The organism is Enterobacter cloacae complex sp. I2, assembly GCF_014896205.1.
In the GTDB taxonomy this organism is placed as follows: Bacteria; Pseudomonadota; Gammaproteobacteria; order Enterobacterales; family Enterobacteriaceae; genus Enterobacter; species Enterobacter quasihormaechei.
On record NZ_JADBRA010000027.1, the window covers coordinates 1 to 57,134 of the forward strand.

The window sequence follows — 57,134 nt, forward strand, 5'->3', positions numbered from 1 at the left end:
ATTTAAAACATTTTTGTGGTTTATCAACTTTACCAGGAATATTAATACTATTTCAGAATAAAGAGTGGGATATATCACACATTCACCAGAAGAATGTTTTTAGATTCAATATTTGATTATCAATTAGAAAAACATTTATTTTCAGCAAATCAACAAATGCAACATCTAATCAACACTGAAATTTTCTTATTTTATAGCGTTAAATTTCGTGATTACGATCATCTACGGAGGATGAGAGGAGCGCGTGGCGGAGTAAACAGTGAAATGTGCTTAGCGTCGCAAAATTGAGAATTGATGTCGGCTGGCGCAGCGCTTACCCGGACTGTTTTCTTCAGAAAGCAAAAACCCCGCCGAAGCGGGGTTTCGTAAGAAGTTGAAGCTGACCGATAAGCCGGGTTCGTTCAACGATACGTCAGGTATCTGCGGCGCTGGGGTTGTCGTGTGTCGCAGACTCGATCGCAGTTTGTGTTACAGAGCAAACCCACCGAGTGAAGCACTTTTCACACTCAGCCATGCCTAACTGCTAACATTTGTAACACGCCAATGATAAAAAACAACAGACTGACAACCGCCAAGTATATCTCCACGTAGAACGGGCCAATAAGCCGTTTTGGTAGCCCACGTATAAAGTCCTTGTCATCGTTTTTGGTCAGGATTGAGCTTTTATTCCACAACAGCGGCATGTATATAAAACTCACTTTTGTGCTATATGCTATTTTGACATAAAGCGTGTTGACGTTCTCGAACAGCAATACAGCATTGGGCAGACTACCGTATTTTTCTTTGTACAGGATGCAGATCTCCTTAAATCTATCCCTGTTCAGAACTGAGGCTATGATACTGGCTATACCGAAGCCGAAAGCAAGTGCTCCGATGATTACTGTTAACTTGGCGTTAAGTAGGGCATTAATGGTCATTACTTGTAACCTCATATAGCGATTCACCAACGAAGCCACCGAACGCAGATGTAGCTTTATCGCTACCATATGCAATAGCGCCATTTACTCCGAGCGTACAAAGTAATGCTCCAGCACCTGCGGCTTCTATAGTTGCAGCGCCAAGCACTATCGCACAGACAGTATTTGCTGCGGCTGTACCCGCAATTTTTCCAGCTATCGCACCGCCGATCAGGCTCCCGGAAAATTCACCAATGGAGGTAAACGACGTTTTCGCACAATCTCTGCCCACAGTGCAGGCTTCCGTGATCTTTGCGGCGGTATCGAGTGCAGACATGCCAATCCCGATCTTCCCAGCGGTTTCCATCCACTTGACGTACTTCGCCAGCTTCTCGATGTGGGTGGCGTAACCCTCAATATCGCTAACGCCTGTTTCATTCCAGCGATGGGTGATTGAACTACTGGACAGGCCAAGGGCGTTTTTCAGTTCTGCGTATTCATTGAACATGAAACGATGCTTCATGAACATCTTCAGCACACTATCGAGTTGACCGAATAACCGGCGGCGCTCGACAAAAAATTGTTCACCGATCAGTGTGCCACTGGTGATGTACTGGTTCTTGTAGGTTTTCTCTATCTCGACAAGGATTTTTTCTACCTGTTCAAAATAACCTTTCGCGGCTTCGGTTGCTTTTCCTGAGTATCCATAAGTATCGCTCGCCGTACTGGCAGCAGCAGCGAACATCTCAATGGTGTCTTTGTACTTGTAGAGAAAGTTAGCTTGCTGAATGGAGAGAGGAGCTAACGCTGCATCAACTCGCGCTTTCGCGGCCTGCATATGTGCAATTTGTTCGCTGTCCTGCTTATCAGGGTCAACCACCAGCATAATAGAACCAGCTTTATATCTTTCATGCGGGCCGTTCAACGCGGCAAAGAGTTCTTTTACACCTGCTGGTGGGTTCTCTGTGAATAACAGACGTTGCCAGGCTTCTGTTGTCCCACCATACGGAATAATGGTAAAACCAGCATCTATACCTTTAGGTTTATCAGATTTGGAATCTTTCTTTGTAGATTGTGCCTGATGAATGGGTTCAGGCACTTCAGACAGGTTGGCAATTCGCTGTGAGCCAATGCTGGCTGGCGTCACTTCAATATCAAGCTCGTAATTATCATCAAAGTTTGAGGGAACAAGGCGCGATCTACATGGGCAAGAACTGCGGCTATGCAAAGTACCTGCAATTCTCTTACCATGGATAGTGTCGCGAATCCCTCCCGTAATACGATAAAGCCCTTTATGCTTGCCACAGGTTACTCTGTGACCTTCGCAGACCATGTCTTTCCCAAAGTGCTGATGGTCAGGACATCCATCTATGATTACACCGCCACAGGTGGTTTTATCACCTCTGAAAAGATAATTACCTTTGACTCCCATTATAAATCCCTTTACTTGATGTCGTTCTATTTAACCCAAATCCTCATTATACAAATAAACTACATCATTCGGAATGTATTGTTGTTAAAATAAAATGGCATTTCTAATTATTCATTATACGGATATTACTGTGTTCTTATTCTGTTGATGAATTAACGAAGCTCTTATTATTGAGCCTCAACAGTAAACATTTTTATGATCAGAATAGTAGAATTTGTATATGGTGTTGCAGGAGGTAATAATAAAGGTTATTGCGACCGTTGATGTATCTCATTTCACTACCTGAGACACATCAACGATCGTTTTAGAAGAAGTTGAAGCTGACCGATAAGCCGGGTTCTGTCGTGGACAGTCATTCATCTAGGCCAGCAATCGCTCACTGGCTCAAGCAGCCTACCCGGGTTCAGTACGGGCCGTACCATGTGAACCCCTATTTGGCCTTGCTCCGGGTGGAGTTTACCGTGCCACGGACTGTTACCAGCCGCGCGGTGCGCTCTTACCGCACCCTTTCACCCTTACCTGATCCCGCTTGCGCGGGCCATCGGCGGTTTGCTCTCTGTTGCACTGGTCGTGGGTTTCCCCCCCAGGCGTTACCTGGCACCCTGCCCTGTGGAGCCCGGACTTTCCTCCCCTCCGCCCGTCTCCCCCGAAAGGGACGACGACGAAGCGGCGACTGTCTGGTCAGCTTCGGCGCGCAGTATAGAGGGTTTGCGCGCCGCTGTCACCCCTGGCTACGCATGCCTACCTGCAATGTGGCCGCGATATTGCGCGAGGCGCGGTAAATGTTGTCATACGCGCCCCGGAACGCCTCTTCCAGTGAGCCGATGCTGGTCAGTACGCTGAACACCGCGTCGATGCCGTACTGGTGTACCACGCCCACGTCCTGCGTCAGACTTCCGGCAATCCCTATCACCGGCTTATGGTATTTTTTGGCGACGCTCGCCACGCCGACGGGCACTTTACCGTTAATGCTCTGGCTGTCGATGCGCCCTTCGCCCGTCAGTACCCAGGTGCAGTCGTGAATATGTTCTTCAAGATTGAGCGCCTGAGTGACAATCTCAATGCCGCTTTTCAGCTCAGCCCCCAGAAAGGCCATCAGCGCCGCGCCCATGCCGCCCGCCGCTCCTGCCCCCGGAACCGGGTTCACGTCGATGCGCAAAGATTTTTTGATCACCTCGGCATAGTGGCTAAGATTGGCGTCGAGTTCGAGGATCATCTCCTCGGTGGCGCCTTTTTGCGGGCCAAAGATACGCGACGCGCCGCTTTCACCGACCAGCGGATTCGTCACGTCACAGGCGACGCGGATTGCGCATCCCTGAAGACGCGGATCGAGCGCCGAAATATCAATACGGTTAAGCGCCATCAGGCTACCGCCACCGTAGCCGATCTCCGTCCCGTTGGCATCCGTAAACCTCGCGCCCAGCGCCTGCATCATGCCGGCGCCCCCGTCGTTGGTGGCGCTCCCGCCGATACCGATGATGATATTGCGCGCGCCTTTATCCAGTGCGCTGAGGATCAGCTCCCCCGTCCCGCGAGACGTTGTGACCAGCGGGTTACGCAGCGCGGGAGGAACAAGCACCAGGCCGCTGGCGGCGGCCATCTCGATAAACGCGGTCGTCCCGTCGCCAGAGATCCCCCAGCGGGCATTCACTTTTTCCCCTAACGGACCGGTGACGACAGCCTGCTGCCAGGTGCCCTGAGTCGCGGCGATCATCGCTTCAACCGTACCTTCTCCACCGTCAGCAACGGGAACCGACACGTAATGAGCGTCGGGGAAAATCTCCCGAAATCCTTTTTCTATCGCCTGCGCCACCTCGGTGGCAGACAGGCTTTCTTTATAAGAGTCTGGCGCGATTACGATTTTCATAGTTGTAAGCCTGGACCGTAGGCCCGGTATGCGTTGCGCCACCGGGCAGGACGTCATTAGCGAGTAATTTCGACCTTCGCCAGTTTTTCGTAGTAGCACGCGAGCGCGCTGTGATCGGCAGTGCCAAGACCGTCCGCACGCAGCGCCTGCATCATCTCCATGACGGCGGCAGTCAGCGGCAGCTGCGCCCCCACGCCGTGTGACGTATCCAGCGCATTCGCCAGATCTTTAATGTGCAGGTCGATACGAAAACCTGGCTTAAAGTTACGATCCATCACCATCGGTGCCTTGGCATCCAGCACGGTGCTACCCGCCAGACCACCGCGAATGGCCTGATAGACCAGATCCGGATTCACCCCCGCTTTGGTGGCCAGCGTCAGCGCCTCCGACATGGCCGCAATGTTCAGCGCCACAATCACCTGGTTTGCCAGCTTGGTGACGTTACCCGCGCCGATGTCACCGGTGTGCACCACGGAGCCAGCCATCGCTTTCATCAGGTCGTAGTATTTGTCGAAGACGGCTTTATCGCCGCCCACCATCACCGACAGGGTGCCGTCGATGGCTTTGGGCTCGCCGCCGCTGACCGGTGCGTCCAGCATCTCCACGCCTTTCGCCTTCAGCGCCTCGCTGATTTCGCGGCTCGCCAGCGGTGCGATTGAACTCATGTCGATCACCACCAGGCCCGGCTTCGCGCCGTCGATAATGCCGTTCTCACCCAGCGCCACCTCTTTCACGTGCGGAGAGTTTGGCAGCATGGTGATGATGACATCGCACTGCTCGGCGATCGCTTTTGCGGTTGTCGCCGTTTCTGCGCCGGCCGCAATCACCTCTGCCACCGCGTCTGAATTACGGTCGAGAACCACCAGCGAGTAACCTGCTTTGATGAGGTTTTTGCTCATTGGTTTGCCCATGATACCCAGGCCAATAAAACCCACTTTCAGCGTCATAATCTGTTTCCTCAATGATGGTTATTTTTTAAAAGCGTCTGCTAATCTCTGCGTGGCCGCGCGGAATACGCCGAGGTCGCTGCCGACGGCAACAAACGTTGCGCCCCACTCCAGGTAGCGGCGGGCGTCAGCTTCCACCGGCGCCAGAATGCCGCACGGCTTACCGTGGGCTTTGGCACGGGCAAAAATGTGCTGGATCGCGCGCTGTACGTCCGGGTGGCTGGCATTGCCCAGATGACCAAAGGCGGCAGCCAGATCGCTCGGGCCGACGAAAATACCGTCTACGCCTTCGGTCGCGGCAATGGCGTCGACGTTATCGACACCCTGCTGGCTCTCGATCTGAACCAGGATGGTGATGTTCCTGTTGGACTGGGCGAAATAGTCCGGCACGGTGCCAAACATGTTGGCGCGGTGCGAAACGGACACTCCGCGGATCCCTTCCGGCGGATAGCGGGTCGCCGCTACGGCCAGCACCGCTTCTTCTTCCGTTTCAACAAACGGGATCAGGAAGTTGTAGAAGCCGATATCCAGTAAACGCTTGATGATAACCGGCTCGTTGGTGGGCACACGCACCACCGGCGCGCTGTGGCTGCCTTTCAGCGCCATCAGCTGCGGAATAAACGTGCTGATATCGTTTGGCGCATGTTCGCCGTCCAGCACCAGCCAGTCGAATCCGGCCAGGCCCAGCACTTCCGTGCTGATGGGGTTTGCCAGCGCAGACCAGCAGCCAATCTGGATCTGGTGCGCCGCGAGGGCTGCTTTAAACTTATTCGGGAAGATATCATTACTCATCGCTTATACCTTTTTTAATTCCGCAGTTTTAGCCAGCATCATTTTTATTTATTCCGACGCAGCGTCAGGGTTATATTTATTTTCTGACTGAATTTTGGCGTTATAAAATCGTCATTCAGTATAATCGCCGCCCGACGGCAGTACATTGTTTCAATGCTCAGTTATCGAGTGGAATTTGAACGCTATCTTGAGCATATGCACAAAGCAGTGGGCGCTGATGCACAGAATCAACGATTAGTGTTTCGGGAGCGATCGCGATCACATTCTCACCTTTCCTCTCCTGACATTCTTTATTTCTTCAATAAGAAACAATTAACCATCTGGCTATATTTAGTATCAGATATTTTGCTGGAGAAGCGTAAACAATGGCCGATATTCAAATTCGACAGGCGTCGCCGACGGCGTTCTATATAAAAGTGCACGATACCGACAACGTGGCGATTATTGTCAACGACAATGGCTTGAAAGCGGGTACCCGATTCCCGGACGGGCTGGAGCTGATTGAGCACGTTCCGCAGGGGCACAAGGTCGCGCTGGTCGATATCCCCACGCACGGCGAAATCGTGCGTTACGGCGAAGTCATCGGCTATGCGGTACGCCCTGTCCCGCAGGGTAGCTGGGTTGAAGAGTCGCTGGTTGAGCTGCCAGCGGCCCCGCCGCTGGAAACGTTGCCGCTGGCGACCCGCGTCCCTGAGCCGTTGCCGCCGCTGGAGGGCTATACCTTCGAAGGTTACCGCAACGCGGACGGCAGCGTGGGAACCAAAAACCTGCTCGGCATCACCACCAGCGTGCATTGCGTGGCGGGCGTCGTGGATTACGTGGTGAAAATTATTGAGCGCGATCTGCTGCCGAAATACCCCAACGTTGACGGCGTGGTGGGGCTTAACCACCTGTACGGCTGCGGCGTGGCGATCAACGCGCCCGCGGCGGTCGTGCCAATCCGCACAATCCACAATATCGCCCTCAACCCAAACTTTGGCGGCGAGGTGATGGTGATTGGCCTCGGCTGCGAGAAATTGCAGCCTGAACGCCTGTTGCAGGGTACTGAGGATGTGAAAGCCATTCCGGTAGACGATGCCAGCATTGTTCGTCTCCAGGACGAACGTCACGTCGGATTCCGTTCCATGGTCGACGATATTCTTCAGGTGGCGGAGCGCCATCTGGACACGCTGAGCAAACGCCAGCGCGAAACCTGCCCGGCCTCTGAGCTGGTAGTGGGGACACAGTGCGGCGGCAGCGATGCGTTTTCCGGCGTCACCGCCAACCCGGCGGTGGGTTACGCGTCGGATTTGTTCGTGCGCTGCGGCGCCACGGTGATGTTCTCCGAGGTCACCGAAGTGCGTGACGCCATCCACCTGCTTACGCCGCGCGCCGTCAACGAGGAAGTGGGCAAACGTCTGCTGGAGGAGATGGCCTGGTACGATAACTATCTTGATATGGGCAAAACCGACCGCAGCGCAAACCCGTCCCCGGGTAACAAGAAAGGCGGCCTGGCGAACGTGGTGGAAAAAGCCCTCGGATCAATTGCCAAATCTGGCCAGAGTGCGATTGTGGAAGTGCTCTCTCCGGGCCAGCGGCCAACCAAACGCGGCCTTATTTACGCGGCAACGCCTGCCAGTGATTTTGTTTGCGGCACCCAGCAGGTGGCGTCCGGCATTACGGTACAGGTCTTTACCACCGGGCGCGGCACGCCGTACGGCCTGATGGCGGTACCGGTGATCAAAATGGCGACCCGCACCGAGCTGGCAAACCGCTGGTATGACTTAATGGATATCAACGCGGGCACCATCGCCACCGGGGAAGAGAGTATTGAGGATGTGGGCTGGAAGCTGTTCCACTTCATTCTGGACGTGGCGAGCGGGCGGAAGAAAACTTTCTCTGATCAATGGGGATTGCATAACCAGCTGGCGGTGTTTAATCCGGCGCCGGTGACGTGATGGCCTCTCATTCTGCCCTCTCCCCTGTGGGGAGAGGGTTAGGGTGAAGGGACAAAACCCTACACCAGCACCACATCAATCCCGCTTTTCCGCAGCCCGTCGAGGCTCTCTGCCGGAATACCTTCATCGACGATAATCATATCGATCCGCTGGGTATCAATGATTTTATGCAGGCTTGAACGGTTAAACTTGCTGGAGTCGGTCACAACGATAATGCGCTCTGCCACCTCGCACATTTTTCGATTCAGGCGGGCTTCATCCTCATTGTGCGTACTCACCCCCCGATCGAGATCGATGGCGTCGACGCCCAGGAACAGCAGGTCAAAATGGTAATTCTGTAACGACTGCTCCGCCTGGTCGCCGTAGAAAGATTGCGACTGACGGCGCAAGTGTCCACCGGTCATCAGCAGCTCCACTCCCTCTGCTTCCAGCAGCGCGTTCGCCACGTTCATCCCGTTGGTCATGGCAATAACGTCGGTGTGCTGGCGCAGCATACGGGCGATTTCACAGGTCGTGGTACCCGAGTCCAGAATAATGCGGTGGCCCGGCTTCACCAGCTCAGCCGCCGCCTGCGCGATGCTGCGCTTCACTGCCGTATTAAGGGAACTTTTGTCCTCAACGGACGGCTCCACGCCGGGCATATTGCCTTCGCAAATCAGCGCGCCGCCGTAAGCGCGAACGGCAATCCCCTGCTTTTCCAGAAAGGCCAGATCGTTACGGATCGTCACCGTCGACACGCCGTATAAAAGAGAAAGATCGTTAACCTGCACGCTTCCCTGCGCCCGCAACCGCTGAATGATCTGCTCTCGCCTTTCGCTGGTGCCGGTGATGCGCTTCTCTGCGGATGGATCGGTGCTGCTCATACGAGCTCCTTAGTAAATAAACTTTCGTTTCATTTCGTTTTGCTTATTAACGCCTTTCTTTTAAGGGAATGCAAGCCCTGTAAGGCGCGCTGACGCACGCTTAACCGCCGCTGAAACCTTTCATTATGTTTCTTTTGTGAAACAGATCGGAAAACTATTATCTTTCGTTTTATTTTTACCGCACCATAATGCAGTATCAAATGAAACAAAACGAAAGATGAATGCCAACACCATCCGAAATGGAGAGGAAAGTGAAACATCTGACAGAAATGGTGGAACACCATAAACGGGGGAATACAAACGGGATTTATGCCGTCTGTTCCGCACATCCACTGGTACTTGAAGCTGCAATTCGTTACGCCCATTCTCAACAGACGCCTCTGCTGATTGAAGCCACCTCAAACCAGGTGGATCAGTTTGGCGGCTATACCGGTATGACGCCCGCCGATTTTCATGGGTTTGTCTGCACGCTGGCGGGATCTCTCGGTTTCCCCACCTCGCAGCTGATCCTTGGCGGCGATCATCTCGGTCCCAACCGCTGGCAAAACCTGCCGGCTTTGCAGGCGATGGCGAACGCCGACGATCTCATCAAAAGCTACGTGGCTGCCGGGTTCAAGAAGATCCATCTCGATTGCAGCATGTCCTGCGAAGACGATCCGGTTCCTTTAACCGATGCGATCGTTGCCGGGCGCGCCGCGCGTCTGGCAAAAATTGCCGAAACAACCTGTCTTGAGCAATTTGGTGTAGCCGATCTGGTCTACGTTATCGGCACGGAAGTTCCGGTTCCCGGCGGCGCGCACGACACGCTGACCGAGCTTGAGGTCACCACGCCAGAGGCGGCACGCGCCACGCTTGAGGCACACCGCCACGCATTCGAGAAGGAAGGGTTAAGCGACATCTGGCCGCGCATTATTGGCCTGGTGGTACAGCCCGGCGTTGAGTTCGATCATGCGCACGTTTGTGACTATCAGCCGCATAAAGCCGTCGCGCTGAGCAAAATGGTTGAAGCCTATGACACGCTGGTATTCGAAGCACATTCTACCGATTACCAGACGCCGCAGGCGCTGCGCCAGCTGGTGAACGATCACTTCGCCATTCTTAAAGTCGGCCCTGCCCTGACCTTTGCCCTGCGCGAAGCGCTGTTCTCGCTGGCGGCCATTGAAGAAGAGCTGCTGCCGGCAAAAGCCTGCTCCGGGCTGCGTCACGTCCTGGAAAACGTGATGCTCGATCGCCCGGAATACTGGCAAAGCCACTATCACGGTGACGGCAACGCCCGACGCCTGGCCCGCGGCTACAGCTACTCCGACCGCGTGCGTTATTACTGGCCAGACAGCCAGATTGACGACGCCTTTGAGCGACTGGTACGCAACCTTGCGGATGAACCGATCCCGCTGCCGCTGATCAGCCAGTATCTGCCTTTGCAGTACAGCAAAGTTCGCGAGGGCGCTCTCAAGTCAAAGCCACGGGAACTCATCCTCGACCACATTCAGGACATACTCCAGCAGTACCATGCCGCCTGCGAAGGCGTAACGACTCAACACGCATAATTAAAAAGAGGAAAACGCTATGCCAAACATTGTCTTATGCCGCATTGATGAGCGCCTGATCCACGGACAGGTGGGCGTGCAGTGGGTGGGGTTTGCGGGGGCAAACCTGGTGCTGGTGGCAAATGACGAGGTTGCGGACGATCCGGTGCAGCAAAACCTGATGGAAATGGTGCTTGCGGAAGGTATCGCCGTGCGTTTCTGGTCTCTGCAAAAGGTCATCGACAACATTCATCGCGCCGCCGACCGCCAGAAAATTCTGCTGGTCTGCAAAGCACCGGCTGATTTTTTAACGCTGGTAGAGGGCGGCGTACCCATCACCCGTATCAACGTCGGAAATATGCATTATGCCAGTGGCAAACAGCAAATTGCCAAAACGGTATCTGTAGACGCGAACGATATCGCCGCGTTTAACGGCCTGAGGGCGGCCGGCGTGGAATGCTTCGTTCAGGGCGTTCCAACAGAGACTGCTTTGGATCTCTTTAAACTGCTCTGAGGGATTCACAATGGAAATCAGTCTTTTGCAGGCTTTCGCGCTCGGGCTTCTCGCCTTTATCGCGGGCCTGGATATGTTTAACGGCTTAACACACATGCACCGTCCGGTGGTGCTCGGGCCGCTGGTTGGCCTGATACTGGGCGACCTGCACACCGGTATTCTGACCGGCGGTACCTTAGAACTGGTCTGGATGGGCCTGGCGCCGCTGGCGGGCGCGCAGCCGCCGAACGTGATTATCGGCACCATCGTTGGCACCACGTTTGCCATCACCACGGGCGTGAAGCCGGATGTCGCCGTTGGGGTGGCCGTACCGTTTGCCGTGGCGGTGCAGATGGGTATTACGTTCCTCTTCTCCGTGATGTCCGGCGTAATGTCCCGCTGCGATCGCATGGCGGCTAACGCGGACACCGACGGCATTGAGCGAGTCAACTATCTGGCGCTGCTGGCGCTCGGCGTTTTTTATTTCCTGTGCGCGTTTCTGCCCATCTACTTCGGTGCTGAACACGCGAAAAACGCCATTGCTATTCTGCCGGAGCGTCTGATCGACGGTCTCGGCGTCGCGGGCGGCATCATGCCAGCGATCGGCTTCGCCGTGCTGCTGAAGATCATGATGAAAAACGTTTACATCCCTTACTTCATTATCGGTTTTGTCGCCGCGGCCTGGCTGAAGCTTCCGGTGCTGGCGATTGCGGCGGCTGCGCTGGCGATGGCGCTGATCGACCTGCTGCGTAAGTCGCCTGAACCGACGGCGCCCGCAGCCCAGAAAGAGGAATTTGAAGATGGCATCTAATCACACCACCCTGCCGGGCGCGTCCGTCAGTGAAGAGACGCTGCTGAGCGGCGTGAATGAAAACGTCTATGAAGACCAGACCATTGGCGCGGAGCTGACCAAAAAAGACATTAACCGCGTGGCCTGGCGCTCCATGCTGTTACAGGCCTCGTTCAACTACGAGCGTATGCAGGCCTCCGGCTGGCTGTACGGGCTGCTGCCCGCGCTGAAAAAGATCCACACCAATAAACGGGACCTGGCGCGCGCCATGAAGGGCCATATGGGCTTCTTCAACACCCATCCGTTCCTGGTGACCTTTGTTATCGGCATTATTCTGGCGATGGAACGATCAAAGCAGGACGTGAACAGCATTCAGAGCACGAAAATTGCCGTCGGCGCGCCGCTCGGGGGCATTGGTGACGCCATGTTCTGGCTGACCCTGTTACCCATCTGCGGCGGTATTGGTGCCAGCCTGGCGCTGCAAGGCTCCATTCTTGGCGCGGTGGTTTTTATCGTGCTGTTCAACGTGGTGCATCTCGGCCTGCGCTTTGGCCTGGCGCACTATGCCTACCGAATGGGTGTCGCCGCGATCCCGCTGATCAAGGCCAACACCAAAAAGGTTGGCCATGCTGCGTCCATTGTCGGGATGACGGTAATTGGTGCGCTGGTGGCAACCTATGTGCGCCTGAATACCACACTCGAGATTAAAGCCGGGGATGCGGTCGTCAAACTGCAAACCGACGTGATCGACAAGCTGATGCCGGCGTTTTTGCCGCTGGTCTACACCCTGACCATGTTCTGGCTGGTACGCCGTGGCTGGAGCCCGCTGCGCCTGATTGGTATCACCGTGGTGCTGGGCGTGGTCGGTAAATTCTGTCACTTCCTGTAAACGCAAAGAGGTTGCGATGTTAGGCATTATTTTGACGGGTCACGGCGGTTTTGCCAGCGGGCTTGAACAGGCGATGAAGCAGATCCTCGGCGAACAGCCGCAGTTTATCGCCATCGATTTTCCGGAAAGTTCCACCACTGCGCGGCTGACCGCGCAGCTTGAGCAGGCAGTGACTGAACTGGACGCAGAGCACGATATTGTGTTTCTCACCGATCTTCTCGGCGGGACGCCGTTTCGTGTGGCTTCTACCCTCGCGATGCAGCGGCCCGGCAGCGAAGTGATCGCCGGCACCAACCTCCAGCTTTTGCTGGAGATGGTGCTGGATCGCGACGGATTAAGCAGCGAAGCGTTTCGTTTGCAGGCGCTGGAGTGCGGCCATCGCGGCCTGACCAGCCTGGTGGATGAGCTAGCCCGCTGTCGCGAGGACGTGCCCGCCGGGGAAGGGATATGAGCCAGGTGCTGCGCGCGCGTCGTCTGCTTACCGGGCAGGGCTGGCTGGATGATCACCAGCTGCGTATCGAAAGAGGCGTCATCACCGCCATCGAGCCGATACCGGCAGGGGTTAACGTCCGCGAGGCGGACCTGCTTTGCCCGGCATATATCGATATCCACGTCCACGGCGGCGCGGGAGTGGACGTGATGGATGATGCACCCGACGTGCTGGACCGGTTAGCCATGCATAAAGCACGTGAAGGTGTGGGGGCGTTTTTACCCACCACCGTCACCGCTCCGCTGGAGGCGATCCATGGCGCGTTAAGGCGTATTGCCCGACGCTGTCATGCAGGTGGCCCCGGCGCGCAGGTTCTGGGGAGCTATCTGGAAGGCCCGTACTTTACGCCACAGAATAAAGGGGCACACCCGCCAGAACTGTTTCGCGAACTGGATTTTGCGGAACTTGATGCGCTGATTGCGGTTTCGCAGGACACGCTGCGGGTTGTGGCGCTGGCCCCGGAAAAAGCGCACGCCCTGAAGGCGATCCATCACCTCAGCCAGAAAGGGATACGCGTCATGCTGGGCCACAGCGCCGCTACATACGCGCAGACCCTTGCCGCATTTGACGCAGGCGCAGCCGGGCTGGTGCACTGCTACAACGGCATGACGGGGTTACACCACCGGGAGCCCGGCATGGTTGGCGCCGGGCTGACGGACCCACGCGCGTGGCTGGAGCTGATTGCCGACGGTCACCACGTTCACCCTGGAGCCATGCGGCTGTGTTGTTGCTGTGCGAAGGATCGCACGGTGCTGATCACCGATGCCATGCAGGCGGCGGGGATGCCCGACGGGCGCTATACGCTGTGTGGTGAAAAGGTCGAGATGCAGGGCGGCGTTGTCCGCACGGCCTCCGGCGGGCTGGCGGGCAGCACGCTCGCGCTGGATGCCGCCGTGCGACATATGGTGGAGCATACGGGGGTTCCCGCAGAGAACGCTATTCATATGGCCTCGCTGCATCCCGCCCGCCTGCTCGGTATGGACCACCTGCTGGGATCGTTAGCACCAGGCAAACGCGCCAACATTATTGCGCTGGACGCAGGTTTACACCTCCGGCAGATCTGGCTTCAGGGTCAGGTGTTTTCGCTATAGCCCTTTCACAGTCTGCTCTGTTGGCCTTACGGAATGCGATCGTAAGTCCTTTCTTTTCCTTTCCTTAATTTTTACCTTTCCTTTCGCGATCACACTTTTCGTTTTATTTCTTTTTCGCCATTGAACTTTCGATTTCTTTTCTATAGATTTTCTTTAACTGCTTAAGTGAACAAGTGAAACGAAACGAAAGATAGCGACACGTTTGCCAGCGTCTGATGTGGAATTCACACGACTAAGGACTGAGTTATGCCACAAACCACTACCGCCACCACCGGCACCTGGACCGAAAAAGAGATCCGCCAGCAGCCAGCCAGCTGGCTTCGCTCGCTCAGCAATATCGATAACCTGCGCGCGTCGATCGACGGTTTTCTGACGCCACTGTTGCGCAAACCCGATCTGCGGATCGTTCTGACCGGTGCGGGCACGTCCGCTTTTATCGGCGATATCATTGCGCCATGGCTTGCCAGCCGCACAGGGAAAAACATGACCGCGATCCCTACGACCGATCTGGTCACCAATCCGATGGATTATTTCAGCCCTGCGCACCCGCTGCTGCTGGTCTCTTTTGCCCGTTCCGGCAACAGCCCGGAGAGCGTCGCCGCCGTTGAGCTGGCGAACCAGTTTGTGCCGGAGTGCTACCACCTGTCGATCACCTGTAATGAAGCGGGCAGCCTGTACCAGAATGCCGTCGACAGCGATAACGCCTTCGCTCTGCTCATGCCGGCTGAAACGCACGATCGCGGGTTCGCGATGACAAGCAGCATCACCACCATGATGGCGAGCTGCCTGGCGGTATTCGCACCGGAAACGATCAACAGCAAAACGTTCCGCGACGTATCCGATCGCTGTCAGGCGATCCTCACGTCGCTCGGCGATTTCAGCCACGGCGTTTTTGGTAACGAACCGTGGAAGCGCATCGTTTATCTGGGCAGCGGTGGATTACAGGGCGCCGCGCGGGAATCTGCGCTGAAGGTGCTGGAGCTGACCGCCGGCAAGCTGGCGGCATTCTACGATTCGCCAGCGGGTTTTCGTCACGGGCCTAAGTCGCTGGTAGACAACGAAACGCTGGTCGTCGTGTTTATCTCCAGCCATCCGTATACGCGTCGGTACGATCTGGATCTGCTCGCCGAGCTGCATCGCGATCGCCAGGCCATGCGCGTGGTAGCCATTGCAGCCGAAACGGATCCGGTCATTGAAGCGGGCCCGCATATCCTGCTGCCGGCTTCCCGCGCGTTTAACGATATGGAGCAGGCATTCTGCTTCCTGATGTACGCCCAGGTCTTTGCACTCACCCAGTCCCTGCACGTTGGCAATACGCCGGATACGCCGTCCGCCAGCGGTACGGTTAACCGTGTGGTCCAGGGCGTTGTTATTCATCCGTGGCAGGCTTAAGAGGACAGGCTCATGAGCATTATTTCTACCAAATACCTTTTGCAGGACGCGCAGGCGAAGGGCTATGCCGTTCCGGCCTTTAACATCCACAACGCCGAGACGATCCAGGCGATCCTCGAAGTCTGTAGCGAGATGCGCTCGCCGGTGATCCTCGCGGGTACGCCGGGTACGTTTAAACATATTGCGCTGGAAGAGATTTACGCTTTGTGCAGCGCCTATTCCCACACTTATGACATGCCGCTGGCGCTCCACCTCGATCACCACGAATCGCTGGACGACATTCGCCGCAAAGTCCATGCCGGCGTACGCAGCGCAATGATCGACGGCAGCCATTACCCGTTCGAACAAAACGTGAAGCTGGTGAAGTCGGTCGTCGATTTCTGCCACCTCAACGACTGTAGCGTCGAGGCCGAGCTGGGACGACTGGGCGGGGTGGAAGATGACATGAGCGTCGACGCCGAAAGCGCGTTTCTGACCGACCCGCAGGAAGCGAAACGCTTTGTCGAGCTGACAGGAGTGGACAGCCTCGCCGTTGCCATCGGTACCGCACACGGCCTCTATACCAAACGGCCAAAAATTGACTTCCAGCGGCTGGCCGAGATCCGCGAGGTGGTGACGGTGCCCCTGGTGCTGCACGGCGCGAGCGATGTGCCGGATGAGGACGTGCGCCGCACCATTGAGCTGGGCGTCTGCAAAGTGAACGTTGCAACAGAACTGAAAATCGCCTTCTCCGACGCCGTTAAAGCCTGGTTTGCCGAAAACCCGCAGGGCAACGATCCGCGCTTCTACATGCGCGTCGGCATGGATGCCATGAAGGAGGTGGTCAGAAGCAAAATCACCGTTTGCGGCTCGGCAAACCGACTGCTGCTTCCGGCTGAAGCCTGATCCCATTGCGCATTACATCAATACCTAAAAAATAACTATAAGCCTCGCAAATATGAAGGCGCGTCCTTAAGCCGGACAGCGCCTTCCATTATCCTAAAAAATCCGAGGAGTCCCTACATGACACAGGAAAAGTCGTTTAAATCGAAAGCGTGGGAATTTTTCCAAAGCCTGGGAAAGACCTTTATGTTCCCGGTGTCCCTGCTTGCCTTTATGGGGCTGCTGCTGGGTATTGGCAGTTCCGTTACCAGCCCCTCCACCATCAAAAGTTTTCCTTTTCTGGGCGGCGAGTTAACGCAGCTGACCTTTGGTTTTATCGCCATGGTCGGCGGGTTTGCCTTTACCTACCTGCCGCTGATGTTTGCAATGGCGATCCCGATGGGCCTTGCCAAACGCAATAAAGCGGTAGGCGCTTTTGCCGGATTCGTTGGCTACATGCTGATGAACATGAGCATCAACTATTACCTGACCGCCACCCACCAGCTTGCCGATGCCGCCACCATGAGACAGGTGGGACAATCCATCGTGCTGGGCATTCAAACGCTGGAGATGGGCGTGCTGGGCGGCATTGTGGTGGGGGTCATCACCTACTTCCTGCACGAACGCTTTCAGGACACGGTGCTGCACGACGCCTTTGCCTTCTTTAGCGGCATTCGTTTTGTCCCGATTATTACCGCCCTCACCCTGTCGCTGGTCGGTTTGTTCATCCCCCTGCTGTGGAAATATGTGGCGATGGGCATTGCCGGGATTGGTCATATTATCCAGAGCACCAGCGTTTTTGGGCCGTTCCTGTATGGCGTGGGCGTGCTGCTGCTCAAGCCGTTTGGCCTGCATCACATTCTGCTGGCGATGGTGCGCTTCACCCCGGCGGGCGGCGTGGAGATGGTCAACGGCCATGAGGTGGCCGGTGCTTTGAATATTTTCTACGCCGAGCTGAAGGCCGGCCTGCCGTTTAGCCCGCACGTTACGGCATTTTTATCGCAAGGTTTTATGCCGACCTTTATCTTCGGCCTGCCTGCCGTGGCCTATGCCATCTACCGCACCGCGCGCCCGGAAAACCGTCCGGTGATTAAAGGGCTGCTGCTTTCCGGCGTGCTGGTTTCGGTGGTCACCGGCATTTCGGAGCCGATTGAATTCCTGTTCCTGTTTATCGCCCCTGTGCTTTATGCCTTCCATATCGTTATGTCGGGCCTGGCGCTGCTGGTGATGGCGCTGCTCGGCGTCACCATCGGCAACACCGACGGCGGCATTCTGGACCTGCTGATCTTCGGCGTCATGCAGGGAACGTCGACCAAATGGTATCTGCTGTTCCCGGTGGGTATTGCCTGGTTTGCTATCTACTTCTTCGTCTTCCGCTGGTACATCCTCAAACACGATATTAAAACGCCGGGCCGTGAGGTTGACGCGCAGGGTGCGCTCCAGGCGGTGGAAGCCAATACCCGGGCACGTGGAAAATCGAAATACGATCATGGACTTATTCTTCGTGCGCTTGGCGGCAAAGAGAATATTGAGTCGCTCGACAACTGCATTACCCGCTTGCGTCTGGTAGTGAAAGATATGGGGCTTATCGACCAGCAGGCGCTGAAGGCCGCGGGCGCCCTGTCCGTCGTGGTGCTTGATGCCCACAGCGTTCAGGTGATCATCGGCCCGCAGGTGCAGAGCGTCAAAACCGGCATTGAAGCCTTAATTTAACAGGGGGTCGTTGTGTTTGATTTCGACAGGATCATTGAGCGTAAAAGCGATAAGTGCCGTAAATGGGATCATGCGTTTGTGTGCTCGCGTTTCGGTGATGTCCCGGAGGGATTTATCCCGCTGTGGATAGCAGATATGGACTTCACCTCGCCACCCGCCGTGACTGAAGGCTTTCAGCGCATCGTGGAGCATGGCACCTTCGGTTATACCTGGTGCTTCGATGAATTCTACGATGCGGTCATCGCCTTCCAGCGCACCCGTCATCAGGTTGAGGTGGAGAGGTCATGGATCACCCTGACCTACGGCACCGTGTCCACGCTGCACTATACGGTTCAGGCGTTCTGCACACCCGGCGACTGCGTGATGATGAACACCCCGGTCTACGATCCGTTTGCCATGGCGACGCAGCGGCAAGGAGTGCAAGTACTCGCTAACCCGCTGCGCGTGGAAGATAACCGCTACCAGCTTGATTTTAACCTGACCGAATCGCTGCTCAGAACGCACCGACCCGCGCTGTGGTTCTTCTGCTCGCCGCATAACCCCTCCGGCAGGATCTGGCGCGCGGATGAGATCCGCCAGGTCTCCGAGCTCTGCAAACGCTACGGCACCATTCTGGTGGTTGATGAGGTGCACGCGGAACATATTCTCGACGGCACGTTCGTGAGCTGTTTGACCTCCGGCTGCGCCGCGCTGGATAACCTGATTGTGCTGACCTCCCCGAATAAAGCGTTCAACCTGGGGGGGCTAAAAACATCCTACTCGATGATTCCAGACGATTCGCTGCGCCAGCGCTTCCGTCAGCAGCTTGAGAAGAACTCCATTACCTCGCCAAATATCTTCGGCGTGTGGGGGATTATTCTGGCCTATCAGCACGGCCTGCCGTGGCTCGACGCGCTGAACGGTTATCTGCGCGGCAATGCCCGCTACCTGGCGGATGCCATTCAGACCCACTTCCCGGCGTGGAAGATGATGAACCCGGAGTCGTCGTATCTCGCCTGGGTAGACGTCAGCGCGGACGATCGCAGCGCGACGGCGCTCACCCAACATTTCGCAAAACAGGCTGGCGTGGTCATTGAAGACGGCAGCCACTACGTCCAGAACGGCGAAAACTACCTGCGGATCAACTTCGGCACCCAGCGCTACTGGCTGGAGCAGTCCATCAACCGAATGCTGAAGCATTACTGATAAGGATCTTACCCGATGAAAAAAGTGCTCACACTCTCGCTGCTGGCGCTTTGCGTGTCTCACGGCGCGGCCGCAGCGAACTACGCGCTCAGCAACGACGCTATTGCCCTCTCGTTTGATGATGCAAACGCAGCGGCCGTGGTAAAGGACAGCAGGGCTAACCATCCGCTCGCGCCGCAGGAGCTGTTTTTTCTGACGCTGCCGGATGAAACAAAAATCCATACCGCTGATTTTAAAATCAAGCACGTCGAAAAGCAGGACAACGCGATTGTCGTCGATTTTACGCATCCGGATTTTAACGTGACGGTGAAGCTGAACCTGGTGAAGGATAAATACGCCAGTATCGATTACACCATCGCTGCGGTCGGCCAGCCGCGGGACGTGGCGAAAATCACCTTCTTCCCGACGAAAAAGCAGTCCCAGGCGCCTTACGTTGACGGGGCGATCAACAGCTCGCCGATCGTGGCCGACTCGTTCTTCATTCTGCCAGACAAACCGATTGTAAATACTTACGCTTATGAAGCCACCACGAACCTGAACGTCGAGCTGAAAACGCCCATTCAGCCTGAAGCGCCGGTCAGCTATACCACCTGGTTTGGCACCTTCCCGGAACCCAGCCAACTGCGCCGCAGCGTGAACCAGTTTATTGATGCCGTGCGTCCGCGGCCGTACAAGCCTTATCTGCACTACAACAGCTGGATGGACATCGGCTTCTTTACCCCGTACTCCGAGCAGGATGTGCTGGGACGGATGGACGAATGGAACAAGGAATTTATCGCCGGGCGCGGCGTGGCGCTGGACGCGTTCCTGCTGGACGATGGCTGGGACGATCGCACCGGTCGGTGGCTGTTTGGCCCGGCATTCAGCAACGGTTTCGGCAAGGTCAGGGAGAAAGCCGACAGCCTGCATAGCTCGGTTGGGCTGTGGCTTTCACCGTGGGGCGGCTACAACAAGCCGCGCGATATTCGCGTCTCGCATGCAAAAGAGTACGGATTTGAAACCGTAGACGGGAAGCTGGCGCTGTCAGGGCCGAACTACTTTAAAAACTTTAACGATCGGATCATCAAGCTGATCGAAAACGAGCACATTACCTCGTTTAAGCTCGACGGCATGGGCAACGCCAACTCGCATATCAAGGGGAGTCCGTTTGCCTCAGATTTCGACGCGTCAATCGCCCTGCTGCATAACATGCGTAGCGCCAACCCAAACCTGTTTATCAACCTGACGACCGGCACCGACGCCAGCCCGTCATGGCTGTTCTATGCTGACGCGATCTGGCGTCAGGGCGATGATATCAACCTGTACGGCCCCGGCACGCCGGTGCAGCAGTGGATGACCTACCGCGATGCCGAAACCTGGCGATCCATCGTGCGCAAAGGTCCGCTGTTCCCGCTGAACTCGCTGATGTATCACGGTATCGTCAGCGCCGAGAATGCGTATTACGGTCTGGAGAAGGTGCAAACGGACAGCGATTTTGCCGACCAGGTGTGGAGCTACTTCGCAACCGGCACCCAGTTGCAGGAACTGTACATCACGCCATCCATGCTCAACAAGGCGAAGTGGGATACCCTGGCGCAGGCCGCAAAATGGTCGCGTGAGAATGCCAGCGTGCTGGTGGACACTCACTGGATTGGCGGTGACCCGACTGCGCTTCAGGTTTACGGCTGGGCTTCCTGGAGCAAAGACAAAGCGATTTTTGGCTTACGCAACCCGTCGGATAAGCCGCAACGTTACTACCTGGATTTAACGAAAGATTTTGAGATCCCAGCAGGAGAGCGTTCGCAGTTTACCCTCAAAGCCGTGTACGGCAGCAATTCAACCGTACCGGAGGAGTATAAAAACGCCGTGGTGATCACCCTGCAACCGCTGGAAACGCTGGTGTTTGAGGCGATGCCTGGGAAATAAAAAGTGTTCAGCTGGCAGGTTAAGGCATGACCTGCCAGCTTCCCCCTTTCCTTGCCCCCAGGCGTTTTAATTTACCCTTTGTTTGCAAAGAACGGAGATAACGTTCCGCAGTGCGGGAAGTCACCCCCAATACAGAGGCCAACATCAACGCAGTCATTTGCGGTTGAACGGTAAGCAGCTCAAGGATAGTGTTTTCCTTTTCCGACAATTCTTCCGACATTTTTTCCGACATGACGGATGTCATGTCGATGCCTTCCCGCAAAGCTTCGGCCAAATTTTGTAACATAAACGCCACGAACGCCGTGCAATCACTGGCCCGATCGCATTGTCCTAAAATCTGGTAATAGCGCGATTGCTGGAAGTGAATGAGTGTTTCAACGGGCAGCCATGCAAGTTCTGCACGCCACTGACTTAAGATCAACGTTTGCCACAGCCGCCCCATGCGGCCATTTCCATCCGAAAAGGGATGAATAAATTCGAACTCGTAGTGAAATACCGAGCTGGCAATCAACGGGTGAAGATCGGTCTGCTTAAGCCAGGAAAGAAGATCGTCGATAAGGCGGTTCATTTGTGACGCTGGCGGGGCCATGTGGACTAACTGGTTTCCACGGTACACCCCTACGTCCCCCTTTCTGAGCTTTCCGGGGTGATCGACCAGACCCATCATCAATAATCGGTGTGCACTGAGTAAGTCGTTGAGCTTCCAGGGCTTCCATTCGGTCAATTTCTCATATGCCAGGATAGCATTGCGTACTTCCTGAATATCTTTTTCAGGTGCAAGTACGCGTTTACCATCCATGATTGCCGTCACTTGTCCGGTCGTTAATGAGTTATGTTCGATGGCCAGGGAAGCCTGAATAGTGCGTATCCTGTTCTCTTTGCGCAGTAAGGGTGATGTTCTGCCTGAATGAGCCGCCCAGTGCCCCAATAGTTCACCAATCTCAACAACCTGATTAAGAATAAATGGCGTGATAGTAAATGGCGGCTGATAGCGGCTCATGTCACTTACTCCCCGTGCTGCTCCAGTGCATATTTATACAGCGCATTTTTCTTCACGCCGTGGATCTCTGCCGCCAGCGCAGCCGCTTTTTTCAGAGGAAGTTCAGCCTGTAGCAGGGCCAGCGTACGCAGCGCATCGGCAGGCAGGGCGTCTTCCTGCGCTTTATGCCCTTCGACAATCAGCACCATTTCGCCCTTGCGGCGGTTTTCATCCTCTTTCACCCACGCCAGCAGCTCGCCGACCGGCGCACCGTGAATGGTTTCCCACGTTTTGGTCAGCTCGCGCGCCAGCACCACGTAGCGCCCTTCGCCCCAGACGGTCACCATATCTTCCAGGCTTTCCAGCAGGCGGTGCGTGGATTCGTAGAAAATCAGGGTACGCGGTTCGGCTTCCAGATCCTTTAACACGTCGCGGCGGCCTTTGGATTTGGCGGGCAGGAAACCTTCGTAGCAGAAACGATCGGACGGCAGACCCGCCGCGCTTAATGCGGCAATAGCAGCACACGGCCCCGGCAGCGGCACCACGCGTATCCCGGCTTCACGGCAGGTGCGCACCAGATGGTAACCCGGATCGTTAATCAGCGGCGTACCCGCATCAGAGACCAGGGCGATGTTCTGCCCTTCCTTAAGCTTCGCCACCAGCGTTTCGGCTTTTTGTTGCTCATTGTGATCGTGCAGGGCAAACAAACGGGCGTTAATGGCAAAGTGTTGCAGCAGTAAACCGGTATGACGGGTGTCTTCAGCAGCAATTAAATCAACAGCTTGCAATACAGTGAGTGCACGTTGGGTAATATCAGACAAATTCCCGATAGGAGTAGGTACAATATAAAGCTGGCCTTGAGAATTATCTGCCGTTTCGTGTTGTTTCATTGTCTCGTCCGTATTGCCGATTTAATATTGAGCATTGCGTAAAAAAATCACTGGATACAGTATGGTACCGTTAACGTTTCTTCGAAAAAAAGCCGCGCACAGCGTGCCCCTCCTGCTGGCAGCCCTGATCTTTACAGGCTGCGGCACCCAGGCACCCGACCAGAGCACTGCTCATATGCAGGGATCCGCTCAGGCTGATTCTGGCTTTTATCTGCAACAAATGTCGCAGAGTACAAATGATACCAGGATCAACTGGCAATTACTCGCCATTCGTGCACTGCTGAAGGAAGGCAAAACCCAGCAGGCCGCCGAGCTTTTCAGCCAGCTGCCGAAGGAGCTTAACGACGAGCAGCGTCGTGAGCAGACCCTGCTGTCGGCTGAACTGAAGGTTGCGCAGAAAGATGACGACGGCGCGAAGAAGATCCTCGGCACCATCGATCTAAGCACCCTGGATAAAAATCAGCAGGCCCGTTTCTGGCAGGCCGGTATCACCGCTGAGCAGGGTCGCCCTTCCCTGACGCTACTCCGCGCGCTGATTGCCCAGGAGCCTCTGCTCGCGGGTGCGGACAAGCAGAAAAATATTGACGCCACCTGGCAGGCGCTCGCCTCCATGACCCAGGAGCAGGCCAGGGCGCTGGTGATTAATGCCGATGAAAATGTCCTGCAAGGCTGGCTGGATTTGCAACAGATGTGGTTCAACAACCGCAGCGATCCGGACATGCTGAAAGCCGGTATTACCGACTGGCAAAAGCGCTACCCGCAAAACCCGGGGGCAAAAATGCTGCCAACGCAGCTGGTGAACGTGCAAAACTTTAAGCCCGCTTCCACCAGCAAAATCGCCCTGTTGCTGCCGTTAAACGGCCAGGCAGCGGTGTTTGGACGCGCCATTCAGCAGGGTTTTGAAGCCGCCAAAAACGGCACTACCGCCGTCAGCGGCAGCGCGGTTCCGGCACAGGCTGCACAGGCGGCAAACGTGAATGACGTTGTCAGCCCGTCGGCTGCTGAAACCGAAGACCTGACCACCGCGCAAACCCCTGCGCAGGGCACCATGCAGAACCCGGTTACCGCCCCAACGACGCCAGCCGCTGCCCCAGCGCCTGCTGCGACGCAGACACCGGCTGAAACTCAGGCGCCCGTCACGGCAGAACAGCCTCAGCCGCAAGCCGCGCAGCCGGAACAGCAGCCAGCGGCCCAGCAGCAGGCTGTGGCAACCACCAGCGCTAACCCTGGTGCAGAACTGAAAATTTACGACACCAGCGCCCAGCCGCTCGATCAGGTGCTGGCGCAGGTTCAGCAGGACGGGGCCAGCATCGTTGTAGGCCCGCTGTTGAAAAACAATGTGGAAGCGCTGATGAAGAGCAACATCACGCTGAACGTGCTGGCGCTTAACCAGCCTGAGCAGGTACAGAACCGCGCCAACATCTGTTACTTCGCGCTCTCTCCGGAGGATGAGGCCCGCGATGCGGCGCGTCATATTCACGAGCAGGGTAAACAGGCGCCGCTGCTGCTGATCCCGCGCAGCGCGCTGGGCGACCGCGTCGCCAACGCGTTTGCGCAGGAGTGGCAGAGCCTGGGCGGTGGCGTGGTGTTGCAGCAGAAATTTGGCTCCGCGTCCGAACTGAGAGCGGGCGTGAACGGCGGTGCAGGTATTGCTCTTAATGGTAGCCCGGTCTCCGCCAGCCTGCCGCAGCAGCAGAGCGTCACCATCGGCGACCTGACCATCCCGGCGCCACCTACCGACGCGCAGATCAGCGGCGGCGGTAAGGTGGATTCGGCGTACATCGTCGCGACGCCGGAAGAGATCGCCTTTATCAAACCGATGATCGCCATGCGTAACGGCAGCCAGAGCGGCGCAACCCTCTACGCCAGCTCGCGCAGCGCGCAGGGTACCGCAGGCCCGGATTTCCGTCTGGAAATGGATGGGCTGCAATACAGCGAAATCCCTATGCTGGCAGGCAGTAACCCGCAGCTGATGCAGCAGGCGCTGGGCGCGGTGCGCAATGATTATTCCTTGGCGCGCCTGTACGCAATGGGCGTCGATGCCTGGGCGCTGGCAAACCACTTTACCCAGATGCGTCAGGTACCGGGCTTTGAGCTTAACGGTAATACCGGCGATCTGACCGCCAATCAGGATTGTGTGATTAACAGGAAGTTATCATGGCTCAAATACCAGCAGGGGCAGATCGTCCCGGCCAGTTAAGCCGTAAGCAGACCGGCGACGCGTGGGAGTTAAAAGCGCGCCGCTGGCTTGAAGGCAAAGGACTGCGTTTTGTCGCCGCCAACGTTCGCGGGCGCGGCGGCGAAATTGACCTGATCATGAAAGACGGTCACACCATCGTGTTTGTTGAAGTACGCTACCGACAGTCGTCCCGTTTTGGCGGTGCTGCCGCCAGCGTGACGCTCGCCAAACAACAAAAATTATTACAGACTGCCCACTTGTGGCTTGCCCGCCATAATGGGAGTTTTGATACTGTGGATTGCCGTTTCGATGTGGTAGCCTTCACCGGAAATGCGATCGACTGGCTTAAAAACGCGTTTGGCGAAGACGCATAAATAAGATTTTAAAGGGATACCGTGCTCGAACGAATTAAAGTGTGCTTCACAGAAAGCATTCAAACGCAGATTGCCGCGGCGGAAGCCCTTCCGGACGCGATCTCTCGTGCAGCGATGACGCTGGTTCAGTCGCTGCTCAACGGCAACAAAATCCTCTGTTTTGGCAATGGCACGTCCGCCGCCAACGCACAGCATTTTGCTGCCAGCATGATCAATCGCTTCGAAACCGAGCGCCCAAGCTTACCTGCCATTGCACTAAACACCGATAACGTGGTCTTAACTGCGATTGCCAACGATCGTCTGCATGACGAAATTTACGCCAAGCAGGTGCGCGCCTTAGGCCACGCCGGAGACGTGCTGCTGGCAATCTCCACGCGCGGTAACAGCCGGGATATCGTTAAGGCGGTTGAAGCGGCAGTCACCCGGGACATGACGATTGTCGCCCTGACCGGCTACGACGGCGGTGAGCTGGCTGGCCTGCTGGGGCCGCAGGATGTGGAGATCCGCATTCCTTCGCACCGTAGCGCCCGCATCCAGGAGATGCACATGCTCACGGTGAACTGCTTATGCGATCTGATCGATAACACGCTTTTCCCTCACCAGGATGATTAAGGAGTTCTCATGAAGGTTTTATCGGCCCTTGCAGTCGTAATGTCTGCATTACTGCTTCAGGGATGCATCGCTGCCGCTGTCGTCGGTACCGCAGCGGTCGGCACCAAAGCAGCGACCGATCCGCGTACCGTTGGGACGCAGGTGGATGACGGTACGCTTGAGCTGCGCGTGAACAGTGCGCTGTCGAAAGATGAACAGATCAAGAAGGAAGCACGCATCAACGTGACGGCCTATCAGGGCAAAGTGCTGCTGGCAGGACAGGCGCCAAACCCTGAACTCGCCTCCCGCGCCAAACAGATCGCGATGGGCGTAGAAGGCACGGCGGAAGTGTTTAACGAGATCCGCCAGGGCCAGCCGATTGGTCTCGGCACCGCGTCATCTGATACCTGGATCACCACCAAGGTGCGTTCCCAGCTGTTGGGTACTGACCAGGTGAAATCCTCAAACGTGAAGGTGACCACGGAGAACGGCGAAGTGTTCCTGCTGGGTCTGGTGACGGAACGTGAAGGGAAAGCGGCGGCGGATATCGCCAGCCGGGTGAGCGGCGTGAAGCACGTCACCACCGCCTTTACCTACATCAAGTAATTCTCACCTGGCAGTAAGCCCGGTAAGCGCTAGCGCCACCGGGCTTTCTTTCACACAAGCGCCATACTCCCCACAATCACGCCGCTTAACGCCACCAGCCCCGCCGTCAGCCACAGCGCTTTTGCCGGGAATGACTTACGCAGCATGATAAGCGACGGCAGGCTCACCGCCGGCAGCGTGATGAGCAGCGCCAGCGCCGGGGCGGTTCCCATGCCGGCCATCATCATGGTCTGAATGATCGGGATTTCCGCCGCGGTGGGGATCACGAACAGGCACCCGGCCACCGCCATCGCAATCACCCACATCAGCGTGTTGTCGATAGCGCCATCCGCATGCGGGAACAGCCAGACGCGCGCCGCTCCCAGCACCAGCACGGCCAGGATATAGACCGGGATAGTGCTCCAGAAAAGCTGCCACAGCGCTTTGCCCCAGCGAGCAAAAAAATTGCCCTGCGGCTCGCTGACGTCCAGCTCAACGGAAGAAGGCCCGGCCTCGTTGTCTTTCACCAGGTGCTGCACCAGCGTAGCGACAAGCACCACCGTCAGCAGGCCAGCCGCCAGGCGGATAAACGCGAAGTGCCAGCCGAGAACGAAGCCCATAAACACCAGCGTCGCCGGGTTCAGCAAGGGGTTACCCATCCAGAAGGCAAGCGCGCCGCCCATCGACACACGCTGACGGCGCATACCCGCCGTCACGGGTGCAGCACAGCAGGAGCACATCATGCCCGGCAGGGAGAAAATCGTTCCCAGCAGCGTGCCCTGCAAGCGCGGCTGTCCTAAGGTTTTCACCAGCCAGTTGCGCGGGATGAGTACCTGAATCAACGAGCCCAGCAGCACGCCCAATACCGCCGCTTTCCAGACGGCAAGAAAATAGACCATTGCGTAATCCCACGCCGCGCGTAGCGGGCTGGAATCGGCCTGCGCGAGGATCGATTTACCGATGCTGTGGGTGTCGGCGGCGGTGAAGGCTTTGCCGTAGTACGGCTGCCATTTCACATACCAGAGGCCAATGATGACCACGAGAAAGAAAAGCGCGGGCTTCCACCACTGAACGGGTGTTGCCGCCTGAGATGAAGACTGACCAGTCATACCATTCCCCGGAAGGTGTTATTTAATAAGCCGGGGAAGTTTACGCCTCGCCCTGCGCGATTTCACGCAGTTTTGCCGAAGGGATAATATTAACCCTCTCCTGCGACGGAGCCAGCGCCTCTTTCAGCATCGCCTGCGCAACGTCCCGCGCTTCGATAGACTTCCAGTTGCCCGGCAGAATGCGAAACAGCGGCGCGAAAAATGACTCGTTAAAACGCCGTTCGTCGCGGTGGCCCATCAGCATGGAAGGCCGGACAATCGTCAGGCGCTCCCACTTCTGCGCAATCAGCGCCTCTTCCATTTTGCCCTTCACCTTGTTGTAGAAAAACGGCGAGCCGGCGTTAGCCCCGTGGGCGCTGACCACGAGGAAATGCTTTGCACCCAGCTTTTTTGCCGTCAGGGCAGTATCCACCACCAGCGTGTAATCCGCATGGACGAACGCTTCCTTTGTGCCCGCTTCACGTCGGGTGGTGCCAAGGCAGCAAAAAGCAATATCAATGGGATCCTGCACCTGCGCCAGCGCGTCGGTGAGCTGCGGATCGTGCGGGTTATAGACGCCAGATATGTCCAACAGCGGGCGGCGCGTCGGGGCGGCAATATAGTTGATATGCCGGTCCTGGATCAGCAGCCGCAGCAGATGTCCACCCACCAGCCCGGTTGCGCCGGTAATCAGTACCTGACTCATCTTATCCCCTTTACAGAATTGTCCGTTTGCGATCTGGGCCTGCTCTACCACACTTAAAAGTCTGTTACCGGTAAGTATTTACCACAAACGGGAAAAAAACAGTCTGAAGCGAAAACAACGGAGGAAGCATGGGTAAGAAAATCGCAGTCTTGATTACCGACGAGTTTGAAGATTCAGAATTTACGTCGCCAGCAGAGGCATTCCGCAAGGCAGGCCACGAGGTCATCACCATTGAGAAAGAAGCGGGTAAAACCGTGAAGGGCCACAAGGGCGAAGCCAGCGTGACCATCGACGAGTCCATCGATAACGTCAGCCCGTCAGATTTCGACGCCCTGCTGTTACCGGGCGGCCATTCACCGGATTCCCTGCGCGGGGACGAGCGTTTCGTCACCTTTACCCGTGACTTCGTCGGCACCGGCAAGCCGGTCTTTGCCATCTGCCACGGCCCGCAGCTGCTGATCAGCGCGGAGGTGGTGCGCGGGCGTAAGCTCACCGCGGTGAAGCCTATCGTTATCGATCTGAAAAACGCCGGCGCCGAGTTTTACGATCAGGAAGTGGTGAACGACAATGACCAGCTGATCACCAGCCGTACGCCGGACGATCTTCCGGCGTTTAACCGCGAAGCGCTACGCCTGCTCGGCGCGTAGCCAGTGAAGCTTCTTGCCAAAGCCCAGGGTGTTGTCGGTAAATTTCAGCTCATCAACGCGGATTTCCCACACCGGGGCTTTTAGCGCAGCGGCAACCGGGAAGCGGCGCGTGTAGCGTTTACGCTGCGCGTCGCTTTCTTCACCTTCCAGGCGACGAATTTCGCCTTTGAACTGCACCCCGCGGATCAGCGCGACGGTTTTGGGCTGGCCGTTGACCGTGCCCGCCACTTTCGCCTGTTGGCCCGTCATCCGGGCATGACGCGTTTTGTCTTCGCTCATCACGTAAAAGGCCACGCGCTCAGGATCGTAGTAATAGAACGCGTTCGCGCACCACATCTCCTCGTCTTTACAGACGCACCAGGTCACGACGTGCTGCTTTGCCAGCCAGCGGTTAATGACGTCCAGTGTTTCCATTTTCGCTCTCTCTCATGCTATGGTGCGTTCACCTTAACATACTGAACCCGTTTACCGTGTGCTGGTTTCTCTATCTTGTCCGAACCGCTGATAACGCTCTCTACACCGGGATCACTACCGACGTGGCGCGGCGTTTTTTGCAGCATCAAACGGGAAAAGGGGCGAAAGCCCTGCGGGGGAAAGGGGAATTGCAGCTGGCTTTTTCAGCCCCTGTCGGCGAGAGATCCCTCGCGCTCAGGCTGGAATACCGCATTAAGCAGCTGACGAAGCGCCAGAAAGAGCGCCTCGTTACCGGAGACGGCTCTTTTGAGGCGCTGCGCGAGAGCCTGATTAAAAGCGATTGAAGTGGTCGTGGTATTCCACCAGACCGTTCACGCCGTCCAGCGCATCGTCCGCCAGAGGATGCACAAGGAACGACGTTTCCGTGCCCGGCCAGTGGCAGCGCAGATCGTATTTAGCCGCAGGCTCAAAGCCTAAACGTTCGTAGAAGGCCGGATCGCCCAGAACGACGACGGCGGCATAGCCAAATTCATTCAGTGAATCCAGCCCTTCATAGACCAGCTGGCGCGCCAGACCCTGACCACGGTAGTTTTCGTCCACCGCCAGCGGCGCCATGCCGACCCACTGTAACTCTTCGCCCTGCACAATTACCGGACTGAACGCCACGTAGCCGACCACCTGCCCCTCATCGTCGGTGGCAACCAGACCCAGCGTAATCAGGCCATCTTCGCGGAGATCGTGTACCAACTGGGCTTCGGCGTCGCCTGCAAAAGAGCGGCGTAACAACGTATCGATACCCGGTGCATCAATCCCAATTTCGACTCGAATCAGCATGGTTCACCTACTGAAGTGTGTTTACCGTCGGGCGGGGTTTTCAGCCCGGCCTCAACGAAATCTGCCATTTGCATCAGCATCATACGCAGCGCTTTCGGCATCTGCTCCAGCTCAATGGCATCCATTAAATTCTTCACGTACAGACCGAGCTCCGTGTCGCCTTCAATCACCAGACGACGCTGGAAGAAGAGCGTATCAGGATCCTGCTTGCGCGCGGCGATCATCAGCAGATCGCTGGCATCCGCGCTGAAGCTGACATCCGCCTCGGCGGACTCACGTACGATCAGCCGATCGTTCTCAACGGACGTAAACCAGCGCAACCCGATATCGCGCACTTCAATCTTTAGCCAGCGATCTTCCAGAAATTCCAGCTCGCCGTCCTGTAGTGCCTGGCGGAACTGCCAGCTCAGCACCTGTTCCAGCACCTGGCGCTTAAGCGCGAATGGCGCCAGCTTGACCGGCACGCTCAGCATTGATGGGCCAAATTGTACGAGACGTGAACGCAGTTTATCCAGCACGAGCTTTACTCCCTGATAGCTATAATCCTGCTATTTTGCCATATCCCGGCAAGAAGATAGCGGCGTAAATCAACAAACCGTTGTCCGGTATACCTCATTATTGGTGCCATCAATACGCCATTAGCTGCCTTAAATCAAAAATTGTCGCGTATGGGTTAATTAAAATCCCAGCTCGTTAACATTTTTTACGATCCCTGCGATCGACAACATCGGGATAAATTATGGAGCTGCTCTGCCCTGCCGGAAACCTTCCGGCGCTTAAGGCGGCCATCGAAAATGGGGCCGATGCGGTCTATATCGGGCTGAAGGATGATACCAACGCCCGCCATTTTGCGGGTCTTAACTTTACGGAGAAAAAGCTTCAGGAAGCCGTCAACTTCGTTCACCAGCACCGCCGTAAGCTGCACATCGCCATCAATACCTTTGCCCATCCTGATGGCTATGCCCGCTGGCAGCGTGCCGTGGATATGGCAGCCCAGCTGGGCGCCGACGCGCTGATCCTGGCCGACCTCGCCATGCTTGAGTATGCGGCAGAACGCTATCCGCATATTGAGCGCCACGTCTCTGTTCAGGCATCGGCCACCAATGAAGAGGCCGTGCGTTTTTATCATCAACACTTTGACGTGGCCCGCGTGGTGCTGCCGCGCGTGCTCTCTATTCATCAGGTTAAGCAGCTGGCGCGCGTCACGCCAGTACCGCTGGAGGTTTTTGCCTTCGGCAGCCTGTGCATCATGGCGGAAGGCCGCTGCTATCTTTCTTCCTATCTCACCGGGGAATCGCCTAATACCGTCGGCGCCTGCTCACCTGCCCGCTTCGTTCGCTGGCAGCAGACGCCTCGGGGTCTGGAGTCGCGCCTGAACGATGTGTTAATCGACCGCTATCAGGACGGTGAAAACGCGGGCTACCCGACGCTGTGCAAAGGCCGCTATCTGGTGAACGGCGAACGCTACCACGCGCTGGAGGAGCCCACCAGCCTCAACACGCTGGAGCTGCTGCCGGAACTGCTGGCCGCCAATATTGCCTCGGTGAAAATCGAAGGCCGCCAGCGTAGCCCGGCCTACGTGAGCCAGGTGGCGAAGGTGTGGCGTCAGGCCATCGACCGCTGCATGGCAGACCCGCAGAACTACGCACCCCAGGCGGCCTGGATGGAGACGCTCGGCGCAATGTCCGAAGGCACGCAAACCACGCTTGGCGCGTATCACCGTAAATGGCAGTGAGATATCCATGAAATATTCATTAGGGCCGGTACTTTACTACTGGCCAAAAGAGACGCTGGAAGATTTTTACCAGCAGGCGGCTAACAGCAGCGCCGATGTGATTTACCTTGGTGAAGCGGTGTGCAGCAAGCGCCGCGCCACCAAAGTGGGCGACTGGCTGGAGATGGCGAAAAGCCTCGCCGGCAGCGGTAAGCAGGTGGTGCTCTCGACGCTGGCGTTGGTACAGGCGTCCTCTGAACTGGGCGAGCTGAAACGCTACGTTGAAAACGGCGAGTTTCTGCTGGAGGCGAGCGACCTGGGCGTGGTGAACATGTGCGCCGAACGTAAGTTGCCGTTTGTCGCCGGGCATGCGCTGAACTGCTATAACGCGGTGACCCTGCGCCTGCTGCTTAAACAGGGAATGACCCGCTGGTGTATGCCGGTGGAGCTCTCCCGCGACTGGCTGGCCAACCTGCTCACTCAGTGTGAAGAACTGGACATTCGCAACAAGTTTGAAGTGGAAGTGCTGAGCTACGGCCACCTGCCTCTGGCCTACTCTGCCCGCTGCTTCACTGCGCGCTCGGAAGATCGTCCAAAAGACGAATGCGAAACCTGCTGTATTAAGTATCCGAACGGGCGCAGCATGCTGTCGCAGGAGAACCAGCAGGTGTTTGTTCTGAACGGCATTCAGACCATGAGCGGTTACGTCTATAACCTCGGCAACGAGCTGGCGTCGATGGACGGACTGGTGGACGTGGTACGCCTTTCGCCGCTCGATACCGGCGTGTTCGCGATGCTGGACGCCTTCCGCGCCAATGAAAACGGCGCGTCGCCGCTGCCGCTTGTGGCAAACAGCGACTGTAATGGCTACTGGAAACGCCTCGCCGGTCTGGAGCTTCAGGCGTAAAAAAGGCTCACTTTGTTAACAACGGTTAGTAAACTTTAATGCAGTATTAAAGATTCACCGTCGACAAAGTGAGCTGTTATGACTGATAAAACCCTTCCGTTTTCGGTGCTGGATCTGGCGCCGATCCCACAAGGCTCCTCGGCAAGAGAAGCCTTCACGCACTCTCTCGATCTCGCTCAGCTGGCCGAAAAGCGGGGCTATCACCGCTACTGGCTGGCGGAGCACCACAACATGGTCGGCATCGCCAGCGCCGCTACATCGGTGCTGATTGGCTATCTGGCAGCGAATACCACCACTCTGCACCTTGGCTCCGGGGGCGTAATGCTGCCGAACCACGCCCCGCTGGTGATTGCCGAGCAATTTGGGACGCTGAACACCCTCTATCCGGGCCGTATTGATTTAGGCCTTGGCCGCGCACCGGGCAGCGACCAGCCAACCATGCGCGCCCTGCGTCGCCACATGAGCGGCGATATCGATAACTTCCCGCGCGACGTGGCAGAGCTGGTGGACTGGTTCGACGCACGGGATCCGAACCCGCACGTGCGTCCGGTGCCGGGCTACGGGGAAAAGATCCCCGTGTGGCTGTTAGGTTCAAGCCTGTACAGCGCGCAGCTCGCCGCCCAGCTGGGGCTACCGTTCGCCTTCGCTTCCCACTTCGCACCGGATATGCTGCATCAGGCGCTACATCTCTACCGCACGAATTTCAAACCGTCTGAACGTCTGGAGAAGCCGTACGCGATGGTGTGTATCAATATCGTTGCCGCCGACAGCAATCGCGACGCGGAATTTCTGTTTACCTCTATGCAGCAGGCGTTTGTGAAGCTGCGCCGCGGCGAGACGGGCCAGTTGCCGCCTCCGGTGGAAAATATGCATCAGCTGTGGTCGGCCTCCGAGCAGTATGGCGTGCAGCAGGCGCTGAGCATGTCGCTGGTGGGTGATAAGGCAAAAGTGCGTCACGGGCTGGAAGCAGTGCTTCGTGAAACGCAGGCGGATGAGATTATGGTTAACGGCCAGATTTTCGATCACCAGGCGCGTTTGCATTCGTTTGACCTGGCGATGCAGGTGAAAGAAGAATTGGTGGGGTAGTTTTTTGCCGGATGGCGGCTTCGCCTTATCCGGCCTACGCCATCCCTGTAGGCCCGGTAAGCGTAGCGCCACCGGGCTTTGTGTTTACTGGTACACAGGCAACAGGTTAAAGCTCGACAGCACGTGCACCACAGCGTTACCCACCCCAAAGACCAGGATCAGCGCAATCATCGGTTTACCGCCCCAGACGCGGAATTTCGGGCTGCCGAAGCGTTTACGTGATTTACGTGCCAGCAGCGCCGGCACAATCGCCGCCCAGATGGTGGCCGCCAGTCCGGCATAGCCGATGGCATACAGGAAACCGTTCGGCCACAGCAGGCCGCCGACAATCGGTGGCAGGAAGGTCAGCAGCGCGGTTTTGAAGCGCCCCATAGCAGAATCATCAAAGCCAAACAGATCCGCCAGGTAGTCAAACAGGCCCAGCGTCACGCCGAGGAATGAGCTCGCCACGGCAAAGTTGGAGAAGACCACCAGCAGCAGATCCAGGCTGCGGCTGTTCAGTACGCCGCTCAGCGCCTGTACCAGCACGTCGATATTACCGCCCTTCTGCGCAATGCCGATAAATTCCGGACGCGGGATGTTGCCCATCGTCCCCAGCAGCCAAATCACGTACAGCCCCAGCGCCAGCAGCGTGCCGTAAATCAGGCACTTCACGATTGTGCGCGGATCTTTGCCGTAGTACTTCATCAGGCTCGGCACGTTGCCGTGGTAGCCGAACGACGCCAGACAGAACGGCAGGGTCATCAGCAGATACGGCGTGTAGGAGGTGTTCACTTCCGCGACGTTAAACAGCGTGGCGGGCGTGACGTGCCCCAGCAGGCTGCCGAAGGTCAGGAAGAAGGTGATGACCTTGGCGCCCAGCACGATCGCCGTCATGCGGCTCACCGCTTTGGTGCTCATCCAGACGATAAACGCCACGCCCAGCGCAAAGCACAGCCCCGCCAGACGCGCCGGAACGTTCAGCGACATCTCCGAAAAGGTGTGATGCAAAATCGACCCGCTCGCCGAAATGTACGCATAGGTCAGAATGTAGAGCACAAACGCGATGGACAGGCCGTTCACCAGGTTCCAGCCCTTGCCCAGCAGATCCCGGGTGATGGTGTCAAAGCTGGAGCCGATGCGGTAGTTGAGGTTGGCCTCAAGGATCATCAGCCCGGAATGGAGCATACAGAACCAGGTGAAGACCAGCGCCGCCAGCGACCAGAAAAACCACGCACCGGACATGACCACAGGCAGGGAAAACATCCCGGCACCAATGATGGTTCCGCCGATGATCACCACGCCGCCAAGCAGCGAAGGTGACGTTTGGGTGGTGGTTAGTGTTGCCATACGGCCTTTTCTCCAGTGAAAAATGTGGTTCTGCATGTTAGTGTGTTGCACTGTACCAGTACAAGAGTACAAAAGGAATAAAAAAAGCCCCGATAGCAACTATCGGGGCTGTATATTTTACTTTACGTCAGAAGCGAAAGGCTTACGCGTCACCGAAACGACGACGGCTGGCGCCTTCTTCACGGCGTGGACCACGGTTCTCACGGCGCTCGCCGGAGAAACGACGGCCTTCACCACCGCGACCTTCGCTGCGACCGCCTTCACGACGCTCGCCACCGAAACCGCGACCACCGCCGCGACGTTCGCCGCCGCGGTCAGGACGTGGCTGTGCATCGCCCAGCAGCTGCATGTTCATCGGCTTGTTCAGGATACGGGTGCGAGTAAAGTGTTGCAGTACTTCGCCCGGCATGCCTTTTGGCAGCTCGATGGTGGAGTGGGTACCGAACAGCTTGATGTTACCAATGTAACGGCTGCTGATGTCGCCTTCGTTCGCGATTGCGCCAACGATGTGACGAACTTCAACACCATCATCACGGCCCACTTCAATGCGATACAGTTCCATGTCGCCAGCGTCACGACGCTCGCGACGTGGACGGTCTTCACCACCACGCTCTGGGCGGTCGCCGCGTGGACCACGGTCGTTACGGTCGCCACGACGTTCGAAACGATCGTCACGGTCACGGAACTCACGCTTAGGACGCATCGGTGCATCTGGCGGCACGATCAGGCTACGTTCGCCCTGCGCCATTTTCAGCAGTGCTGCGGCCAGGGTTTCCATATCCAGCTCTTCGCCTTCAGCGACAGGCTGGATCTGCGACAGCAGCGCACGGTACTGATCCAGATCGCTGCTTTCCAGCTGCTGCTGTACTTTGGCGGCGAATTTTTCCAGGCGGCGTTTGCCCAGCAGTTCTGCGTTTGGCAGCTCAGCTTCTGGAATGGTCAGCTTCATGGTGCGTTCGATGTTACGCAGCAGACGACGCTCGCGGTTCTCAACGAACAGCAGCGCACGGCCTGCACGACCCGCACGACCGGTACGACCGATGCGGTGAACGTAAGACTCGGAGTCCATTGGGATATCGTAGTTTACAACCAGGCTGATACGCTCAACGTCCAGACCACGTGCTGCCACGTCGGTTGCAATCAGGATATCCAGACGACCGTCTTTCAGACGCTCCAGGGTCTGCTCGCGCAGGGCCTGGTTCATGTCGCCGTTCAGCGCGGCGCTGTTGTAGCCGCTACGCTCCAGGGCTTCAGCCACTTCCAGGGTCGCGTTTTTGGTACGCACGAAGATAATCGCCGCATCAAAATCTTCCGCTTCCAGGAAACGCACCAGCGCTTCGTTTTTGCGCATGCCGTATACAGACCAGTAGCTCTGGCTGATGTCCGGGCGAGTGGTCACGCTGGACTGAATGCGTACTTCCTGCGGCTCTTTCATGAAGCGGCGGGTAATGCGACGGATCGCTTCTGGCATGGTTGCAGAGAACAGAGCGGTCTGATGACCTTCCGGGATCTGCGCCATGATGGTTTCTACGTCTTCGATGAAGCCCATACGCAGCATTTCATCGGCTTCATCCAGTACCAGACCGCTCAGCTTAGAGAGGTCCAGCGTACCGCGCTTCAGGTGATCCAGCAGACGGCCCGGCGTACCGACAACGATCTGTGGGCCCTGGCGCAGGGCGCGTAACTGCACGTCATAACGCTGGCCGCCGTACAGGGCTACCACGTTTACGCCGCGCATATGTTTAGAGAATTCCGTCATTGCTTCAGCAACCTGAACAGCCAGTTCACGGGTTGGAGCCAGGACGAGGATCTGCGGTGCACGCAGGTCCGGATCAATGTTGTTCAGCAGCGGCAGCGAGAATGCTGCGGTTTTACCGCTACCAGTCTGGGCCATGCCCAGCACGTCACGACCAGAAAGCAGGTGTGGGATACACTCAGCCTGGATCGGAGATGGTTTTTCGTAACCCAGATCGTTAAGGGCTTCAAGGATAGGAGCCTTCAGGCCCAGATCTGCAAAAGTGGTTTCGAATTCAGCCATGTAGTACAAGTGCCTCGATATTAATGGCGGCCAGTCTACTTAGCTCATCGTGAAAATGATTAGCAATTTTCATTGAAAAGTGTGAACCGGCTCAAATTAGGTGTATTGACGAACAACAACGCCCTCACCAGTGAAGGTGATGGCAATCAAAAAGATTACGGGCTGATGTTTATGTCGTCAGCTATTGCTGGTCCGATTCTGCCAGGTCGTCTTGCTCCTGGCCCAAGAGCGATAATTCCAACAATGCATAACGGTGCTCAACGAAGTTATGTACGTTGTTAGCAACCGCTAATTTGAACAGTGCCGTAGCGCTGTCCATATCCCCCAGACTTAGGTAGTACTTACCTAAATAGAAGTTGGTTTCACTGAGATGCTCAGCGAGCGAGGTGTTATCCGTTGCGTCCGCCTTGAGGCGTTCCATCAGCGTTGCTTCGCTAATGTTGCCCAGGTAGAACTCGACAATGTTCCATCCCCACTGTTCCTTATCCGATTTCTCGAAGCGCTGTTGTAGTGCTTCTTTGGCCTGCTTCTCATCAAGCTTCTGCTCAACGATGTAAAGCCACAGGCTGCGGAAAGGATCATTAGGATCGTCTTGATAAAACGCCAGCAGATCATCTTGCGCTAACTTATCACGACCGCCGTAATACAATGCGATACCGCGATTCAAGTGCGCGTAGTTGTAAGTTGGATCAAGCTCAAGTACAGAATCAAACGCTTCATAGGCAGCATCAAAATTGCCTGCCTGCGTTAAATAAATGCCTAAGTAGTTGAATACTTCAGGCATATCAGGTCGAATCGCCAGCGCTTGTGAAAAATCATTTCGCGCCAGTGCCCTCAGACCGAGACTATCATACAACACTCCGCGCTCATATAAAAGCTGTGCGCGTTCGTCATCGGTTAAAGCCCGACTGGCAAGTATTTGTTCCATGCGTGCCAGAATCACTTCCTGCTGCAAAGTCGGTTGCAATGGCACTGCGAGGACTTCGCTCTTACGCCAGGCAGAGTTGCTGCATCCTGCCAGCGTTAAAGCTGTCGCAACGAAACACCAGCGCAAAAAAGGCTTCATTTCCCACTCCCGAAGACAACTATTGGATGAACGTCCTGTCCCCCGGCGGCTTAACAAGGCGTCCTGCCTGATAATAAGCCCTCCGCCAGCGCGGAGGGCAAAGGGCAACCTTACTCGCCTTGCTGTTCAGCAGCCGGAGCTTCCGGCGCCGCAGCAGGCTGAGACTGCTCGGTTGCTTCTTTAATGCTCAGACGGATACGGCCCTGGCGGTCAACTTCCAGAACTTTCACCGGTACTTCCTGACCCATTTGCAGGTAGTCGGTCACTTTCTCAACGCGCTTGTCAGCGATCTGAGAGATGTGAACCAGACCTTCTTTACCGCCGCCGATGGCAACGAATGCACCAAAGTCAACGATACGGGTCACTTTACCTGCATAGATACGGCCCACTTCGATTTCTGCGGTGATCTCTTCGATGCGACGGATAGCGAATTTCGCTTTCTCGCCGTCGGTTGCTGCGATCTTCACAGTACCGTCATCTTCGATTTCGATGGTGGTGCCGGTCTCTTCGGTCAGCGCGCGGATAACAGAACCGCCCTTACCGATAACGTCTTTGATCTTGTCTGGATTGATCTTGATGGTGTGGATACGTGGAGCGAACTGAGAAATGTCGCCACGCGGCGCGTTAATCGCCTGTTCCATCACGCCCAGGATGTGCAGACGCGCACCTTTAGCCTGGTTCAGAGCAACCTGCATGATCTCTTTGGTGATACCTTCAATTTTGATATCCATCTGCAAGGCAGAGATACCGTCGCGGGAACCCGCCACTTTGAAGTCCATATCGCCCAGGTGGTCTTCGTCACCCAGAATGTCAGACAGAACAACGAAGTTGTCGCCTTCTTTCACCAGACCCATTGCGATACCCGCAACAGCGGCTTTGATTGGCACGCCTGCATCCATCAGCGCCAGAGAAGCACCACACACGGAAGCCATGGAAGAAGAACCGTTGGATTCGGTGATTTCAGACACTACGCGCACGGTGTACGGGAATTTGTCTGCTTCTGGCATCACTGCCAGCACGCCGCGCTTCGCCAGACGACCGTGACCAATTTCACGACGCTTCGGTGAGCCAACCATACCGGTCTCGCCCACAGAGTATGGAGGGAAGTTGTAGTGGAACAGGAAGCTGTCAGTGCGCTCGCCCATCAGTTCATCGATGATCTGTGCGTCACGTGCGGTACCCAGGGTCGCGGTAACCAGCGCCTGCGTTTCACCACGGGTGAACAGCGCAGAACCGTGAGTACGCGGCAGTACGCCAGTGCGCACGTCCAGACCACGAATCATGTCTTTTTCACGGCCATCGATACGCGGCTCGCCTGCCAGTACGCGGCTACGAACAACGTTTTTCTCGATAGCGTGCAGGATTTCGCCAATTTCGTTAGCGTCCAGCGTTTCGTCTTCGGCAACCAGAGTCGCGGTTACTTCAGATTTGATCGCGTCAACCTGCGCGTAACGCTCCTGTTTGTCGGTGATGCGGTATGCATCGCTCAGACGAGATTCTGCCAGTGCCGCAACGCGTGCATTCAGCGCGTCGTTGACCGCTTCTGGCTGCCAGTCCCAACGTGGTTTACCGGCTTCTTTCACCAGGTCGTTGATGTTCTGGATAACAACCTGCTGCTGCTCGTGGCCAAACACCACGGCGCCCAGCATCTGGTCTTCGCTCAGCAGTTCAGCTTCGGATTCAACCATCAGCACCGCGGCTTCAGTACCGGCGACAACCAGGTCCAGCTTACTCTCTTTCAGCTCTTCCTGAGTTGGGTTCAGCACGTACTGGTCGTTGATGTAACCGACGCGTGCGGCACCGATTGGGCCATTGAATGGAATGCCAGACAGTGACAGGGCCGCAGAGGCACCGATCATCGCAACGATGTCTGGGTTAACCTGTGGGTTAACGGAAACAACGGTGGCGATAACCTGCACTTCGTTAACGAAACCTTCCGGGAACAGCGGACGAACCGGGCGGTCGATCAGACGCGCAATCAGGGTTTCGCCTTCGCTTGGACGGCCTTCACGACGGAAGAAGCCACCCGGGATTTTACCGGCAGCGTAGGTACGCTCCTGGTAGTTAACGGTCAGCGGGAAGAAGTCCTGACCTGGTTTAGCTTTTTTCTGGCCAACTACGGTAACGAATACCGCGGTGTCATCCATGCTTACCATAACGGCAGCAGTCGCCTGACGCGCCATCATGCCGGTTTCCAGCGTGACGGTATGTTGGCCATACTGGAATTTACGTACGATCGGATTCAGCAAAATTCTGTCCTTTCTCAAATGATTGTCAGCACACCTCTGGTGTGTTGACGATTTAACCCGACCTTCTTCGCATCCTCGCGACTAATGACAACCGACACCCCCCTGGGTGAAGCCTCTCATTAGCCGCGCGAACCTCTGCAATGAAGATCATTTATAGCAACAATACAATAGTTTCCATTGAATTGCTGCCGTCTGGTTGAAAAAAGGGGCCATCAGGCCCCCTTTTCTGAAACTCGCAAGAATTAGCGACGCAGACCCAGACGCTCGATCAGCGCGGTGTAGCGTGCAACATCTTTACGCTTCAGGTAGTCGAGCAGTTTACGACGCTGAGAAACCATGCGCAGCAGACCACGACGGCTGTGGTGATCTTTTTTGTGCTCTGCAAAGTGACCTTGCAGGTGGTTAATCTGTGCAGTCAGCAGTGCAACCTGAACTTCGGTAGAACCGCTGTCGTTAGTACCACGACCAAACTCAGAAACGATTTTAGCTTTAGCTTCAACGCTTAGAGACATTTTCAAACTCCAAAGTATAAAGAATGTAAGGATGCCGATCTCTAATTCAGCTATCCCATGTACGCCCCGCAAATTGTTAAACAATTTACCAGGCGTTAAGCGGCGATATTCTACTCGTCTCCCCTGCTTATCGCAAGGTGAGGCGTTATCACCGTCATGCTTCGACCGGATAGTCGACGACCAGACGACGCGGCGCCACGCGCCCTTCACCGTCCATTTCGCCCATTCCGATAAACTTGCCTTCATCACCTTCCGTCACGCGAACCAGGCCCTCAAGCGGCGCCCCCGTTGTGCGGACCGGGTTTCCGTTCTTAAAGTAAACGGACGATGTTAAAGGAAGATTAACAACCGGGAAGTCCACTGCTGGGCTGTCCATTGGCATCAGCAGCGGATCCAGCAGATCTGCCGGCGCAATTCCCTGTGCTTCCGCCTGTTCAACCAGCGCGCGCAGATGCTCAAGCGTCACCATGCGTTCGACCGGATATTTGCTGACCGCCAGACGACGCAGATAAATCACGTGCGCGCCGCAGCCCAGCTTTTCACCGAGGTCGTCAATGATGGTGCGAATGTACGTCCCTTTCGAACAGTGGACCTCCAGCTCCAGCTCGTCACCTTCGTGGCGAATGAACAGCAGCTCATACACGGTAATCGGGCGGGCCTCGCGCGGAACGTCAATGCCCTGGCGCGCATATTCGTAGAGCTTCTTGCCCTGATATTTCAGCGCCGAATACATCGACGGCACCTGCATCGTGTCACCACGGAAGCTCTCCAGCGCGGCTTCAAGCTGCTCTGCGCTGAAGGTCACCGGGCGCTCTTCCACCACCTGACCGTCTGCATCGGAGGTATCCGTGCGCTGGCCCAGTCTGGCAATCACGCGGTAGCGCTTATCGGAATCCAGCAGGTACTGGGAAAATTTTGTCGCTTCCCCCAGGCAGATTGGCAGCATACCGGTGGCCAGCGGATCCAGCGCGCCGGTGTGCCCCGCGCGGTTGGCGTTATAAATACGCTTCACTTTTTGCAGCACGTCGTTGCTGGATGCGCCCTGCGGTTTATCCAGCAACAGCACGCCATGAACGTCACGACCGCGACGACGAGGACGACTCATCAGTCCTCCTTGCTGTCGTCCGCCGGGTTAACACGACGCTCGTCGTCATGTTTCACCACGCTGGTCACCAGGTTGGACATACGCATACCTTCGACCAGCGAGTTGTCGTAGAAGAAGGTCAGCTCCGGCACGATACGCAGGCGCATCGCTTTGCCAAGCAGAGAGCGGATGAAACCAGAGGCTTCCTGCAACGCTTTAATGCCGTTCTTCACGGCGTCTTCATCCTGGTCATTCAGGAACGTCACGAACACTTTGGCATACGCCAGATCGCGGGACATTTCCACGCCAGACACGGTGGTCATCATTCCCACGCGTGGATCTTTGATTTCACGTTGCAGAATGAGAGCGATCTCTTTCTGCATCTCCTGCGCGACGCGCTGAGGGCGACCAAATTCTTTCGCCATAATAAATTCTCCAGACAAAAAAGGGGCTTAAGCCCCTTTTTAAAATTATTGCCGGGTGGCGCTTCGCTTACCCGGCCTACGCTAGTTAATCTTCAGTTGAAGAAGATTACGCGATGGTACGCTGAATTTCGATGATCTCGAACACTTCGATCATATCGCCAACGCGAACGTCGTTGTAGTTCTTCACGCCGATACCACATTCCATGCCGTTACGGACTTCGTTAACGTCATCTTTGAAGCGGCGCAGGGATTCCAGCTCGCCTTCGTAGATAACCACGTTGTCACGCAGTACGCGGATTGGGTTGTGACGTTTGATGGTCCCTTCGGTAACCATACAGCCCGCGATCGCACCGAATTTCGGTGATTTGAACACGTCACGTACTTCAGCCAGACCGATGATCTGCTGTTTCAGCTCAGGAGACAGCATGCCGCTCATCGCTGCTTTCACTTCGTCAATCAGGTTATAGATGACGGAGTAGTAACGCAGATCCAGGCTTTCAGCATCAATCACTTTACGCGCAGAAGCATCAGCACGAACGTTGAAGCCAACCAGGATAGCGTTGGACGCGGCTGCCAGGGTTGCGTCGGTTTCGGTGATACCACCTACGCCAGAACCGATGATCTTCACTTTCACTTCGTCGGTAGACAGTTTCAGCAAGGAGTCGGAGATCGCTTCCACAGAACCCTGAACGTCCGCTTTCAGAACGATGTTCACTTCGTGAACTTCGCCTTCGGTCATGTTGGCGAACATGTTCTCGAGTTTAGATTTCTGCTGACGAGCCAGCTTCACTTCACGGAATTTACCCTGACGATACAGAGCCACTTCACGCGCTTTCTTCTCGTCACGAACGACGGTCACTTCGTCACCGGCAGCAGGTACGCCGGACAGGCCGAGGATTTCTACTGGAATGGACGGACCTGCTTCCAGCACTTCCTGACCCAGTTCGTTACGCATCGCACGAACGCGACCGTATTCGAAGCCACACAGAACGATGTCGCCCTTGTGCAGAGTACCTTCGCGAACCAGAACGGTTGCAACCGGACCACGACCTTTATCCAGGAAGGATTCGATTACCGCGCCGCTCGCCATACCTTTACGAACCGCTTTCAGCTCCAGAACTTCAGCCTGAAGCAGGATGGCGTTCAGCAGGTCGTCGATACCGGTACCCGCTTTTGCAGATACAGGGATGAACTGCGCTTCACCGCCCCACTCTTCCGGCATAACGCCGTACTGGGACAGTTCGTTCTTCACGCGATCCATATCGGCTTCTGGCTTATCGATTTTGTTGACTGCAACAACCAGAGGCACCTGCGCCGCTTTCGCGTGCTGGATAGCTTCAATGGTCTGTGGCATCACGCCATCGTCGGCAGCAACAACCAGGACAACGATATCCGTTGCCTGAGCACCACGTGCACGCATTGAGGTAAACGCTGCGTGGCCTGGGGTATCCAGGAAGGTGATCATGCCGTTTTCGGTTTCTACGTGGTAAGCACCGATGTGCTGGGTAATACCACCCGCTTCGCCGGAGGCAACCTTAGTAGAACGAATGTAGTCAAGCAGAGAGGTTTTACCGTGGTCAACGTGACCCATGATGGTCACAACCGGTGCGCGCGGTTCAGCCGCTGCGCCAGTGTCACGGTCGCTCATGACGGCTTCTTCCAGCTCGTTTTCACGACGCAGGATAACTTTGTGGCCCATCTCTTCGGCAACCAGCTGTGCGGTTTCCTGGTCGATAACCTGGTTGATAGTGGCCATTGCGCCCAGTTTCATCATCGCTTTGATGACCTGAGAGCCTTTCACCGCCATCTTGTTAGCCAGTTCGCCAACGGTGATGGTTTCACCGATCACAACGTCACGGTTAACGGCCTGAGCAGGCTTCTGGAAGCCCTGCTGGAGAGCGGAACCTTTACGCTTGCCGCCTTTTCCACCGCGAACCGCTGCACGTGCTTCTTCACGGTCAGCTTTAGATTCAGCGTGTTTGTTACCTTTTTTCGCAGGACGCGCCGCTTTTGCACTGCGGGTACGGCTACGACCACCTTCAACCTCACGGTCGTTGTCGTCTTCTGCCTGACGCGCATGCTGAGAGGTAGTGACGTGATAATCGCTGGTGTCTTCAGTTGGTTCAGCGGTATTCACGCCGTTCTTCTCGTTTTCTTCTGCCATGCGACGCGCTTCTTCGGCGACGCGGCGAGCTTCTTCTTCAAGCTTGCGGCGGGCTTCTTCTTCCGCTTTACGCTTCAGCTCGGCAGCTTCATTTTCACGGCGGGCTTTTTCAGCCTGGGCAGTTTTGGTCATTTCGTCGGTCTGTTGATTGCTCACTTTGTCTTTTTCCGCAGCGTCACGCTTCGCTTTTTCACCGGCGTCGCGTTTCGCTTTTTCTGCGGCCTCACGTTCAGCTTTTAATTCTGCTTCACGTTTGGCAGTGGCTTCTGCCTCACGCTGAGCTTGTTCTTCCGCTTCACGCTGTGCCTGCTCTTCCGCGGCAAGGCGTTCTGCCTCTTGCGGATCACGTTTTACAAAGGTGCGCGTCTTGCGGACTTCGATTTGTACCGACTTGCTTTTGCCACCGGTACCAGGGATGTTCAACGTGCTACGCGTTTTACGCTGTAGCGTTAACTTGTCAGGCGTTGAGCCGTGTTCACGGTTCAGGTGCGATAACAAGGTTTGTTTTTCTTGCGCGGTCACCGAGTCATCAGCGGACTTCGGGATCCCTGCATCAGCAAATTGCTGTACCAGGCGGTCCACGGAGGTCTGAATCTCAGCAGCCAGCGATTTTACAGTTACATCAGTCATGCTGTTCCTTCCTGCTACAGTTTATTACGCTTCGTCGCCGAACCAGCAAATATTACGTGCGGCCATGATGAGTTCGCCGGCTTTCTCGTCGGTTAAACCTTCGATATCAGCCAGGTCATCAACGCCTTGCTCAGCGAGATCTTCCAGCGTACAAACACCACGGGCAGCCAGCTTGAACGCAATCGCACGATCAAGACCTTCCAGATTCAGCAGGTCATCAGCCGGCTTCTTATCGCCAAGGCTTTCTTCCTGAGCCAGCGCCAGGGTGGTCAGTGCGTTTTTAGCGCGTTCACGCAGGGCTTCAACGGTTGGTTCATCCAGACCGTCAATTTCCAGCAGCTCTTTCATTGGCACGTAGGCCAGTTCTTCCAGCGTTGAGAAACCTTCTTCAACCAGCACAGTGGCGAAGTCTTCGTCAATGTCCAGGTATTTGGTGAAGGTATCGATCGCCGCGTGGGCTTCAGCCTGATGCTTGGCCTGAAGGTCATCAACGGTCATGACGTTGAGTTCCCAGCCGCTCAGCTGTGACGCCAGACGTACGTTCTGACCGTTACGGCCAATCGCCTGCGCCAGGTTGCCCGCTTCTACAGCGATATCCATGGTGTGTTTGTCTTCGTCAACAACGATAGACGCCACATCAGCCGGAGCCATTGCGTTGATCACGAACTGCGCCGGGTTGTCGTCCCACAGAACGATATCAATGCGCTCGCCGCCCAGTTCGGTAGAAACCGCCTGAACGCGTGCGCCGCGCATACCGACGCAAGCACCGACCGGGTCGATACGCTTGTCGTTGGTTTTCACCGCAATTTTCGCACGGGAACCCGGATCGCGGGCCGCCGCTTTGATTTCGATAACTTCTTCGCCGATTTCCGGCACTTCGATACGGAACAGTTCAACCAGCATTTCTGGTTTAGAACGGGTCACGAACAGCTGTGCACCACGCGCTTCAGGGCGTACGGCATACAGCACACCACGGATACGGTCGCCTGGGCGGAAGTTTTCACGCGGCAGCATGTCTTCACGCAGGATCACGGCTTCAGCGTTACCCGGCATCCCTTCGGATTTGATCTCCAGAGAGATGTTGTCGCGGTTCACTTTCTTCACCACGCCGGTGATGATTTCGCCTTCCTGATCGCGGAACTGATCGACAACCAGCGCGCGCTCGGCTTCGCGCACTTTCTGCACGATAACCTGCTTCGCGGTCTGGGTGGTGATACGGTCGAAGGTAACAGATTCGATCTGATCTTCAACGTAGTCACCCACGTTCAGACTTTCGTCTTCAAAACGTGCCGCTTCCAGGGTGATCTCTTTGGTCGGCTGGGTCACTTCTTCAACGATTACCCAACGACGGAATGTATCGAAGTCACCGCTTTTACGATCGATTTCTACGCGAACATCGATCTCTTGTTCGTATTTTTTCTTGGTTGCTGTAGCCAGTGCACTTTCCAGCGCTTCGAAAATCTTCTCACGCGGCAGTGATTTCTCGTTGGAGACGGCTTCAACAACAGCCAAAATTTCTTTGTTCATCGCGGGCTTTTCACCTCAATCCAGACTGTTAAAAGTGGGGAACCAGGTTCGCCTTCTGGATATTACTCAGCGCGAACACTTCATCTTTGCCTTCGACTGTCACCGTGATCATTTCAACATCAACGGCTTTGATAATTCCCTGCCATTTACGGCGGTTCTGTACGGCCATACGCAGAACCAGAGCCACTTCTTCACCGGTAAAGCGCACATAGTGCTCGGCCGTGAACATCGGGCGATCGAGGCCAGGTGAGGAAACTTCCAGGTTGTACGCAACGGTAATTGGGTCTTCAACGTCAAGAACCGCACTCACCTGGTGGCTAACATCAGCACAATCATCAACATTGATGCCATCTTCACTATCAATATAGATGCGCAGCGTCGATGTGCGGCCGCGAACGAATTCGATGCCGACCAGTTCGTAGCCCAGTGCTTCGACCGGTGCAGTAATCATCTCTGTTAATTTTTGCTCTAATGTGGACAAGCCCACCCCCAAGACATAAAAAAAGGGCGTAAAGCCCAGTTATTCTGTAGTCAGATAACAAAAAACCCCGATAAATCGGGGCTTTAGATAACTGAACCCTATAGCCACAACTGTGGCCTGGAGCACTCTCCGAAAGAATTTTTTCAAATCCAGCTACGAAGGCTCTAAGTCTTCACAGTATATTTGAAAAAGAACTTTATAGGAAAGTGGTTGCGGGGGCCGGATTTGAACCGACGACCTTCGGGTTATGAGCCCGACGAGCTACCAGGCTGCTCCACCCCGCGCCTGAAACGTGGCAAATTCTACGCGTTTTGGACAGAATTTGCAAATAATGCTGGGATTTGGTACCGAAGACGGGACGTAAAATCGGCGTTCAGTATATTGATAGTTGACCCCACCTGTCAACCCGGCTTCCGCCAGATCGTTTAGACCAAAATTTTTACAAAAAACGCACGCATCTCTTCCGGTCTTCGCCAAAAGATGATTAAATGAATACTCACTTATTTTGCATAAAAATGCACAAGAGAACGAAAGCGATCTCTCATCAGTCAATCAAGCAGGGTTTTATTCTATGACGACGATTCTCAAGCATCTCCCGGTAGGACAACGTATTGGCATCGCTTTTTCTGGCGGCCTGGATACCAGCGCTGCACTGCTGTGGATGCGCCAGAAGGGAGCGGTTCCTTATGCATATACAGCGAACCTGGGTCAGCCGGACGAGGAAGATTATGACGCGATCCCTCGTCGTGCCATGGAATATGGCGCAGAGAACGCACGTCTGATTGACTGCCGTAAGCAGTTGGTTGCCGAAGGCATTGCCGCTATCCAGTGCGGTGCATTCCATAACACCACCGGCGGCCTGACCTATTTCAACACCACTCCGCTGGGCCGTGCCGTCACGGGCACCATGCTGGTCGCCGCCATGAAAGAAGATGGCGTTAACATCTGGGGTGACGGTAGCACCTATAAAGGCAACGATATTGAACGTTTCTATCGTTACGGCCTGCTGACCAACGCTGAATTGCAGATTTACAAGCCGTGGCTGGATACCGACTTCATCGACGAGCTGGGTGGCCGTCATGAAATGTCCGAGTTTATGATTGCCTGCGGCTTCGACTACAAGATGTCCGTTGAGAAAGCCTACTCAACCGACTCCAACATGCTGGGCGCGACGCACGAAGCGAAAGATCTGGAATTCCTTAACTCCAGCGTAAAAATTGTTAACCCGATTATGGGCGTGAAGTTCTGGGACGAAAGCGTGAAGATCCCGGCAGAAGAAGTGACCGTGCGTTTCGAACGTGGTCATCCGGTTGCCCTGAACGGCAAAACTTTCTCCGACGATGTTGAACTGATGCTGGAAGCCAACCGCATCGGCGGCCGTCACGGTCTGGGCATGAGCGATCAGATCGAAAACCGTATCATCGAAGCGAAAAGCCGTGGCATTTACGAAGCTCCGGGGATGGCGCTGCTGCACATCGCTTATGAGCGTCTGCTGACCGGCATTCACAACGAAGACACCATTGAGCAGTATCACTCACATGGTCGCCAGCTGGGCAAACTGCTGTATCAGGGTCGCTGGTTCGATCCGCAGGCCCTGATGCTGCGTGACGCCCTGCAACGTTGGGTGGCGAGTGCTATCACCGGCGAAGTGACGCTGGAACTGCGTCGCGGTAATGATTACTCCATCCTGAATACCGTGTCTGACAACCTGACCTATAAAGCAGAGCGTCTGACCATGGAGAAAGGTGATTCAGTCTTCTCGCCGGACGATCGTATTGGCCAGCTGACCATGCGTAATCTGGACATTACCGATACCCGTGAGAAGCTGTTCAACTACGTTGAGAATGGCCTGCTCTCTGCGAATTCAGGTAACGGCCTGCCGCAGGTTGAGAACCTGGAACACAGCGATAAGAAGTAACTGACTGCCAGACATGCAAAAGGCGCCCAATGGGCGCCTTTTTTATTTGGTATTTGTAGGGCGGGTAAGCGCAGCGCCACCCGCCATTTAGCCCGACACCACAATATACAGACGAAAAAAAAGACGTCTTTCGACGTCTTTCTTCTGGAATATTGGTACCGAGGATGGGACTCGAACCCACAAGCCCGTTAGGGCACTACCACCTCAAGGTAGCGTGTCTACCAATTCCACCACCTCGGTACGGAATACTTACTGCGGGATATCGCTGGTTGGCTTAGCCGGTGCAGCTGGCTGAGTCTGCTCAGTTTTGGCTGGCGCGCTCAGATTTTCCCACTCGCTTCCTTTACTGGTCTTGTTGCTGTTGATATTGCCCAGCACCAGACTGATGATGAAGAACAGCGTAGCCAGAATCGCCGTCGTGCGGGTCATGAAGTTCGCAGAACCACTTGAACCGAACAGCGTACCGGAAGCGCCTGCTCCGAAGGAGGCTCCCATATCAGCGCCTTTACCTTGTTGCAGCATGATCAGCGCTACGAGAGCGATGGCTACAATAAGGAAAATAACTAAAAGAGCTTCGTACATAATCAACCTGTTCCTTGCGGATTTGCCGCATACCAATGCTTCGACCATTTAGCAGGATTTTGTTTCCTACTGAAGCGGGTGTGAATACTAACCAAAGCGAATCACCTTCGCAAGGGCAATTTAAGTGCATTGTATCAAGTGAAGAAAAAACCAGCAAAGTGGATTTAATCTAAACAAAAAACCGCGCACAAGAAGCTAAAAACGTCAATTTTGCCCGCTCGCTGAAGCAGTCTGGATCTTAGAGAGCTTATATTTACCGAACTTCTTGATAATTCTCCAGTTCCCCTCCTCCGTTTCAATCATTTCGGAGGGATTATACATGGATAATTTACGTCCGATACGAACGCCAATTTGCAGATTTTCACCTTCACCGGCGATGACCGCGATGGACGGCGTCATATCCACCGGTTCAGGTTTAGGCTCCGGCGGTTCTGCGTGATGCGACTCCGTCATAGGCTCCGCCGACGTTCTTTGCTCAAACAATATCGACATGGGATCGACTAATTTGTCGTTGTGGCTGATCTCAAGATGCAAATGCGGCCCATTGGTACGCCCGGTATTTCCGGACAAACCAATAACGTTGCCCTTTCGCACAAACTGGTTTCTCGCAACATGGAGCTCGCTAAGATGAAGATAGCGGCTGCTCCAGCCATCAGCATGACGCACGGTAATAAAGAAGCCCGTGACGGGGCCGTACCCCGCTTCAACAACCATCCCATCGGCGATGGTCATCACCTCACTGTTTACGGCCGCCCTGAAATCCGTTCCTTCATGACGCATAAAGGAGTGAATAACGGGGTGATACCGCAGGCCGTACGGCGAGGTGACATAAGGCGAAGTGGCCAGCGGGAAAATAAACTGGCTCGATCGCGCCTGCTGGCTCAGCAACGGTTTCCATTCCGGCGCTGGCGCGCTGGCAGTAGGTATGGTGGCGTTCATCACCGTAAAGACGCTGCTGCCCGCCTCTCCGTCCAGGGCCGTCATCGTGCTCACCCCGGCATCCTGATCGGAAGCTTCAGGTTCAGGCACTTCAGGCGGAAATAAGGTTGAATAGTCAAACTCTTTCGCCTCTTCGGCTTGCGCAAGACGCGTGGCTGGAACGGGGATAAGCCGATCGAATGCTGACAGGTAATCCGTTAGCGTCGCGATTTCGATACCTTGATCATAAGAGACACATGCCGGGCTATTCAGGGACGGTAAAATGCCCGCACGCGCGGTCACGCTGTCGGATAGTCTGGCAGACAGTAACGCCTGTAGGGCGGCATAGTGGCATTCGAGCGGAACGGGCTTGACCGGACTGAGCGCAAGCATCGCGCCCGACAACAGAAGAAAGGACATTATTTAAGCACCTCCATGTGCATTACTACAAGCGCAGTTATAGCTATCGCGGGGCCAAATGGCAGATAGCCTTCTGATTCATCATCCTGATGAGATTTCTTTTTAGACATAACCCAGCGCACGATGAAGAACACCGCCCCAAGCGCGGCAGAGCCCAACATCAGGTGTGCAATATTATCGTTCCCCAACCATACGGCACAGGCGGCAAATAACTTTACATCACCCTGACCAAATCCTTCACGACGCGCGATCCACGCATAGCCCTGCGCCATTAACCACGTAAAGACCCAAATAAAGGCGGTGCCCATCACGCTATCGCGAGGCGAGACGGGAATAACATTTCTCACGGAGGCGATTAGCCCGGCCCACATCAGTAAAAAGACGAGGCTGTCCGGTAACAGGAATGTCTTAAGGTCAATCATGGCTAGCGTATAAAGCAGGCTGAAAAACAGAGCGATAAAGCCTATCTGCACCAGGCTGTGCTGAGGGTAGTAGAAATAGACCAGCGCAAAGTAACCGGCGCCGATCAACGCCTCACTTAGCGGATACTGAGAGGGAATGGTACATTTGCAATGGCGGCACTTCCCTCGCAGCAGCAGCCAGCTCAAAACCGGGATGTTATCCCAGGGCTTAATGTTGGTCTGACACATAGGGCAGTGCGAAGGCGGCCACCAGAGATTCACGTCGGGCAAACCGTTCAGGCTTTCCGGATCAGAATGAGTCCTTAATAGCATGACGGGTAAACGATAAATTACTACGTTCAAAAAACTGCCAATCAGCAATCCTAAAACGAGCGCCATCCATGGCAAGTACGGGGCGAAAAACGCTTCCATGCGCATTAAACTCTCCTTTTATTGGCAAGCTTCGGGAATGGCCGCAACCTGCGCAGCGCTCGTAGAAATAAACGAGGTTCCCGGTTTGACGTTGTCCCAGGCGTTAGGTGCTTCTGAGACGTATGGATCCTCAACCCAGACATTAATCTCAGAGATGGTTTTCGTAAGGCTAATCGTGTCCGGCAGAACGATCCCCGAGTTTTTAGGGGCCGTCGACCCGCTGGAAGTAAGATGGAGTTCATCCCCCGCACCGGTTTTCCGATATTCAAAGAAGAGCGGTTCAACTGATTCGTCAATTTCTTTACCACCTGTGAAGGGGGTAAATATTTCTACCCGCAGCAATTTTACTTTCCGTACCGGGAGATAATAAATCCAATAATAATCTCCATTTTCGTCCATACTCCCGCTAAAGACCTTTACTTTATCTCCAGAATATTCTTTTTTAATCTGATCATAGGCGGATACGCCATGGCCCACGGCGGCAAATTTCGCCTGTACGCATCCGGAGCCATCTGTTTTCGTGCAAATTGGCTTATCTGAACCGTTAAGAATATCCTTAATCCAGGTGGAATTTCCTGCGCTGGTGTAGAGATCAACATAATTATCCAGCCCCTTATTCCCCGTGTCGTCTATCCATATCACATTGAAATCATATTTCCAGCCTGGCACGTTATAATATGAACGCTTTAGGGATATAGGGAAAGGCATCAACCAAAGGCTGCAACTGCCCTGCCTTGTACCAAAACCAAATTTCTGTTCAGCCGCTACGTTCGCCGATACTAATGACAACAGTACCGTAACGAATACAGTAAGTACTTTCGCAGATGTTCTTTTCATTTTAACCCCCTGCCGTTTTTGATAAGGTGTCCATCAAGGCAAACAGGGCCAAAAAGACCCAAATTACGCATCCACCCAAAATAACGGTCGCCAGATTTTTTAATAATCCGGACAGCTTTTTTATATATTCCTGAATACGCTCTCGTGAGCGTTCCGACACCGAACGCAAAACGTCGTTAAATGACGGCAATTCGGCATATAAGCTGATATTCAGAAGTTCTTCTACGCCCATTAACCCTGTCGACAGCGCTTTACTGTAGTGAATACCCTTTGCCATATTGTCGATCATGACGTCAAGGTGCCAGCGCAACCAGCGGTTGGCATTCAGGTGTATAATGGCTAGCGCATCCGTCAGCGGTATGTTGTTACTCAGCATCAATGAAAGGTTATTCAAAAATACCGAAGACGTGAGCTGACGGTAGGTTGAAAAGGGCAGAACCCTGTCCACAACTTTATTTCTCATGTTGCCGCTGAAGTTGGCCATCATCACTCTAACAACAATAACGAGAGCCACAAATCCGATTAAAATTTTTAGCCACAGCCCCTGGTACAAAGCGGTCCCGAAGCTATAGAGGTTTTGCGTAACCCCAGGCCACTTTTCAACGGGAACTACGGACGCAAAGGCCGGAAAAACTTTCTGCGAATAGCCGGCAATAACCACCAAGGATAAAGAAATCATAATCAGCGGAAAAACCAGCGCGCCGACAATTTTCTTTCTCAGCTCATCGTTGTAGTGAATAACGGCAACCAGCGTCAAAAAGCCGTCGGCGAGGCTACCACTTTTTTCAGCAGCGGTTATTACGCTCAGCTCTGAGTTTGGCACCATGCCGGAAAAAACAGAAGACACAGAGGTCTCCTGCTTCATTTGCTTCAGTACGTCAGCCAGCTTATTGCTGAACCCTTTACCAAGCAGCGGCCGCCCCTCTATCTGCAATTTTTGCAGGGAGTCAAATAGCGGCAAACCCGCCTTAATCATATCCGCACAAAATTGATAGACGTACAGGCGTTGTTTTTTACCGAATTTTTTCAACGATCATCTCCAGATCATCTTGTGATACATCGCCAAACTCCATGGCGTACCAGCGGGCGTCTATGCGCCCATTCAGAACGTGTGCCATCACTTTTTCACGGATCTCAAAACCCTCCGTTAAACCTGATGCCGTCTTTCGTTTGTTGCGCCACAACGTGAAGGTATTTAGCCACTCCTGGCGAGAGATGGTCGCCAGCTCTTCATACGTTGGCAGAAAATACTCCATGGCAAGCTGGCGTCCCTTTATGCCGCTATTCTTGCATTGAGGACATCCGTTTTCGCCGGCGGTGTATAACGTAAACTCGTGACCGGAAATGGTTTTCTTTTCCAGCACCGTTTTACAGTTATCGCATAATACCGGCACCAGCTTTTGACACTGCAAACCCGCGATGAAGCCTGGGGTTGAGAGCTTGTCGCTGCCAATACCTAACGCCGACATACGTTGCAGAAGCGAAACGATGTTTCCCGCGTGCACCGTTGTAAAGCAGTAGTGACCGCTCTCTACGGCCCCGGCAAGGGCATTGGCAGAAATGTTGTCACGTATTTCGCCAACCATTAATACATCCGGGTCGCGACGCAGCGCCGATTTAATGGCGGCATGAAAACCACCGCCTTCAACATCCACCACCGAGCTCTGTTTCGCACCATATATCTGATACTCAACCGGATCTTCTACGGTCAGGAAGCAGCCGCGATCTTCATAGCGGTTAATTTGCAACCACTCCATAAGGTTTTTAAGCGTCGTGGATTTCCCGGAACCCGTCGTCCCCGCAATAACGTATGCGCCATAAGGATTACTGAGGATCTTTTTAAGATCGCTGACCTCTTCCGGCGAAATGCCAATTTTCTCCAGCGACCCGATATTTCCTTTTTGCAGCCCGGACGGAATAATACGCAGAACCGCGTGATAACAATCCGCCGTTTCCCCAAAAATAGGGAAATGGGCGTAGCGGAAGCGGAAGGGCTTACCGCCGAGGCTGTACAGAATGTTCGCGCTCTGCGGTATCGCACGGTTCCACGTGGTATCTCGGGTAGTGGCTTCCACGTTATACAAAACGAAAACCAGCTCATCGCACTGCTGAGATTTTATTTGCATAAAAGGCATCAGCACGCCGTTAACGCGAGCCTCAAACTGCGCCAGAACGTCGTTGCGGGTAATGTGAAGGTCGCTCGCCCCCATCCCCACGGCACGCTGCAAAATTGCCGCCAGTTGTTTTTGCGTATCAGTGATGTCAATGTTCTTATTGGCATCACTGATTTTCTTCAGCGAGACGTGCTCAATTATCCGGTAAAAATCGTCCTCTTGCACAAGCGCAATGCCCAGGATCTTACGCTTATGCTGTGAGATCAGCCGTGATATCTGAATCTGGTAGGTAAAGAGATCGTTGATTTCAACATGCGAGATCACAAGGTACTCGGCCTCTTCGATAGCGGCCGTGAAGCCGATACCGTCATATTCCTGGTACGTCCATTTACCCGCCAGCAACTCCTCTGCCGAAATTCGCAAAAACATCAGGCTCACTTGGCTGCATCCCTGGCTAATACGACAGATTTCCTGTCTTTAGCGAGCTTGTAATCGCTGCCGCCGATGGTGAAGACCTCGCCATTTCGAACATAGCGCAACTCTTCTCCGTCACTGACGGCTGTGCGCTGAGAACCCCCGATTTGAGTTTCAAACAAAACGCGCGGCATCGCTATCGGTTCTGCTGATTTCACTGGCTCCGCCTTGGTGGGTTGCGACACTTCAACTTTTTGAACCGGTGCCGAGTACTTTTTGTCTTCTGCACTCATTTTACGGATCTGGCTAATCATTTTCTGTAGCTCAACCAGATTAGCCAGCTTGCGACGCGCTTTTTCATAGGCGTAATCATCTTCAACGATTTCGGCAAGACGATCCTGAACAAGCTGAGTTTCATCTTTAACCTTCGCCTGATCCTTAGCTGCTTCATTAGCACTGGACGTCGCGTTAGGTTCGATCTTCTCGTCAAGCTTCTCCTGCACCATTGCCATTTGAGGCTGCGCTGCGGCAATCTCGTTCGGCGCGGATGGCTTCTCTTTGTGAACGTCCGTTTTAGCCTCAGTCACTGCATCTTTTTTTGCAGCACTGTCGGGCGCTTTTGGCAACGCTGTGGAAGGCGCCGCCACTGCCGTCCCTACCGATAACGAAAATACCGCGGTTAACATCATTACTTTTACGCTTTGCATACCAGGCCTCCTGAAACTTTAATTCCTTTATGTTCCGACTCAATCCGTTTAATTAAAAAAGCGTCACGATATGCTTGCTTAAAGAGTACCAGCTGTAAATTCAGGGTACTTTCACTCACCACTCCGCCTTTGAATTGGATTTCCCACGTCCCTGCCATTAGCCCATAGGCCTTTACTTTGCTCACTAGTTGCGTTTCAAGAGCAGTAACAGCACTGTTAGGCATTTTCTTTATGACTATTTCTCCGTTAGCCGTCTTCTTTTTGTTACCAGACATACTTTTGAGGAATGAATTGTAAGTCAGGATGTAAGACACGACTTCATTACAGGGATAAAGCGCCAGCGGCTTCTTATTTTTATACGCAGTTTGTAACGCATTTCCATTTAGTTTTGATTCGATGCCCTCGTAACCAAAATCTGACTTATCCTTACCTTTCTTTTTGTCCTTTTTTGCGTTCACAGAGGCTTTGTAGGCTTTTCCCCAAAACGTTTTCTCGGGTAAAGTCAGTATCGTCCCCGGTCTGTTAACGTAACTGAAACGGCATTTTTTAATGTCGCAATCAAATGCCTCGCTTTCAATACTAAGGTCTTTGAAATCAGCTAAACTATTGTTAACTTCGTTGATAAAATTGATTGCTTTAATAATACTTGCCCCCTCCAGAGACTTTTCATAAAAGGACTTCACGGAGGCAATATCGCCCTGTAATTTCTCGGCAGCCTGACGCTGCCTCATCAACGCTTCTTCAGCGGCCTTTTCAGCCGGAAGCTTAATAAAATAATACCACGCCCCTGCGCCTCCAGCAGATAACACCAGTACGACAGCAA

The 57,134-nt window shown here is 55.0% G+C and carries 54 protein-coding genes, 2 tRNA genes and 1 other RNA gene (1 of these 57 running past the window's edge); 22 read left to right on the top strand and 35 right to left on the bottom strand.

Annotated elements, in window-relative coordinates; genetic code table 11:
- Positions 1-506 precede the first annotated feature (506 nt).
- The 6 genes from IM300_RS20165 to garL all read right to left on the bottom strand — a co-directional run bounded on the left by IM300_RS20165 (position 507) and on the right by garL (position 5,934).
- On the bottom strand, positions 507-917 hold the full coding sequence (locus IM300_RS20165) for a hypothetical protein (protein WP_193038035.1): 411 nt from the start codon (positions 915-917) through the stop codon (positions 507-509).
- Positions 907-2,328, bottom strand: coding sequence for a PAAR domain-containing protein (locus IM300_RS20170; RefSeq protein ID WP_193038037.1), 1,422 nt, complete (start codon positions 2,326-2,328; stop codon positions 907-909). Before IM300_RS20170 ends, IM300_RS20165 begins: the two co-directional genes overlap by 11 nt.
- Positions 2,329-2,640: 312 nt before the next feature.
- Positions 2,641-3,017, bottom strand: an RNA gene (rnpB, locus tag IM300_RS20175) — RNase P RNA component class A.
- A gap of 32 nt (positions 3,018-3,049) precedes the next feature.
- Entirely contained in the window at positions 3,050-4,195 is a 1,146-nt protein-coding gene (gene garK, locus IM300_RS20180; RefSeq protein ID WP_131636438.1) for a glycerate 2-kinase, read from the bottom strand.
- A 56-nt stretch (positions 4,196-4,251) separates the two neighbouring features.
- A complete protein-coding gene (garR, locus tag IM300_RS20185) occupies positions 4,252-5,142 on the bottom strand; it encodes a 2-hydroxy-3-oxopropionate reductase (RefSeq protein WP_112791841.1) in 891 nt (296 codons plus the stop codon).
- A 21-nt stretch (positions 5,143-5,163) separates the two neighbouring features.
- Positions 5,164-5,934 carry a 2-dehydro-3-deoxyglucarate aldolase gene (gene garL / locus IM300_RS20190; protein ID WP_063867607.1) on the bottom strand — a complete coding sequence of 257 codons (771 nt, stop codon included), beginning with the start codon at positions 5,932-5,934 and terminating at the stop codon, positions 5,164-5,166.
- Between the two features lie 365 nt (positions 5,935-6,299).
- Between garL and garD the strand changes: the two genes are divergently transcribed.
- Positions 6,300-7,871: a galactarate dehydratase gene (gene garD, locus IM300_RS20195; protein WP_193038039.1), complete on the top strand. Its 1,572-nt coding sequence runs from the start codon at positions 6,300-6,302 to the stop codon at positions 7,869-7,871.
- Positions 7,872-7,930: 59 nt separating this feature from the next.
- Here the strand turns inward: garD and IM300_RS20200 are convergent, their stop codons facing one another.
- Entirely contained in the window at positions 7,931-8,734 is an 804-nt protein-coding gene (locus tag IM300_RS20200) for a DeoR family transcriptional regulator (RefSeq protein WP_063867605.1), read from the bottom strand.
- A gap of 239 nt (positions 8,735-8,973) precedes the next feature.
- Between IM300_RS20200 and kbaZ the strand changes: the two genes are divergently transcribed.
- From kbaZ to IM300_RS20255, 11 genes are all read left to right on the top strand, one after another.
- Positions 8,974-10,281, top strand: a complete 1,308-nt coding sequence (gene kbaZ / locus IM300_RS20205) for a tagatose-bisphosphate aldolase subunit KbaZ (protein WP_193038095.1) — start codon at positions 8,974-8,976, stop codon at positions 10,279-10,281.
- A 19-nt stretch (positions 10,282-10,300) separates the two neighbouring features.
- The gene (gene agaV / locus IM300_RS20210) at positions 10,301-10,774 is read left to right on the top strand and encodes a PTS N-acetylgalactosamine transporter subunit IIB (RefSeq protein WP_193038041.1); all 474 of its coding nucleotides are present in this window, start codon (positions 10,301-10,303) and stop codon (positions 10,772-10,774) included.
- A gap of 10 nt (positions 10,775-10,784) precedes the next feature.
- Positions 10,785-11,564 carry a PTS N-acetylgalactosamine transporter subunit IIC gene (gene agaW, locus IM300_RS20215; protein ID WP_193038043.1) on the top strand — a complete coding sequence of 260 codons (780 nt, stop codon included), beginning with the start codon at positions 10,785-10,787 and terminating at the stop codon, positions 11,562-11,564.
- Positions 11,554-12,432 carry a PTS N-acetylgalactosamine transporter subunit IID gene (gene agaE, locus IM300_RS20220; protein ID WP_063451074.1) on the top strand — a complete coding sequence of 293 codons (879 nt, stop codon included), beginning with the start codon at positions 11,554-11,556 and terminating at the stop codon, positions 12,430-12,432. Before agaW ends, agaE begins: the two co-directional genes overlap by 11 nt.
- Positions 12,433-12,448: 16 nt before the next feature.
- Positions 12,449-12,883 carry a PTS galactosamine/N-acetylgalactosamine transporter subunit IIA gene (gene agaF / locus IM300_RS20225; protein WP_063867601.1) on the top strand — a complete coding sequence of 145 codons (435 nt, stop codon included), beginning with the start codon at positions 12,449-12,451 and terminating at the stop codon, positions 12,881-12,883.
- The gene (nagA, locus tag IM300_RS20230) at positions 12,880-14,013 is read left to right on the top strand and encodes an N-acetylglucosamine-6-phosphate deacetylase (RefSeq protein ID WP_193038045.1); all 1,134 of its coding nucleotides are present in this window, start codon (positions 12,880-12,882) and stop codon (positions 14,011-14,013) included. The genes agaF and nagA overlap by 4 nt, the downstream gene beginning before the upstream one ends.
- Positions 14,014-14,259: 246 nt before the next feature.
- Positions 14,260-15,405: an SIS domain-containing protein gene (locus IM300_RS20235; RefSeq protein ID WP_193038047.1), complete on the top strand. Its 1,146-nt coding sequence runs from the start codon at positions 14,260-14,262 to the stop codon at positions 15,403-15,405.
- Positions 15,406-15,417: 12 nt separating this feature from the next.
- Complete coding sequence (gene kbaY / locus IM300_RS20240; RefSeq protein WP_193038050.1) at positions 15,418-16,290, top strand: tagatose-bisphosphate aldolase subunit KbaY; 873 nt, start codon at positions 15,418-15,420, stop codon at positions 16,288-16,290.
- Positions 16,291-16,407: 117 nt separating this feature from the next.
- Positions 16,408-17,979 carry a maltose/glucose-specific PTS transporter subunit IIBC gene (malX, locus tag IM300_RS20245; RefSeq protein ID WP_193038052.1) on the top strand — a complete coding sequence of 524 codons (1,572 nt, stop codon included), beginning with the start codon at positions 16,408-16,410 and terminating at the stop codon, positions 17,977-17,979.
- Between the two features lie 12 nt (positions 17,980-17,991).
- Complete coding sequence (locus tag IM300_RS20250) at positions 17,992-19,164, top strand: PatB family C-S lyase (protein ID WP_193038054.1); 1,173 nt, start codon at positions 17,992-17,994, stop codon at positions 19,162-19,164.
- A gap of 15 nt (positions 19,165-19,179) precedes the next feature.
- Positions 19,180-21,069 (top strand): enterotoxin, encoded by a 1,890-nt coding sequence (locus tag IM300_RS20255; protein WP_193038056.1) that lies wholly within the window; start codon positions 19,180-19,182, stop codon positions 21,067-21,069.
- Between the two features lie 19 nt (positions 21,070-21,088).
- On the opposite strand, the gene IM300_RS20260 is transcribed toward IM300_RS20255, so the two are convergent.
- The gene (locus IM300_RS20260) at positions 21,089-22,069 is read right to left on the bottom strand and encodes a Fic family protein (RefSeq protein ID WP_193038058.1); all 981 of its coding nucleotides are present in this window, start codon (positions 22,067-22,069) and stop codon (positions 21,089-21,091) included.
- A gap of 5 nt (positions 22,070-22,074) precedes the next feature.
- Positions 22,075-22,938, bottom strand: coding sequence for a 16S rRNA (cytidine(1402)-2'-O)-methyltransferase (gene rsmI, locus IM300_RS20265; protein WP_193038060.1), 864 nt, complete (start codon positions 22,936-22,938; stop codon positions 22,075-22,077).
- A 61-nt stretch (positions 22,939-22,999) separates the two neighbouring features.
- Here rsmI and IM300_RS20270 point away from each other — a divergent pair, with 61 nt between their 5' ends.
- From IM300_RS20270 to dolP, 4 genes are read left to right on the top strand one after another with little or no spacing between them, the layout of a single operon-like run.
- The gene (locus IM300_RS20270) at positions 23,000-25,138 is read left to right on the top strand and encodes a penicillin-binding protein activator (protein WP_193038062.1); all 2,139 of its coding nucleotides are present in this window, start codon (positions 23,000-23,002) and stop codon (positions 25,136-25,138) included.
- On the top strand, positions 25,096-25,491 hold the full coding sequence (locus IM300_RS20275) for a YraN family protein (protein ID WP_063867592.1): 396 nt from the start codon (positions 25,096-25,098) through the stop codon (positions 25,489-25,491). Before IM300_RS20270 ends, IM300_RS20275 begins: the two co-directional genes overlap by 43 nt.
- Positions 25,492-25,512: 21 nt before the next feature.
- Positions 25,513-26,103, top strand: coding sequence for a DnaA initiator-associating protein DiaA (gene diaA / locus IM300_RS20280; protein ID WP_193038064.1), 591 nt, complete (start codon positions 25,513-25,515; stop codon positions 26,101-26,103).
- 9 nt (positions 26,104-26,112) lie between these two features.
- Positions 26,113-26,688 (top strand): division/outer membrane stress-associated lipid-binding lipoprotein, encoded by a 576-nt coding sequence (gene dolP / locus IM300_RS20285; protein WP_006812102.1) that lies wholly within the window; start codon positions 26,113-26,115, stop codon positions 26,686-26,688.
- A gap of 50 nt (positions 26,689-26,738) precedes the next feature.
- Here the strand turns inward: dolP and IM300_RS20290 are convergent, their stop codons facing one another.
- Both IM300_RS20290 and IM300_RS20295 read right to left on the bottom strand, forming a co-directional pair.
- On the bottom strand, positions 26,739-27,776 hold the full coding sequence (locus tag IM300_RS20290; protein WP_063451062.1) for a permease: 1,038 nt from the start codon (positions 27,774-27,776) through the stop codon (positions 26,739-26,741).
- 40 nt (positions 27,777-27,816) lie between these two features.
- Positions 27,817-28,461 carry an NAD(P)H-binding protein gene (locus tag IM300_RS20295; protein WP_193038066.1) on the bottom strand — a complete coding sequence of 215 codons (645 nt, stop codon included), beginning with the start codon at positions 28,459-28,461 and terminating at the stop codon, positions 27,817-27,819.
- Between the two features lie 128 nt (positions 28,462-28,589).
- On the opposite strand from IM300_RS20295, the gene IM300_RS20300 reads away from it, so the two are divergent.
- Positions 28,590-29,108, top strand: coding sequence for a type 1 glutamine amidotransferase domain-containing protein (locus tag IM300_RS20300; RefSeq protein WP_028014537.1), 519 nt, complete (start codon positions 28,590-28,592; stop codon positions 29,106-29,108).
- On the opposite strand, the gene IM300_RS20305 is transcribed toward IM300_RS20300, so the two are convergent.
- Entirely contained in the window at positions 29,088-29,522 is a 435-nt protein-coding gene (locus tag IM300_RS20305; protein ID WP_064909989.1) for a YhbP family protein, read from the bottom strand. The genes IM300_RS20300 and IM300_RS20305 overlap by 21 nt on opposite strands.
- 14 nt (positions 29,523-29,536) lie before the next feature.
- Between IM300_RS20305 and IM300_RS20310 the strand changes: the two genes are divergently transcribed.
- Positions 29,537-29,866: a GIY-YIG nuclease family protein gene (locus IM300_RS20310; RefSeq protein WP_063451059.1), complete on the top strand. Its 330-nt coding sequence runs from the start codon at positions 29,537-29,539 to the stop codon at positions 29,864-29,866.
- On the opposite strand, the gene IM300_RS20315 is transcribed toward IM300_RS20310, so the two are convergent.
- Together IM300_RS20315 and IM300_RS20320 are read right to left on the bottom strand one after the other, a co-directional pair.
- Positions 29,853-30,356, bottom strand: coding sequence for a GNAT family N-acetyltransferase (locus IM300_RS20315; RefSeq protein WP_063867587.1), 504 nt, complete (start codon positions 30,354-30,356; stop codon positions 29,853-29,855). The genes IM300_RS20310 and IM300_RS20315 overlap by 14 nt on opposite strands.
- Positions 30,350-30,874, bottom strand: coding sequence for an SCP2 domain-containing protein (locus IM300_RS20320; protein ID WP_063867586.1), 525 nt, complete (start codon positions 30,872-30,874; stop codon positions 30,350-30,352). Before IM300_RS20320 ends, IM300_RS20315 begins: the two co-directional genes overlap by 7 nt.
- Before the next feature lie 221 nt (positions 30,875-31,095).
- On the opposite strand from IM300_RS20320, the gene IM300_RS20325 reads away from it, so the two are divergent.
- The 3 genes from IM300_RS20325 (at position 31,096) to IM300_RS20335 (ending at position 34,063) form a co-directional block, all read left to right on the top strand.
- Positions 31,096-32,091, top strand: a complete 996-nt coding sequence (locus IM300_RS20325) for a peptidase U32 family protein (protein ID WP_193038068.1) — start codon at positions 31,096-31,098, stop codon at positions 32,089-32,091.
- 7 nt (positions 32,092-32,098) lie between these two features.
- Positions 32,099-32,977 (top strand): U32 family peptidase, encoded by an 879-nt coding sequence (locus tag IM300_RS20330; protein WP_193038070.1) that lies wholly within the window; start codon positions 32,099-32,101, stop codon positions 32,975-32,977.
- 78 nt (positions 32,978-33,055) lie between these two features.
- Complete coding sequence (locus IM300_RS20335) at positions 33,056-34,063, top strand: LLM class flavin-dependent oxidoreductase (RefSeq protein ID WP_063867584.1); 1,008 nt, start codon at positions 33,056-33,058, stop codon at positions 34,061-34,063.
- 84 nt (positions 34,064-34,147) lie between these two features.
- Here IM300_RS20335 and mtr read toward each other — a convergent pair whose 3' ends face one another.
- From mtr to IM300_RS20395, 12 genes are all read right to left on the bottom strand, one after another.
- The gene (gene mtr / locus IM300_RS20340) at positions 34,148-35,392 is read right to left on the bottom strand and encodes a tryptophan permease (protein WP_064909999.1); all 1,245 of its coding nucleotides are present in this window, start codon (positions 35,390-35,392) and stop codon (positions 34,148-34,150) included.
- Between the two features lie 142 nt (positions 35,393-35,534).
- Positions 35,535-37,430, bottom strand: coding sequence for a DEAD/DEAH family ATP-dependent RNA helicase (locus IM300_RS20345; protein ID WP_063451052.1), 1,896 nt, complete (start codon positions 37,428-37,430; stop codon positions 35,535-35,537).
- Positions 37,423-37,503, bottom strand: coding sequence for a protein YrbN (yrbN, locus tag IM300_RS20350; RefSeq protein WP_097397692.1), 81 nt, complete (start codon positions 37,501-37,503; stop codon positions 37,423-37,425). The genes IM300_RS20345 and yrbN overlap by 8 nt, the downstream gene beginning before the upstream one ends.
- Before the next feature lie 108 nt (positions 37,504-37,611).
- Positions 37,612-38,496 (bottom strand): lipoprotein NlpI, encoded by an 885-nt coding sequence (gene nlpI / locus IM300_RS20355; protein WP_063451051.1) that lies wholly within the window; start codon positions 38,494-38,496, stop codon positions 37,612-37,614.
- A 110-nt stretch (positions 38,497-38,606) separates the two neighbouring features.
- Positions 38,607-40,745 (bottom strand): polyribonucleotide nucleotidyltransferase, encoded by a 2,139-nt coding sequence (pnp, locus tag IM300_RS20360; protein ID WP_193038072.1) that lies wholly within the window; start codon positions 40,743-40,745, stop codon positions 38,607-38,609.
- A gap of 242 nt (positions 40,746-40,987) precedes the next feature.
- Complete coding sequence (gene rpsO / locus IM300_RS20365) at positions 40,988-41,257, bottom strand: 30S ribosomal protein S15 (RefSeq protein WP_003861789.1); 270 nt, start codon at positions 41,255-41,257, stop codon at positions 40,988-40,990.
- A gap of 154 nt (positions 41,258-41,411) precedes the next feature.
- Positions 41,412-42,362, bottom strand: a complete 951-nt coding sequence (gene truB, locus IM300_RS20370; protein WP_107533969.1) for a tRNA pseudouridine(55) synthase TruB — start codon at positions 42,360-42,362, stop codon at positions 41,412-41,414.
- Complete coding sequence (rbfA, locus tag IM300_RS20375) at positions 42,362-42,766, bottom strand: 30S ribosome-binding factor RbfA (RefSeq protein WP_003861793.1); 405 nt, start codon at positions 42,764-42,766, stop codon at positions 42,362-42,364. Before rbfA ends, truB begins: the two co-directional genes overlap by 1 nt.
- Positions 42,767-42,872: 106 nt before the next feature.
- Positions 42,873-45,560: a translation initiation factor IF-2 gene (gene infB / locus IM300_RS20380; RefSeq protein WP_063451047.1), complete on the bottom strand. Its 2,688-nt coding sequence runs from the start codon at positions 45,558-45,560 to the stop codon at positions 42,873-42,875.
- A gap of 24 nt (positions 45,561-45,584) precedes the next feature.
- Complete coding sequence (gene nusA / locus IM300_RS20385) at positions 45,585-47,087, bottom strand: transcription termination factor NusA (RefSeq protein ID WP_014885374.1); 1,503 nt, start codon at positions 47,085-47,087, stop codon at positions 45,585-45,587.
- Positions 47,088-47,115: 28 nt separating this feature from the next.
- On the bottom strand, positions 47,116-47,568 hold the full coding sequence (gene rimP / locus IM300_RS20390) for a ribosome maturation factor RimP (protein WP_193038074.1): 453 nt from the start codon (positions 47,566-47,568) through the stop codon (positions 47,116-47,118).
- Between the two features lie 207 nt (positions 47,569-47,775).
- Positions 47,776-47,852, bottom strand: a tRNA-Met gene (locus IM300_RS20395).
- A gap of 287 nt (positions 47,853-48,139) precedes the next feature.
- Between IM300_RS20395 and argG the strand changes: the two genes are divergently transcribed.
- Positions 48,140-49,486 carry an argininosuccinate synthase gene (gene argG, locus IM300_RS20400; protein WP_112791854.1) on the top strand — a complete coding sequence of 449 codons (1,347 nt, stop codon included), beginning with the start codon at positions 48,140-48,142 and terminating at the stop codon, positions 49,484-49,486.
- Positions 49,487-49,639: 153 nt separating this feature from the next.
- Here argG and IM300_RS20405 read toward each other — a convergent pair.
- The 9 genes from IM300_RS20405 to IM300_RS20445 form a co-directional block, all read right to left on the bottom strand.
- Positions 49,640-49,726, bottom strand: a tRNA-Leu gene (locus IM300_RS20405).
- Positions 49,727-49,735: 9 nt separating this feature from the next.
- Positions 49,736-50,068 carry a preprotein translocase subunit SecG gene (gene secG / locus IM300_RS20410; protein WP_003861803.1) on the bottom strand — a complete coding sequence of 111 codons (333 nt, stop codon included), beginning with the start codon at positions 50,066-50,068 and terminating at the stop codon, positions 49,736-49,738.
- A gap of 204 nt (positions 50,069-50,272) precedes the next feature.
- On the bottom strand, positions 50,273-51,406 hold the full coding sequence (locus IM300_RS20415) for a M23 family metallopeptidase (RefSeq protein WP_193038076.1): 1,134 nt from the start codon (positions 51,404-51,406) through the stop codon (positions 50,273-50,275).
- Positions 51,406-52,245, bottom strand: coding sequence for an A24 family peptidase (locus tag IM300_RS20420; protein WP_193038078.1), 840 nt, complete (start codon positions 52,243-52,245; stop codon positions 51,406-51,408). The genes IM300_RS20415 and IM300_RS20420 overlap by 1 nt, the downstream gene beginning before the upstream one ends.
- A gap of 12 nt (positions 52,246-52,257) precedes the next feature.
- The gene (locus IM300_RS20425; protein ID WP_193038080.1) at positions 52,258-53,076 is read right to left on the bottom strand and encodes a hypothetical protein; all 819 of its coding nucleotides are present in this window, start codon (positions 53,074-53,076) and stop codon (positions 52,258-52,260) included.
- A gap of 1 nt (position 53,077) precedes the next feature.
- Complete coding sequence (locus IM300_RS20430; protein ID WP_193038082.1) at positions 53,078-54,106, bottom strand: type II secretion system F family protein; 1,029 nt, start codon at positions 54,104-54,106, stop codon at positions 53,078-53,080.
- Positions 54,090-55,619, bottom strand: a complete 1,530-nt coding sequence (locus IM300_RS20435; RefSeq protein WP_226842387.1) for an ATPase, T2SS/T4P/T4SS family — start codon at positions 55,617-55,619, stop codon at positions 54,090-54,092. The genes IM300_RS20430 and IM300_RS20435 overlap by 17 nt, the downstream gene beginning before the upstream one ends.
- Positions 55,620-55,624: 5 nt before the next feature.
- Positions 55,625-56,311, bottom strand: a complete 687-nt coding sequence (locus tag IM300_RS20440) for a hypothetical protein (RefSeq protein ID WP_063867576.1) — start codon at positions 56,309-56,311, stop codon at positions 55,625-55,627.
- Positions 56,299-57,134 carry the 3' portion of a hypothetical protein gene (locus IM300_RS20445; RefSeq protein WP_193038084.1) on the bottom strand. Its footprint extends 73 nt past the window's final position, so the window shows 836 of its 909 coding nt (coding positions 74-909); its start codon lies off the right edge, out of view; the stop codon is at positions 56,299-56,301. The genes IM300_RS20440 and IM300_RS20445 overlap by 13 nt, the downstream gene beginning before the upstream one ends.

Excerpts from the sequence above, each read along its gene's own strand:
- IM300_RS20420 (WP_193038078.1), bottom strand. The coding sequence starts at position 52,245 with ATGCGCATGGAAGCGTTTTTCGCCCCGTACTTGCCATGGATGGCGCTC.
- IM300_RS20300 (WP_028014537.1), top strand. The coding sequence starts at position 28,590 with ATGGGTAAGAAAATCGCAGTCTTGATTACCGACGAGTTTGAAGATTCA.
- IM300_RS20165 (WP_193038035.1), bottom strand. The coding sequence starts at position 917 with ATGACCATTAATGCCCTACTTAACGCCAAGTTAACAGTAATCATCGGA.
- kbaY (WP_193038050.1), top strand. The coding sequence starts at position 15,418 with ATGAGCATTATTTCTACCAAATACCTTTTGCAGGACGCGCAGGCGAAG.
- IM300_RS20290 (WP_063451062.1), bottom strand. The coding sequence starts at position 27,776 with ATGACTGGTCAGTCTTCATCTCAGGCGGCAACACCCGTTCAGTGGTGG.
- IM300_RS20270 (WP_193038062.1), top strand. The coding sequence starts at position 23,000 with ATGGTACCGTTAACGTTTCTTCGAAAAAAAGCCGCGCACAGCGTGCCC.
- IM300_RS20260 (WP_193038058.1), bottom strand. The coding sequence starts at position 22,069 with ATGAGCCGCTATCAGCCGCCATTTACTATCACGCCATTTATTCTTAAT.
- IM300_RS20255 (WP_193038056.1), top strand. The coding sequence starts at position 19,180 with ATGAAAAAAGTGCTCACACTCTCGCTGCTGGCGCTTTGCGTGTCTCAC.
- IM300_RS20435 (WP_226842387.1), bottom strand. The coding sequence starts at position 55,619 with ATGTTTTTGCGAATTTCGGCAGAGGAGTTGCTGGCGGGTAAATGGACG.
- agaF (WP_063867601.1), top strand. The coding sequence starts at position 12,449 with ATGTTAGGCATTATTTTGACGGGTCACGGCGGTTTTGCCAGCGGGCTT.
- IM300_RS20310 (WP_063451059.1), top strand. The coding sequence starts at position 29,537 with ATGCTATGGTGCGTTCACCTTAACATACTGAACCCGTTTACCGTGTGC.
- nlpI (WP_063451051.1), bottom strand. The coding sequence starts at position 38,496 with ATGAAGCCTTTTTTGCGCTGGTGTTTCGTTGCGACAGCTTTAACGCTG.
- malX (WP_193038052.1), top strand. The coding sequence starts at position 16,408 with ATGACACAGGAAAAGTCGTTTAAATCGAAAGCGTGGGAATTTTTCCAA.
- rbfA (WP_003861793.1), bottom strand. The coding sequence starts at position 42,766 with ATGGCGAAAGAATTTGGTCGCCCTCAGCGCGTCGCGCAGGAGATGCAG.
- yrbN (WP_097397692.1), bottom strand. The coding sequence starts at position 37,503 with ATGAAAATTGCTAATCATTTTCACGATGAGCTAAGTAGACTGGCCGCC.
- IM300_RS20315 (WP_063867587.1), bottom strand. The coding sequence starts at position 30,356 with ATGCTGATTCGAGTCGAAATTGGGATTGATGCACCGGGTATCGATACG.
- mtr (WP_064909999.1), bottom strand. The coding sequence starts at position 35,392 with ATGGCAACACTAACCACCACCCAAACGTCACCTTCGCTGCTTGGCGGC.
- nagA (WP_193038045.1), top strand. The coding sequence starts at position 12,880 with ATGAGCCAGGTGCTGCGCGCGCGTCGTCTGCTTACCGGGCAGGGCTGG.
- garK (WP_131636438.1), bottom strand. The coding sequence starts at position 4,195 with ATGAAAATCGTAATCGCGCCAGACTCTTATAAAGAAAGCCTGTCTGCC.
- IM300_RS20170 (WP_193038037.1), bottom strand. The coding sequence starts at position 2,328 with ATGGGAGTCAAAGGTAATTATCTTTTCAGAGGTGATAAAACCACCTGT.
- IM300_RS20330 (WP_193038070.1), top strand. The coding sequence starts at position 32,099 with ATGAAATATTCATTAGGGCCGGTACTTTACTACTGGCCAAAAGAGACG.
- rpsO (WP_003861789.1), bottom strand. The coding sequence starts at position 41,257 with ATGTCTCTAAGCGTTGAAGCTAAAGCTAAAATCGTTTCTGAGTTTGGT.
- IM300_RS20440 (WP_063867576.1), bottom strand. The coding sequence starts at position 56,311 with ATGCAAAGCGTAAAAGTAATGATGTTAACCGCGGTATTTTCGTTATCG.
- IM300_RS20295 (WP_193038066.1), bottom strand. The coding sequence starts at position 28,461 with ATGAGTCAGGTACTGATTACCGGCGCAACCGGGCTGGTGGGTGGACAT.
- garL (WP_063867607.1), bottom strand. The coding sequence starts at position 5,934 with ATGAGTAATGATATCTTCCCGAATAAGTTTAAAGCAGCCCTCGCGGCG.
- rsmI (WP_193038060.1), bottom strand. The coding sequence starts at position 22,938 with ATGAAACAACACGAAACGGCAGATAATTCTCAAGGCCAGCTTTATATT.
- nusA (WP_014885374.1), bottom strand. The coding sequence starts at position 47,087 with ATGAACAAAGAAATTTTGGCTGTTGTTGAAGCCGTCTCCAACGAGAAA.
- IM300_RS20235 (WP_193038047.1), top strand. The coding sequence starts at position 14,260 with ATGCCACAAACCACTACCGCCACCACCGGCACCTGGACCGAAAAAGAG.
- IM300_RS20415 (WP_193038076.1), bottom strand. The coding sequence starts at position 51,406 with ATGTCCTTTCTTCTGTTGTCGGGCGCGATGCTTGCGCTCAGTCCGGTC.
- IM300_RS20335 (WP_063867584.1), top strand. The coding sequence starts at position 33,056 with ATGACTGATAAAACCCTTCCGTTTTCGGTGCTGGATCTGGCGCCGATC.
- IM300_RS20325 (WP_193038068.1), top strand. The coding sequence starts at position 31,096 with ATGGAGCTGCTCTGCCCTGCCGGAAACCTTCCGGCGCTTAAGGCGGCC.
- argG (WP_112791854.1), top strand. The coding sequence starts at position 48,140 with ATGACGACGATTCTCAAGCATCTCCCGGTAGGACAACGTATTGGCATC.
- IM300_RS20425 (WP_193038080.1), bottom strand. The coding sequence starts at position 53,076 with ATGAAAAGAACATCTGCGAAAGTACTTACTGTATTCGTTACGGTACTG.
- IM300_RS20275 (WP_063867592.1), top strand. The coding sequence starts at position 25,096 with ATGGCTCAAATACCAGCAGGGGCAGATCGTCCCGGCCAGTTAAGCCGT.
- dolP (WP_006812102.1), top strand. The coding sequence starts at position 26,113 with ATGAAGGTTTTATCGGCCCTTGCAGTCGTAATGTCTGCATTACTGCTT.
- secG (WP_003861803.1), bottom strand. The coding sequence starts at position 50,068 with ATGTACGAAGCTCTTTTAGTTATTTTCCTTATTGTAGCCATCGCTCTC.
- agaE (WP_063451074.1), top strand. The coding sequence starts at position 11,554 with ATGGCATCTAATCACACCACCCTGCCGGGCGCGTCCGTCAGTGAAGAG.
- IM300_RS20345 (WP_063451052.1), bottom strand. The coding sequence starts at position 37,430 with ATGGCTGAATTCGAAACCACTTTTGCAGATCTGGGCCTGAAGGCTCCT.
- IM300_RS20305 (WP_064909989.1), bottom strand. The coding sequence starts at position 29,522 with ATGGAAACACTGGACGTCATTAACCGCTGGCTGGCAAAGCAGCACGTC.
- agaW (WP_193038043.1), top strand. The coding sequence starts at position 10,785 with ATGGAAATCAGTCTTTTGCAGGCTTTCGCGCTCGGGCTTCTCGCCTTT.
- truB (WP_107533969.1), bottom strand. The coding sequence starts at position 42,362 with ATGAGTCGTCCTCGTCGTCGCGGTCGTGACGTTCATGGCGTGCTGTTG.
- garR (WP_112791841.1), bottom strand. The coding sequence starts at position 5,142 with ATGACGCTGAAAGTGGGTTTTATTGGCCTGGGTATCATGGGCAAACCA.
- infB (WP_063451047.1), bottom strand. The coding sequence starts at position 45,560 with ATGACTGATGTAACTGTAAAATCGCTGGCTGCTGAGATTCAGACCTCC.
- garD (WP_193038039.1), top strand. The coding sequence starts at position 6,300 with ATGGCCGATATTCAAATTCGACAGGCGTCGCCGACGGCGTTCTATATA.
- IM300_RS20200 (WP_063867605.1), bottom strand. The coding sequence starts at position 8,734 with ATGAGCAGCACCGATCCATCCGCAGAGAAGCGCATCACCGGCACCAGC.
- agaV (WP_193038041.1), top strand. The coding sequence starts at position 10,301 with ATGCCAAACATTGTCTTATGCCGCATTGATGAGCGCCTGATCCACGGA.
- kbaZ (WP_193038095.1), top strand. The coding sequence starts at position 8,974 with ATGGAGAGGAAAGTGAAACATCTGACAGAAATGGTGGAACACCATAAA.